The organism is Pseudomonas delhiensis, assembly GCF_900187975.1.
Taxonomy (GTDB): Bacteria; Pseudomonadota; Gammaproteobacteria; order Pseudomonadales; family Pseudomonadaceae; genus Pseudomonas; species Pseudomonas delhiensis.
The window spans coordinates 1-56,079 of record NZ_FZPC01000004.1; the positions used below are offsets into that span (position 1 = coordinate 1).

Below are 56,079 nucleotides of genomic sequence, written 5' to 3' on the forward strand. Positions count from 1 at the left end.
TGTCACCCATGTGACTGAACTCATTTGTTACCCATGTGCTTGTCCTCTACATGCCCCGACATACGGGCCCGATGGAGCCGGGCTACCCTCACGAATTCCCCCGCCACGGAGGCCCGCCCCGACAGCACGTCCCTGTGCTGATCGGGGCTCTAGCGACATCCATGTCGCATGACTTCCTGAGCGCCGGTTTCGCTCGGCCTCCTGAAGGGGCGTTCCGGTGCGCTCGGATGTTTCTCTGGAAACCCGTAGGGCGCCGGCCACGCCGGACACCTGGGTGGCACGGCCAACGGCGGATAACCGCGAACGGTTATTCGCCCTACGAGTTTGCCGGCTGACGTTGCGTTATCCGCTTGCTCGGGACAGCCCCCTCTCCCTTCAGGGCGGGCCGCGTAGGCGAGGGTTGGGGAGAGGGGGCGGACTTCGCCCACGCACCTCTGCCACCCCTGACGCCGTCCCCCCTCCCTAACCCTCCCCCGCAAGCGGGAGAGGGGACCGTTCGGCGTGAGGCGGAATCACGAAGCTCCCGGGTTCCCACGTAGGGCGCATAACGCCTACGGCGTTATCCGCCGAATCGCGGTACGGTTCCAGGTAGCACGGGCGTAGGAGCGGACTCCGTCCGCGATTGGCCCCCGGCCGCGCCAATCGTCAGGCATCGCTGCCCGGGCCAACGGTTTTCCCGATGGGGCACCAGAAACCCCATTCGGCCCGCGCCCGCTAGAACCGCTTCGTCGCCCGCGCCACCACGGTTGCCGTGCAGATGTCCTTGAAGCCCTGCCAGTTGTAGCACTCGCTCTGCGACAGGTCGGTGTCGATGTAGCTCAGCGACCAGTCGATGCCGACGAACTCCCTGTCCAGGCGCGCCTCCCATTCGTGGTAGGTGCTGCGGGTGCCGCCGTCGCCGGCGAGGTAGAGCGGGTCCTTGGCGTCGTTGCGGCCGTAGCGCAGCTTGGCCTGGAAGCCGGACGGCAGTTCGAAGCCGTAGCCGACGTAGCTGTAGAGCTGGCTCTGGTCCTTGCCGAAGTAGGTGGTGATGTCCTTCGAGTAGTAGCTGGCCAGCTCGAAGCCGTAGGCGTTGAGGATGGCGTAGGCCTCGCTCTGGTTGAACTGGCCTTCCTTCGGGTAGCGGTACTGGATGTAGCCCAGATCCAGGCTCACCGCGTCGGTGGCCTGCCAGTACCAGCCGGCGTAGTAGTCCAGTTCCTGGCGGCTCTTGAGGCCATAGCCGAAGTCGACGTTGGAGCTCCACACGCCGAGGTACAGGCCGCTGCTGTGCTGCAGGGTGGCGCCGGCCTGGATGGCCGGGTCGTTCTGCGTCTGCGAGATGCCGCGGGAGCGGTAGTCGCTGGCCAGGGTGGCCTCCAGCTGGACCGAGAGGTCGTCGGTCAGCTCCAGCGCGTGGCCGCTGGTGAAAGGCGCGCAGGCGAGCGCCGCGCCTAGGACGAGAGTGTTGTACTTCATGGACTTACCCTTTGTTGTGCTTGTGTGGGCAGGAAAAAGCCCGCGCAGCCCCCTCCCGCCGGCGAGCCGGGAAGCGAAAGGGAAGGGGCGGCGGGAAGGGCCGGGCTTCAGTGGCCCGGCATTGGAGCGAACGGCTTCAGAGGCCCTGCTGGCCGTCGGCGCGGTAGACCTCGCGGCCGCCGAACAGGGTGTGCAGCACCCTGGCCTCGCCCAGTTCGGCGTCGGGGACGCTGAACAGGTCGCGGTCGAGCACCACCAGATCGGCCTGCTTGCCGGGGGCCAGGCTGCCGATCTTCCCGTCCAGGCCAATGGCCTTGGCGGCGTTGAGGGTGTACGCGTAGAACATCGTCTGGCGGTCGATGCGCTGCTCGGGGTTGAGCACGCCCTTCGGGCCCTGGCGCGTCACCGCCTGGTACATGGCCTTCAGCGGGTCGGGGGTGGACACCGGCCAGTCGCTGGCCCCGGCGATGGTGGCGCCGGCGTCCAGCAGCGATTTCGCCGGGTACATGTAGCGGAAGGCGTCGTCGGCGATGTAGGGCTTGACCAGGTCGAGGGTGTAGTCCTCGGCGGTGGCCCAGTCCAGCTGCATCGAGGCGATCACCCCGAGCTGCCTGAAGCGCGGGAAGTCCGCCGGGTTGACCAGTTGCAGGTGGGTGATGGAGTGGGTCACGCCGCTCTGCCGGTCCTTGCGCGCCTGGGCGATGCCGTTGAGCGACTCGCGCACCGCGCGGTCGCCGATGGCGTGGATGTGCACCAGCCAGCCGCGGGCGTCAGCGGCGCTGACCAACTCGCCGAAGTGCTGCGGGTCCAGCAGCAGTTCGCCGGGCTTGTGCAGGTTCTTGTAGTCCTCCAGCAGCGAGGCGGACTGCGCCGGGTATTCCAGCACGCCGTCGGCGAACACCTTGATGCCCGGCAGGCTCAGGTTGGGGATGCCCTGGAACTGCCGGCGCACCTTGTCGATCACCGCCAGGTCCGCCGGGCGGCTCTTCGGGTTGACCACCAGCAGCGCGGCGACGTGGGCGCTGAGCTGGCCGTTGCGTGCCAGGTCGCGGTACACCGGCAGCACGCCGAGGGTGTGCTCGGTGGGCTTGATGTCGAACAGCGCCTGGCCCGGGCTGCCGTTGGCCGCCGGGTCCATCCAGGCGGTGATGCCCAGGCTGTTGTTGTACTGCACGGCGGCCAGGCCGGCGCGGTCGAGGGTCTGCTGGTCGGCGGCGGGCATGGCTTCGGCCACGCGGTCGAAGCCGGAGTCGACGACGAAGCCGGTGGGGGTGAAGTCCTTGGCGTGGGCGATGTTCTGCTGCTCGCTGGCCGGCAGCGAGCGTACCCGCCTGGCGTCGAGCCCGGCGCGCTGGAGCATGGCGGCGTTGGCCCAGGCGGTGTGGTGGTCGCTGCCGATGAACACGATGGGCACCTTCGCCCATTCGCCGGCGTTGAAGATTTTCGCCAGCCCCTCGGCCTGGGACCAGTAGCTGGAGTGCATGCCGTTGAGCACCAGGATGTCGCCGACCCTGGCCTTGCCGCTGTCGCGGGCCTCGCGCAGGCGCTGAGCCAGCTCGTCGAGGCTGACCTGTTCGTCCTGCATGCTCGCGGCGATCAGCTCCAGGCCGCCGAAGATGGAATGCGAGTGGCTGTCGATGAAGCCGGGCATCAGCAGCTTGCCGCCGAGGTCGACCTGGCGGCTGTGGGCGTCGCCGAGGGCGCGTACTTCCTGGTCGCTGCCGACCTTCAGCACCTTGTCGCCGGCGATGGCCACCGCCTGCTGCAGCGGCTGCCCGGGCTCGGCGGTGAAGACCTTGGCGTTGTACAGGATCAGGTCCGCGGTTTGTGCGTGGGCTTCCAAAGTACCCAGTGCGATTGCGACAGCGAGTGCGCCCTTGATGAGCCTTCGCATGACTTCCCCTTGCTTGGTGGTTGATTTTTATTGGTCTGCACAAGAGGCTACTGGCCGGGGGCTATTCCCCGAAAGCCAGTCGCTGGCACAAGACTTGTGAAAAATTGGAAAGAATATGGACAGGTTCAGCAGCCTAGCCCTCTTCGTCGCCTGCGCCGAGACCGGCAGTTTCAGCCGCGCCGCCGAGCAGCAGGGCAAGACCCCCTCGGCGGTGACCAAGGCCATCGGCCAGCTGGAGGCCAGCCTCGGCGCACGCCTGTTCGAGCGCACCACGCGCAGCATGGCGCTGACCGAGGCCGGGCAGCTGTACCTGGACAGCGCCCGCGAAGTGCTGGCGCGCATGCACGAGACCGCCGAGGAAATCGGCCAGCTGCAGCACAGCCTGCGCGGCAGCCTGCGGATCACCGCGCCGCTGGCCTTCGGCGCGGCCTTCCTCAACGACGTCTGCGCCGACTTCCTCATCCAGCACCCGGACCTGCGCCTGCAGGTGGACCTCGGCGACAGCTACGTCGACCTGCTCGACGGCCGCTACGACCTGGCCCTGCGCCTGGGCCACAGCAACCTGCCGGGGCTGATCGTGCGGCCGCTGGTGGAGAACCGCGTGGCGCTCTGCGCCAGCCCCGAATACCTGGCGCGCCGCGGCGAGCCCCGGCACCCGCTGGAGCTGGCCGGGCACGACCGCCTGACCTACTGGCACCCGGCGCTGGACACCCGCTGGTGGCTGGAGCGCGATGGCGAGCGCTTCTCCATCCTGCGCGAGGGGCGCCTGAGCAGCGACAACCACGAGCTGCTGCTGGCCGCCTGCCTGAAGGGCAGGGGGCTGATGCCCTGCCCGCTGTGGAGCGCCTTGCCGTACCTGCGCGACGGGCGCCTGTGCAGCGTGCTGGACGACTACTACTTCGACCCCGATGCCTTCGGCCAGCGCATCCTCGCCGTCTACCCCAGCCACAGGCGCGCCACGCGCAAGATCCTCGCCTTCATCGAGCACCTGGAAGGCGCCCTGCGCCAGCTCGGCATCGAGGCCTGACTAGCGGCCGCGGAAACGCCCCGGCGGCACGCCCTTCCAGCGCTTGAAGGCGTGGATGAAGTTGGACACCTCGCCATAGCCCAGGCGCTCGGCGATCTCCTCCAGGCGGATGGCGCCGGTGCCCAGCAGTTCCTCGGCCAGGGCCTGGCGCACCTCGTCGAGCAGGGCGCGGTAGCTGCTGCCCTCGTCCTGCAGGCGGCGGCGCAGGGTGCGCGAGGTCATGTGCAGCTCCTGCGCCACCTGCTCCATGTCCGGCAGGCGCCCCGGGGTGCGCAGCAGGCGGTCGCGGATGCGTCCGGCCAGGCCGCCCAGCTCCTGGCGCCGGGCCAGCAGGGCGCGGCATTGTTCCTCGCAGTGCCGGGCCACCTGCGGGTTGGCGCCGGGCAGCGGCAGGTCGAGGGCGGCGCTGGCGAAGACGACGCGGTTGGCGGCCTGGCCGAACGCCGGCTCCACGCCCAGTTCGGCCAGGTACAGGCTAGTGTCGGCGGGGCGCGGGCGGCGGAATTCGGCGCGCAGGACCGGCAGCGGGCGCCCGGTCAGGTCGCGCTGGATGCGCAGCACGCCGCCCAGGTCGCGTTCGCAGGCGAAGGCGCGGACGTCCTCCGGCACGGCGGCGTCGTCCAGCAGCAGGCAGGCCTCGGCGCCGTCCTCCTGCAAGTCCAGGCGGGTGAACACGTAGGTCAGCCCCAGGTAGCGCAGGCCCAGGTGCGCGGCGCCGCGGAAGTTCGGGCTGCTTAGCAGGGCGAAGCCCCAGATGCCGTAGGTGTTCAGGTGGTAGCGCAGGCCGGCCTGCAGGCTGCTGCCGGCGGGCAGGCGCTGCGCCAGGTTGCGCAGCACCTGCAGCTCGCAGGGGGCGTCGATCTCGCGGGCCGGGTCGGCCAGCACCGCCAGGTCCAGGCCGCTGCCGTGCAGGCAGTCCTCCAGGGCCAGGCCGTGGTCGAGGCCGAACTGGGTGAGCAACTGCACGCTCAGGGCGCTGCGGCGGGTGGGCCAGGGCTGGTCGGGCATCGGTGGCTTTGTCCGGAAATCACAATTTAATGTCCGACTATGCCATAACCCGGCGCGGAGGGTGGCACTAGCCTATGCTCATCCGCCAGCGCGGCGGACGACGGCAGGCCTTGCGGGGCCGCCGTCCAGCCAAAATCGGGAGCACAACAATGCACAATACTTCCCGTGATCCGGCACCCTTGCGCGTGCTGGTCATCGGCGCCGGCTTCGGCGGCCTGGGCCTGGCCATCCGCCTGCAGCGGGCCGGCATCCATGACTACCTGATCCTCGAGAAGGCCGCCGACGTCGGCGGTGTATGGCGCGAGAACAGCTACCCCGGGGCCGCCTGCGACGTGCCTTCGCACCTGTATTCCTTCTCCTTCGAGCCCAAGGCCGACTGGACGCGCAAGTTCGCGCCCCAGGCGGAGATCCTCGACTACCTGCGCCACTGCGCCGACAAGTACGGCCTGCGCCCGCGCATCCGCTTCGGCTGCGAGGCGGTGGACGCCTGCTTCGACGAGGCCGCCGGGCAGTGGGTGGTGCGCTGCGCCGACGGGCAGACGCTGCGCGCCCGTGCCCTGGTCTGCGCCACCGGCCAGCTGAGCCGGCCGCTGTACCCGCGCATCCCCGGCCTGGAGGGCTTCCGCGGCGCGGCCTTCCACTCGGCGCACTGGGACCAGCGCGCCGACCTGCGCGGCAAGCGCGTGGCGGTGATCGGCACCGGCGCCAGCGCCATCCAGTTCGTCCCGCGCATCGCCCCGCAGGTGGCCGAGCTGCTGCTGTTCCAGCGCAGCGCGCCCTACGTGATCGCCAAGCCGGACCGCCCCTACGCCGCCTGGGAGCGCCGGCTCAAGGCGCGCCTGCCCTGGCTGCAGCGCCTGGACCGCGGCCTCAAGTACCTGCAGCACGAGTCACGGGTGCTGGCCTTTTCCACCTTCCCGCCGCTGATGAAGTTCATGCAGCTGAGCTTCCGCCTGAACCTGCGCCGCGGCATCGCCGATGCGCAACTGCGCCGGCGGTTGATCCCTGACTACCCGCTGGGCTGCAAGCGCATCCTCATCAGCAACGACTACTACCCGGCGCTGGCGCGGGACAACGTACGGGTGATCGACACCGGCATCGAGCGGGTGACCGAGGGCGCCATCGTCACCCGCGACGGCCAGCGCCACCCGGTGGACGCCATCGTCTTCGGCACCGGCTTCGCCGCCACCGAGTTCCTCGCCCCCATGCGCATCCAGGGCCTGGGCGGGCGCTGGCTGGAACAGGCCTGGGCCGAGGGCGCCGAGGCCTACAAGGGCATCAGCGTCAGTGGCTTCCCCAACCTGTTCATCCTCTACGGGCCGAACACCAACCTGGGGCACAACTCCATCGTCTACATGCTGGAGAGCCAGTTCCCCTACGTGCTGGCCTGCCTGCGCCACCTCGACGAGCAGGGCCTGCGCTACCTGGACGTGCGGCCCGCCGTGCAGAGCGCCTACAACCAGGCCCTGCAGCGCGGCCTGCAGCACACCGTGTGGGAGAGCGGCTGCGACAGCTGGTACAAGACCGCCGCCGGCCGCAACACCAACAACTGGCCGGGCTTCACCTTCCGCTACCGCCAACAGACCCGTCAGCCGGAGTTCGCCGACTATGAATGCGCCCGTTGAGTTCGCTCCGCCGGTTTCCCTCTCGCAGCGCCTGCTCGCCGGCCTGCTGCGCGGCACCCTGCGCCTGCTGTTCCGCGGGCTGATGCGCCCGTCGATCCCGGTGCCGATGCAGCGCCGGGTGCTGAATGCGCTTACCGCCGCCACCCTGACCCCGCGTGGCGTGCAGCGCGGCGCGGAAGTCATCGCCGGGGTGCCCTGCGAATGGCAGCGCGCGGGCCAGGGCGAAGGCCGCACGCTGCTCTACCTGCACGGCGGCGCCTACCTGGTGGGCTCGCCGGCCACGCACCGGGCGATCACCGCCAACCTGGCGCGCCTGGGCCGCCTCGACGTCTGCGCGGCGGACTACCGCCTGGCCCCGGAACACCGCTTCCCGGCGCCGCTGGAGGACGCCCTGGCGGTGTACCAGGCGCTGCTGGCGCGCGGCCAGGACCCGGCGCGCCTGGCCGTGGCCGGGGATTCGGCCGGCGGCCACCTGGCCCTGCAACTGGCCGTGGCGTTGAAGGCGCGGGGCCTGCCGCTGCCCGGCGCGCTGGTGGTGTTCTCGCCGGTCACCGACGTCAGCTGCGCCCAGTGGCACCAGCCGAAGGCCGGCGACCCGCTGATCGGCCGCGCCTGGGTGGAAAGCGCCATCGCGATGTTCTGCCCGCCCGGCGTGGCGCGCGACTCGGCGCAGCTGTCGCCGCTGTTCGCCGACCTTGCCGGGCTGCCGCCGCTGCTGATCCAGGTCGGCGAGGACGAAGTGCTGCGCAACGACAGCCTGCGCCTGGCCGGCGCGGCGCGTAAGCGGGGCGTGGACGTCACCCTGCAGCGCTACCGCGACTGCTGGCACGTGTTCCAGGCCCACGCCGGGGTGCTGCGCATCGCCGACCAGGCCCTGGGCGAGGTGGCGGGCTTCCTCGGCCGGCACCTCGGGGGAGGGCGCTGATGGACTGCATCCTGGTCACCGGCGCGGCCTCGGGCATAGGCGCGGCCAGCGCGCGGCTGTTCCAGGCCATGTGCCGGTCCGGCTGGCTGTCGCCGCCGGCGCTCAACCGCTGGGCGATGGGCTGGCTCAGCCGCGAGTGAGCGCAGGGGGCTTGCACTGCCGTGGTGCAGCCCGGATGCTGTAGGGCCCGTCCGCAGCCGCAGGAGGTTGGCTGCCGGGCCCTTCCGCCCACCGCAAGGAAGCCGCCATGCCCTTCGCCTATTTCTGCCTGGCCCTGTCGATGCTGCTGGTCGGCGGCAACATCGCCATCGGCAAGCTGGTGCTGGAAGAACTGCCCGTCTACCTGTTCGCCCTGCTGCGCTTCCTCATCGCCAGCCTGGTGCTGCTGCCCGGCCTGGCCCTGCCGCGGGTGCGCGCGGGGCTGGACGGCGGCGCCTGCCGCGGGCTGTTCCTGCAGGCCTTCTTCGGCTGCTTCCTGTTCAGCCTGTGCATGCTGCACGGCGTGCAGCTGACCTCGGCGACCAGCGCCGGCATCATCACCAGCGCCACGCCCAGCGTCATCGCCCTGCTGGCCTGGCTGTGGCTGCGCGAGCGCCTGGAGCCGCGCGGCCTGCTGGCCATCGCCCTGGCGGTGCTGGGCATCGCCGCGCTGAACCTGCTGGAGCGCCCGGCGGGCGGCCACAGCGGCGTGGCGGGCAACGCCCTGGTGCTGGGCGCCGTGCTCGCCGAGGCGCTGTTCGCCATCTACTCGCGGCGCCTGTCGCTGCACCTGCACCCCTGGACCATGGCCCTGGGCGTCAACCTCGCCGGGCTGCTGCTGTTCCTGCCCCTGGCGCTGCCCGAGGCGCGGGCGCTGGACTGGCGCGCGGTGCCGGCGGCGACCTGGGGCTGGACGCTGTTCTACGCCCTGAGCGCCAGCGTGCTGTCGTTCCTGCTGTGGTACCGCGGCATTTCCCGGGTGCAGGCCAACGTCGCCGGGCTGTTCACCGGGCTGATGCCGGTGGGCTCGGCGCTGGTGGGCGTGAGCCTGCTGGGCGAGCGTTTCGGCGCCGGCCACGCCCTGGGCATGGCCCTGGTGCTGGCGGCCCTGCTGCTGGCGACGCGCCCCGCGGCGCTGCCGCCCGTCGCCGCCGAACGTACCGACTGACCGGTAGGGCGGCATTCGGCCTGCATAGACGCTACTCTGAAACTGTTGGTTGCCGGCAGACGGGCCTTCCTGCCTGCCAGTTCAAGACCTTTGGCGACCAATTGGGGGACGTTGAAGCATTTTTGGCGTTTCCTGTGGCACAGCGAGTGCCCGCCGCGGGCCTGGCCGCAAGCCGGGCCGGCATTGGCTGGGAAACTAGGTGAAACCCTGAACGTCTCGAAAGGAGGTGCGTACCATGGAAAAGCCCCTCTCGGAGGATATCAGTGTCAATGTGCTGCGCCGGATGAAGGAAGGGGGCTTCGATTTCGCCCGCATTCATCCCATCGACTTCTTCGCCATCTTTCCCGATGAACAGAACGCCCGCCAGGCCGCCCGGCAATTTCGCGGCGAATCCCTGAGGGCCCAGGTCGAAGCCCGTTCCGATGGTGGCTGGAACCTGCAGATCAGCAAGGTGATGTTCGCCACCCACGCGGCGATCGGTGCATTCGAACACGACCTGGAGGAAGTCGTGGCGCCGCTCGGAGGTGTGCTCGACGGCTGGGGCGTGACCCAGGAAGTGAGCAGCCTGCGTCCCTGATCCAACCCGTTCGTCTCGCCGCCAGGCCGCGCCGGCCGGCGGCTTCCCACTCCCATGAAGCCGATGCGCCCGCGCCGCCGGAAGGCGGTGCGGGCCTGCCCGCGGGCGCGCTGGGGGTTATGGTCGGGCGCCTTTTGCGGCAGACTGCCGCGCGGAGGTAAGCATGACCGATATCCTGATCCTGACCCACGCCGACTTCTGCCCGCCGGGCCACCTGGCCTGCGTGCTCGACCGCGCCGGCCTGGCCTTCGAGGTGCGCCGCGCCGACCACGGCGAGCTGGACGGCTACGACCTGGAGCGCCCCAGGGCGGTGGCCATCATGGGCGGCCCCATGAGCGTGAACGACGACCTGCCCTGGCTGCGCACCGAGGTGGCGGCGCTGCGCCGCTTCATCGAGCGCAAGGTGCCGATGATCGGCCACTGCCTGGGCGGCCAGCTGCTGGCCAAGGCCCTGGGCGCATCCATCCGCCACCAGGGCTACACCGAGATGGGCTGGCAGCCGATGCGCCGCCTGGAGTCCGCAAGCCCCTGGCTTGCGCACCTGCCCGGGGAATTCCCGATCTACCAGTGGCACGGCGACACCTTCGACCTGCCCGAGGGCGCCGAGCACCTGCTGTCCAGCCCCTGGTGCGCCAACCAGGGCTTCTCCTGGGGCGGCTTCGTCCTCGGCCTGCAGGGCCACCCGGAGATGACCGAGGAACTGGTCAGCGGCTGGATCAACGGCTGGCCGCAGTACCTGGACCCCAGCCAGCCCAGCCAGGAAAGCGCCGAGGTGATGCTCGACGACCTGCCGCGCAAGGTGGCTGACCTGAACCGCGTGGCCGAGGGCTTCTACGCCCACTGGCTGAGGCTGGCCGGCCTGGCGTGAGCGAGCGGGGCGCACGGCCGTGCGCCCCGGGGTTTGCTGTAATCCGGCGGTTTACAACTGTGTATACTGCGGCTCCAGGCTTCTTCCAGGACAGGACCGCGCATGACGGAAAACAGCTTCGCCTTCCGCCTCAAGGAATTGCTCGAACTCAACAAGCTGACCCTGCAGGCCGTGGCCAGCGCGCTGGGCATCTCGCGCACCGCGGTGCACAAGTGGACGCGCGGCGGCGAGATCGACTACGACAACCTGCGCAAGCTGGCCGCCTTCCTCAAGGTCAACTGGATCTGGCTGCGCTACGGCGAGGAAGCCGTGCGCGACCTGCAGGCGCTGGAGCCCATCGAGCTGCCGATGACCGACGTGCGCCGCCGCTACACCGCCGAGATCATGGAGAGCGAGGCGCGCATGAAGCTGGCCCAGGAGAGCGCGCGCATCGTCACCTGGGAATGGAACCTGATCAGCGACGAGGTCACCTACTCGCCCAACGTCGAGGAGGTCTACGGCTGGCCGGTGAGCCACAACCAGGACTTCTGGCCGCACCTGCCGGCCGAGGACGTGGCCGCCATGCGCGCCATGTACGACCAGGCCATCGCCGAGGGCAGCGGCTGCGAATGCGACTTCCGCATCTACCGCCCGGACGGCGAGATGCGCTGGATCGCCTCCCGCGCCCGGGTGGTCAAGGACAGCGCCGGGCGCTCGGTGAAAATGGTCGGCATCAGCATGGACAACACCGCGCGCATGGCCGCCGAGGAAAAACTGCGCAACAGCGAGGAGCGCTTCCGCGCCATCTTCGAGCTGACCTGGGGCGCGCTGGCCTACATCGGCCTGGACGGCACCTGGCAGCGCGTCAACGGCAGCCTCTGCGAACTGCTCGGCTACAGCGCCGAGGAACTCTACGGCATGACCTTCCAGCAGCTCACCCACCCCGACGACCTGGAGCGCAACCTGCAGCTGCTGCGCAGCATGCTGGCCGGGGAAATCGACCGCTATGTGGTGGAGAAGCGCTGCCGGCGCAAGGACGGCCGCTACGTCTGGGTGCGCGCCCGCACCTCGCTGCAACGCCGCCGCCAGGATGGCCTGCCGGAGCACCTGATCAGCGTGTTCGAGGACATAGGCCCGGCCCGCGCCGAACGCGAGCGCCTGCAGGCGCGCATCGCCGAGCTGGAGGCGCAGCTGGCGGAGCGTGCCTGAGGCGGGGCGCAGGCGCGGGGCAATGGCGGATAACGCCGTAGGCGTTATGCGCCCTACGAGTGTGCCACCGGATGGTTCCGCGTCGACCGTAGGGCGAATGACCGTTCGCGGTTATCCGCCGTTGGCCGTGCCGCCGGGGCGTCCGGTAATCGCGGAAAAGTTCCGCTCCTACGACGTGCGGAACCGTAGGAGCGGGCCCTGCCCGCGATTTCGCGCGCAGGGCGCGCTCCTACAGGGAATGGCGCGGGTGGGGCGGCGTAGGAGCGGATCTCATCCGCGATCCGCGCCGGAACGTCCGGCTATCGCGGAAAAGTTCCGCTCCTACGAAAGGCCCGTGCCCAGGCCCGCTCAGGGCTCGGCGAAGGGCAGGGGCGCGTCCGTTTCGCGGCGTACGGCGAAGGCGTTGAGGGTCATGGCCACCAGCGCGTAGTAGCCGAAGATGCCCACCAGCTCCACCATCCCGGCCTCGCCGAAGGCGTCCACGCCCTCGTCGTAGAGCGCCTGCCCGATGCGCTTGCGGGCGTAGAGGCTACTGCCCAGGCGGTAGACCAGGCGTTCGTCGTCGCGGGCGAACGGCGGTTCCTCGTCGCGCCGCAGGGCTTCGATCACCTCGTCGGCCAGGCCGGCCCGGCGTGCGATGGGTTCGTGGATCTGCCATTCCGCCTGGGATCGCCACCAGGCCGCGGTGAGCAGGATCGCCAGTTCGCTCAGGCGCAGTTCCAGGCGCGTGCCGTAGCGGCAGAAGGCCCCCAGCTTCTGCGCGCTGTCGGCCAGCTGCGGGCTGTGCACCCAGGCCAGGAAGGGGCCATCGAGGTTGCCGCGGGGGCCGCTGAGGATGTCGTTCAGCACGCGGCGCTGTTCGTCGTCCATGCGCTCGTCGGTGAGCGGGGTGAGGCGCGATTCGATCTTCATGGGGCTGTCCTCAGAGGCTGCCGATGGCCTGGTCGATGGCGCGCCGCAGCTTGTCCACCAGTTCGTCCAGTTGTGCCTCCTCGAGGATGAAGGGCGGCGCCAGGAGGATGTGGTCGCCTCTTCGGCCGTCCAGGGTACCGCCCATGGGATAGCACAGCAGGCCCTCCTGCATGGCGGCTTTCTTGATCCGCGCGTGCAGCTTCGCCTCGGCGGGGAAGGGCGCCTTGGCGTCGCGCTCGGTCACCAGTTCCAGGCCCTGGAACAGCCCGCGTCCGCGGATGTCGCCGATATGCGGGTGGGCGCCGAAGGCCTGCTGCAGCCGTTGCTGCAGGCCGAGGCCCAGGCTGCGTACGCGTGGCAGCAGGTCGCGCGCCTCGATGGTCTTCTGCACCGCCAGGGCCGCGGCGCAGGCGGTGGCGTGGCCGATGTAGGTGTGGCCGTGCTGGAAGAAGCCCGAGCCCTGGGCGATGGCGTCGTGGATGCGCTGGCTCACCAGGGTGGCGCCGATGGGCTGGTAGCCGGCGCCCAGGCCCTTGGCGATGGTGACCAGGTCGGCGCTTATGCCTTCCTGTTCGGCGGCGAACAGGCTGCCGGTGCGGCCCATGCCGCACATCACCTCGTCGAGGATCAGCAGCACCCCGTGGCGGTCGCAGATTTCCCGCACGCGCTTGAAGTAGCCCGGCACCGCGGTCACCGCGCCGAGGGTGGCGCCCACCACCGGCTCGGCGACGAAGGCCATGACGTTGTCCGCCCCCAGGCGGAGGATTTCCGCTTCCAGTTCCTGCGCCAGGCGTTCGCCGTAGGCCTCGGGCGTCTCCCCGGCGGCCTGGTCGCGGTAGGCATAGCAGGGGCTGACGTGGCTGACGTCGATCAGCAGCGGCTGGAACTGCTGGCGCCGCCAGGCGTTGCCGCCGGTGGCCAGGGCGCCGAGGGTGTTGCCGTGGTAGCTCTGGCGGCGAGCGATCAGGTGCGTGCGCTGCGGCTGGCCGATCTCCACGAAGTACTGGCGGGCCAGCTTCAGCGCCGCTTCCACCGCCTCGGAACCACCGCTGACGAAGTACACCGAGCGCATGCCGGCGGGCGCGCGGGCGACCAGGAAGTCGGCCAGTTCCTCCATGGGCTCGGTGGTGAAGAAGGAGCTGTGGGCGTAGGCCAGGGTGCCCACCTGCCGGCGCACCGCCTCGATCACCGCCGGGTCGCTGTGGCCCAGGCAGGACACCGCCGCGCCACCGCTGGCATCCAGGTAGCGGCGGCCTTCGCTGTCGACCAGGTAGGCGCCGTCGCCGCGAACGGCCGTGGGGTAGGACTGGGTGAGGCTGCGGTGCAGGACGTGGCTCATGGTGACCTCCGGGTTGGTTGCGCAAATATTAATTGCATTTTCTGTGTTGGCAATCTTTTGTTGCGCAACGGTTGCACGATCGAGGAGGCTAGCGAACGACCTGAAGCGGCGAAGTAGAGAAGCTCTTGGTCAATTTCCCACTGGATGAAGGCCGCAAGCACCCGGCAAGGTTTGATAAAAATACTTGCAATCGTATTTGTTGCATGTTTATTTTGCGAAAAAGCACCCTGTGCATGCAGCCCCTTCCGTGGGTTAGCCGCTCAAAACAATAAAGTCCGGGCCCCGGCCCGTTGCGATCGAACTGCCGCTAATGCGCGCCCCGCCGGCCGGCGTGGCGCAACCACCGACCCGCAAGAGGAAGTCCTGCATGAAAAAGCTGCTTCAAGCCTCGTTCGCCGCGCTGTCCCTGTTCGCCGCCGCCAGCTCCATGGCCGCCGGCAAGGAACTGCTGATCGCCACCGACACCGCCTTCGTGCCCTTCGAGTTCAAGCAGGGCGACAAGTACGTGGGCTTCGACATCGACCTGTGGGCGGCCATCGCCAAGGAGATGGGCGTGAGCTACCAGCTCAAGCCGATGGACTTCAACGGCATCATCCCCGCGCTGCAGACGCGCAACGTCGACGCCGCCCTGGCCGGCATCACCATCAAGGAAGACCGCAAGCAGGTCATCGACTTCTCCGACGGCTACTACGACAGCGGCTTCCTGCTGATGGTCAAGGCCGACAACGACAGCATCAAGGGCGAGGCCGACATCGCCGGCAAGAGCCTGGCGGTGAAGAGCGGCACCTCGGCCGCGGACTACGCCAAGGCCAACCTCAAGGCCGCCGACCTGCGCCAGTTCCCCAACATCGACAACGCCTACCTGGAGCTGCGCACCGGCCGCGTCGACGCCGCCATGCACGACACCCCCAACGTCCTCTACTACATCAAGACCGCCGGCGACGGCCAGGTGAAGGCGGTGGGCGAGCAGATGATGGCGCAGCAGTACGGCATCGGCTTCCCCAAGGGCAGCGAGCTGCGCGAGCCGGTCAATGCCGCGCTGAAGAAGCTGCGCGCGGACGGCACCTACGCGCAGATCTACCGCAAGTGGTTCGGCACCGAGCCCAAGTGAGCCGGAGGTAGAGCCCCATGCATTTCCAATGGTCCGCCATCTGGGACGCGTTGCCGGTGCTGCTCGAGGGCGCCCGGCTGACCCTGTGGATTTCCATCCTGGGCCTGGCCGGCGGCGCCGTCATCGGCCTGCTGGCCGGCGTTGCCCGCGCCTACGGCGGCTTCTTCTCCAGCCGCCTGGCGCTGGTGTTCGTCGAGCTGATCCGCGGCACGCCGATCATGGTCCAGGTGATGTTCATCTACTTCGCCCTGCCGCTGATGATCCCGGTGCGCATCGACCCGTTCAGTGCGGCGGTGGTCACCATCATGATCAACTCCGGCGCCTACATCGCCGAGATCACCCGCGGCGCGCTGCTCTCGGTGAACCGCGGGTTCCGCGAGGCCGGGCTGGCCCTGGGGCTGTCCGGGCGCGACACCCTGCGCTACGTGATCGCCCCGCTGGCCTTCCGGCGGATGATCCCGGCGCTGGGCAACCAGTGGATCGTCAGCATCAAGGACACCTCGCTGTTCATCGTCATCGGCGTCGCCGAGCTGACCCGCCAGGGCCAGGAGGTGATCGCCGGCAACTTCCGGGCGATGGAGATCTGGTCGGCGGTGGCGGTGATCTACCTGGTCATCACCCTGGTATTGAGTTACGTGCTGCGGCGCATGGAGTCGAGGCTGAAGATCCTATGATCGAGTTCAAGCGGGTATCCAAGCACTTTGGCCAGACCGAGGTGCTCCACGACATCAACCTGAAGATCGGCAGCGGCGAGGTGGTGGTGATCATCGGCCCCTCCGGTTCCGGCAAGTCGACGCTGCTGCGCTGCATCAACAAGCTGGAGGTGATCACCGGCGGCGAGCTGTTCGTCGACGGCATGGAGGTCAACGACCCCAAGGTGGACGAGCGCCTGATCCGCCAGGAGGCGGGCATGGTGTTCCAGCAGTTCCACCTGTTCCCGCAGATGACCGCGCTGGAGAACGTGGCCTTCGGCCCGATCCGCGTGCGCGGGGCGAAGAAGGCCGAGGCGCAGGCCCTGGCCCGCGAGCTGCTGGCCAAGGTCGGCCTGTCTGACCGCGCCGGGCATTACCCCTCGGAGCTGTCCGGCGGCCAGCAGCAGCGCGTGGCCATCGCCCGCGCCCTGGCGGTGAAGCCCAAGCTGATGCTGTTCGACGAGCCGACCTCGGCGCTGGACCCGGAGCTGCGCCACGAGGTGCTGCAGGTGATGAAGGACCTGGCGGAGGAGGGCATGACCATGGTCATCGTCACCCACGAGATCGACTTCGCGCGCAAGGTCGCCTCGCGGCTGATCTTCATCGACAAGGGCCGCATCGCCGAGGACGGCGAACCCGCCAGCCTGATCGGCAACCCCGCCAGCCCGCGCCTGCGGGAGTTCCTGCAACATGTCGCCTGAAGGTCGCCCCATGAGCCTGAGCCCCCTGAACCTTTCCGGCAGCGCCTACGAAATCGGCCTGGGCCTCGGCCGCTTCGGCCGCGACGCGGTGCACCAGCGCCTGCGCCCGCTGCCGCTGTGGCGTAGCCTGGCGGCGCGGGCCGGTTCGGCCGCGGCGCAGCGCATGCAGGCGCAGGTGCAGGCGCAGTTCCCGCGCGTCTGGGACGAGCTGCGCGGCCTGGCCGACGGCCTGGAGTTGCCGCTGGAGGAAGTCTTCCTGTGGAACTGCCGCGGCGATTTCGTCCAGGACGCCAGCGTCGACGGCTGCACCACGGTGTTCGGCCCCGCCGAGGGCGGCTGGCTGATCGCCCACAACGAGGACGGCCTGCCTGCGCTCGACGGCTGCTGCGGCCTGCTCCACGCGCAGCCCGGGCAGGGCCTGGGCTTCACCAGCTTCGTCTACCCCGGCTCCATCCCCGGCCACACCTTCGCGGTGAACGCGCGCGGGCTGGTCAGCACGGTCAACAACATTCGCCCCAGCGCCATCCCGGCGGGGCTGCCGCGCCAGGTGCTGGCCCGCGCGGTGCTGGACGCCGAGAGCCTGGCCCAGGCCGTGGCCGTGCTGTCCACGGCGGGGCGCGCCGGGGCCTTCCACCATGCGCTGGGGCAGGTGGGGGCGAGCCAGCTGTTCAGCGTCGAAGCCTGTTCCGGCGGCGTGGCGGTGCGCGAGATCCTGCGCCCGGCGGGGCATTCCAACCACCTGCTGGATGCCGCGCTGGACGCCCGGGGCCAGCGCATCACCGGTAGTTCCGGCAGCCGCCAGCGGCGCGTCGATGCTTTGCTGGCCGGGGTGCCCGCGCTACTGGACGAGGCCCGCGCCCTGGCCATCCTGCGCGACACGGCGGATGCCGAGCTACCGGTCTACCGCCGCGCCGCGGACGACCCGGACGACGAGAACACCCTGGCCACGGCCGTGTTCCGCATCGCTGCGAACTCGGTAGAATGGCGCGTCCACTGCCAGCCCGACACCCGAGAGGTCGAGGCCCGGGGCAGTGTCCGCCCCGATCCCGCACCTGGACCCGCACGATGAGCCAAGCGCCCGCCGCACTGCCCGACAACCTGGAAGCCCTCAAGCAACTGCTGGAGGACATCGAGCGCGGCGGGGCGGGCATCTCCCTGGGCGGCAGCTCGCGCCGGGTGCTGGCGGCGCTGATCGAGGCGCCGCAGCGCACCGCGGTGTCGTCCATCAGCGAGCTGGCCGAGCAACTGGGGGTCAACGCCTCGACCCTCTCGCGCCTGGCCCAGCGCCTGGGCTACGGCGGCTTCAGCAAGTTCCAGGACGTGTTCCGCCGCGAGCTGACCGAGGGCAAGAGCTTCTACAGCGACCAGGCCTCGCGCCTGCTGCTGACCCCCGCCGACAGCACCCTGTCGCGCCTGACGCGCCTGGGCCGGCAGGAGAGCGCCAACATCGCCAGCCTGATCGAGCAGGTCGAGCCGGACGTGTTCGCCCGCGTGGTGGAGCTGCTGGCCGGCGCGCGCCGCGTGCGCATCCATGGCATGCGCCAGTTCACCTCGCTGGCGCTGTTCATGTCCTACGGCCTGGGCATGCTGCGCCCCGACGTGGCGGCGCTGGATTCCAACCGCCAGGGCGTGGCCGATGCCCTGGCGCAGCTGGATGCCGGCGACGTGCTGGTGGTGGCCAGCTGCTTCCCCTACACGCCGAGCGTGCTGGCCACCGCCGAAGTGGCGGCGCGCCATGGCATCGAGGTGGTGGCCCTGACCGATTCGTCGAGTTCGCCGCTGGCGCGGGTGGCGCGGCACAGCTTCTACGTGCCCAACCACAGCCTGTTCTACAGCAACAGCATGTGCGCCTTCATGCTGCTGGCCCAGGGGCTGCTCAGCGAAGTGGCCGGGCGCCTGGGCGAGAGCGCGCTGGCCTCGCTCAAGCATCGCGAAGCGCTGATCAGCGAGTTGAATTCGTCGCTCTGAGCCCGCTTCAGGCCACCTGCGTGTTCGCCTTGCGCGGGTGCTCGCGCGCCAGGTAGTCGGCCAGGCGCAGCTGTTCCGCGGCATTGAGGAACAGCCCCAGCTTGCTGCGGCGCCAGAGGATGTCGTCGGCGTTCTCGGCCCATTCCTCGCGGCACAGGTAGTCCACCTCGCGGGCATGCAGCCCGGCGCCCAGGTGTTCGCCCAGGTCGGTTTCGCCCTTCGCCCCGTCCAGCAGGCGCCAGGCGCGCGTGCCGTAGCTGGTGGCCCAGCGCCGCGCCAGCTCGGCCGGCAGCCAGGGGTGCCTGGCCAGCAGCTCGACGGCCAGGTCCTCGGGGCTGGTCATGTGCTCGCCGCCCGGCAGCGGGGCGCCGGCGGTCCAGGCCGGGCCCAGGCGCGGGAAGGTCGGCGCCAGCTGGGCCAGGGCCGCCTCGGCGAGCTTGCGGTAGGTGGTCAGCTTGCCGCCGAACACCGACAGCAGCGGCGCTTCGCCCGGGGCGCCCTGCAGCGCCAGGGTGTAGTCGCGGGTGACGGCGGACGGCTCGTCGGACTCGTCGTCGCACAGCGGGCGCACCCCGGAGAAGCTCCAGAGGATGTCCTCGCGGCGCACCTGCTGCCTGAAGTGGGCGTTGACCACCGCCAGCAGGTAGCCGGTTTCCTCGTCGCTGATCCGTACCTTCGCCGGGTCGCCCAGCCATTCGCGGTCGGTGGTGCCGATCAGGGTGAAGCGCCCCAGGTAGGGGATGACGAAGACGATGCGGCGGTCCTCGTTCTGCAGGATGTAGGCCTGCTCTCCTTCGTACAGCCGCGGCACCACCAGGTGGCTGCCCTGGATCAGGCGGATGCCGTAGGGCGGTTGCTGGCGCAGGTCGTCACGGATGAACTGCGCCACCCAGGGACCGGCGGCGTTGACCAGGGCGCGGGCGCGGATGGAGTAGAGGCTGCCGTCGTCGCGTTCCAGGTGCAGGTGCCACAGGCCCTTGCTGCGCCGCGCGCTGACGCAGCGGGTGCGCGGGTGCACGTGGGCGCCGCGCTCGCGGGCGGCCATGGCGTTGAGCACCACCAGGCGGGCGTCGTCGACGGCGCAGTCGGAGTACTCGAAGCCACGGCGGATGCCGGGTTGCAACGGGCTGTCGGCGCCGAACGACAGGCTGCGCGAGGCCGGCAGCTTCTCGCGCCGGCCCAGGTGGTCGTAGAGGAACAGCCCGGCGCGGATCAGCCAGGCCGGGCGCAGGTGCGGCCGGTGCGGCAGTACGAAGCGCAGCGGGTGGACGATGTGCGGGGCCTTGGCCAGCAGCACTTCGCGCTCGGCCAGGGCCTCGCGCACCAGGCGGAATTCGTGGTGCTCCAGGTAGCGCAGGCCGCCGTGGACCAGCTTGCTGCTGGCCGAGGAGGTGTGGCTGGCCAGGTCGTGCTGTTCGCAAAGGAAGGTGAGCAGGCCGCGCCCGGCGGCATCCGCGGCGATTCCCACGCCATTGATGCCGCCGCCGACGACCGCCAGGTCGTAGACCTCAGCCAGGGGAGCGGAGCGCTTGTGGGAATGGCTCATGGGGCGTCCTCTTGACTGGAAATGAACATCAATATGTTCGAATTCGAAAACATGATAGGCGGGCGAACGAAAAATGACCAGCCTGAAGGCGGCCATTCGGCTGATTCATAGGCGTTTTTCGAATTCGAACGTGACGGCCGTCAGGCCAGTTCCAACTGCACCTTGTGCTGGGCCAGCAGGCGCGCCACGGCGGGCGGCGGAGCGGCGTCGGTGAACAGGCTGTCGACCAGGCCGATCGGCCCCAGGCGCACCAGGGCGTTGCGCCCGAACTTGCTGGAGTCGGCGGCGAGGAACACCTGCCGGGCGTTGTCGATGATGGCGCGGGAGACGCGCACTTCCTGGTAGTCGAAGTCCAGCAGGCTGCCGTCTTCGTCGATGCCGCTGATGCCCACCAGGGCGAAGTCGACGCGGAACTGCTCGATGAAGTCCACCGCGGCCTGGCCGACCACGCCGCCGTCGCTGCGCACCGTGCCGCCGGCCACCAGCACCTCGAAGTCGGCCTTGGCGCTGAGGGTGGCGGCGACGTGCAGGTTGTTGGTGATGATCTTCAGGTTGCGGTGGCCGAGCAGGGCGCGGGCGATGGCCTCGGTGGTGGTGCCGATGTTGATGAACAGCGAGGCGTTGTCGGGTATCTGCGCCGCCACCGCCTCGGCGATGCGCTGCTTCTCGTCGCGCATCTGGTCGGCGCGGGTGTTGTAGGCGGTGTTCTCGATGCTCGAGTCCCAGGCCGCGCCGCCGTGGTAGCGGCGCAGCAGGCTGCGCTCGGCGAGCTGGTTGATGTCGCGGCGGATGGTCTGCGGGGTGACGGCGAACTGCCGGGCCAGCTCCTCGATGCTCAGGTAGCCGCGCTCGCGGACCAGGTCGAGGATGCTTTGCTGGCGGGGGGGCAGGTTCATCTGCGCTCTCGTGCGGCCGGGGCGAAGGCACAAGCATGCCGCAGCGGGGCGCTTCGTGCCACCGGGGCGTCCGCTCAGGAAAGGCCGGACAGCGGCGCTGAGCGCAGAATCGCGGACAGAGTCCTACCCCACCACCGCTGCCCCACCTGTAGGAGCGCGCCCTGCGCGCGATTCGCGGGCAGGGCCCGCTCCTACGGTTCCAGGGACGCACGGGTGGAGGAGCGGACTCCGTCCGCGATCGGACCCATCGGCCGCTCAGGACTGCGCCCACGCACCAACGACCCCCACGCTTTCCGCCTTTCTCCCGTGCGACCTTTTCTTACAGCCTGAAGCCGGCCATATTCCCCTGCGGAATGTAAGCCCATACGCTGCAGGGGAACGACGGAAGCCTCCGTCAGCATTCGGGGCTCACAATGTACAAAGACCTGAAATTCCCCATCCTCATCGTCCACCGCGACATCAAGGCCGACACCGTCGCCGGCGACCGCGTCCGCGGCATCGCCCGCGAGCTGGAGCTGGACGGCTTCAGCATCCTGTCCACCGCCAGTTCCACCGAAGGGCGCATCGTCGCCTCGACCCACCATGGCCTGGCCTGCATCCTGGTCGCCGCCGAGGGCGCGGGGGAGAACCAGCGCCTGCTGCAGGACGTGGTCGAGCTGATCCGCGTGGCGCGGGTGCGCGCGCCGCAGTTGCCGATCTTCGCCCTCGGCGAGCAGATGACCATCGAGAACGCGCCGGCCGAGTCCATGGCCGACCTGCACCAGCTGCGCGGCATCCTCTACCTGTTCGAGGACACCGTGCCCTTCCTCGCCCGCCAGGTCTCGCGGGCCGCGCGCAAGTACCTGGAGGGCCTGCTGCCGCCGTTCTTCCGCGCGCTGGTGGAGCACACCGCGCAATCCAACTATTCCTGGCACACGCCCGGCCACGGCGGCGGCGTGGCCTACCGCAAGAGCCCGGTGGGGCAGGCCTTCCACCAGTTCTTCGGGGAGAACACGCTGCGTTCGGACCTGTCCGTCTCGGTGCCCGAGCTGGGTTCGCTGCTCGACCACACCGGCCCGCTGGCCGAGGCCGAGGCCCGCGCGGCGCGCAACTTCGGCGCCGACCACACCTTCTTCGTGATCAACGGCACCTCCACGGCGAACAAGATCGTCTGGCACTCCATGGTCAGCCGCGACGACCTGGTGCTGGTGGACCGCAACTGCCACAAGTCGGTGCTGCACTCGATCATCATGACCGGTGCCATCCCGCTGTACCTGTGCCCGGCGCGCAACGAGCTGGGCATCATCGGGCCCATCCCGCTGGCCGAGTTCAGCCGCGAATCGATCGCCGCGAAGATCGCCGCCAACCCCCTGGCCCGCGGCCGCGAGCCGAAGGTGCGGCTGGCGGTGGTGACCAACTCCACCTACGACGGCCTGTGCTACAACGCCGAGCTGATCAAGCAGGCCCTGGACGGCAGCGTCGAGGTGCTGCACTTCGACGAGGCCTGGTACGCCTACGCCGCCTTCCACGAGTTCTACGACCGCCGCTACGGCATGGCCACCAGCCGCGGCGAGGACGGCCCGCTGGTATTCACCACCCATTCCACCCACAAGATGCTGGCGGCCTTCAGCCAGGCCTCGATGATCCACGTGCAGGACGGCGGCAGGCGGCGCCTGGACCGCGCGCGCTTCAACGAAGCCTTCATGATGCACATCTCCACCTCGCCGCAGTACGGCATCATCGCCTCGCTGGACGTGGCCTCGGCGATGATGGAAGGCCCGGCCGGGCACTCGCTGGTGCAGGAGACCTTCGACGAGGCGCTGAGCTTCCGCCGCGCCCTGGCCAACGTGCGGCAGAACCTGGCGGCCGGCGACTGGTGGTTCTGCGTCTGGCAGCCGCCGGGGGTGGAGGGCACCGACGAGGTGCGCACCCGCGACTGGCTGCTGGAGCCCGACGCCGAGTGGCACGGCTTCGGCGAGGTGGAAGACGACTACGTGCTGCTCGACCCGATCAAGGTCACCCTGGCCACCCCGGGCCTGAACGCCGCCGGGCGCCTGGAGGAGCACGGCATCCCCGCGGCGGTGGTCGGCCGCTTCCTCTGGGAGCGCGGCCTGGTGGTGGAGAAGACCGGCCTGTACTCCTTCCTGGTGCTGTTCTCCATGGGCGTGACCAAGGGCAAGTGGAGCACCCTGGTCACCGAGCTGCTGGAGTTCAAGCGCAGCTACGACGGCAACGCGCCCCTGGCCGAGGCTCTGCCCAGCGTGCTCCAGGCCGCCCCGGCGCGCTACGCCGGCATGGGCCTGCGCGACCTTTGCGAGCAGTTGCACGCCTGCTACCGCGAGCACGCCACGGCCAAGGCCATGCGCCGCATGTACACCACCCTGCCGGAGCTGGTGCTGCGCCCGGCCGACGCCTACACCCAACTGGTGCGCGGCGAGGTCGAGGCAGTGCCCATCGAGCGGCTCGAAGGGCGCATCGCCGCGGTCATGCTGGTGCCGTACCCGCCGGGCATCCCGCTGATCATGCCGGGCGAGCGCTTCACCGAGGCGACCCGCTCGATCCTCGACTACCTGGCCTTCGCCCGCACCTTCGAGCACGACTTCCCCGGCTTCGATTCCGATGTGCACGGCCTGCAGGTGCAGGACGTGGACGGCCGGCGCTGCTATACCGTTGAGTGCATCGTGGAAAATGCCGACAGCTGATTCCGTCGTCCAGGGCGGCGGGACCTAAGGAGCGAGGATGAGTGGGGGAGAGGCTGCCAAGAAGGGCAGCATGGGGTTCTGGAGCTGTACCGCGCTGGTGATCGGCAACATGGTCGGCTCGGGCGTCTTCCTGCTGCCCTCCAGCCTCGCCGCCTACGGCGGCCTGAGCCTGTTCGGCTGGCTGGTCTCCAGCACCGGCGCGGTGCTGCTGGCCTTCACCTTCGCCCGCCTGGCGCGCCTCAACCCCGGCGCCGGCGGGCCCTACGCCTACACCCGCGAGGGCTTCGGCAGCTTCGCCGGCTACCTGTGCGCCTGGACCTACTGGAAGGCCGCGTGGATCGGCAACGCCGCCATCGCCGTGACCCTGGTGGGCTACCTGCGGGTGTTCATCCCGGCGCTGGCCGACCCGCTGCTGATGGTGGCCACCGCCATCGGCGCCATCTGGCTGTGCACCTTCATCAACCTGCGCGGCATCGCCACCTTCGCCGTGGTGCAGAACCTGCTCACCGCGCTCAAGCTGATCCCGCTGCTGCTGGTCGGGGTGCTCGGCTGGCTGCACTTCAATCCCGACTACCTGGCCATCCCGCCCCGCGAGCAGCTGCCGAACATGGGCTACGCCCAGGCCATCGCCACCACCGCGGCGCTGACCCTCTGGTCGTTCATCGGCCTGGAGTCGGCCACGGTGCCGGCCGACGACGTGCGCGACCCCAAGCGCACCATCCCGCGCGCCACGCTGTTCGGCACCCTGGCCGCGGCCGGCGTGTACGTGTTGTCGATCACTTCGGTGCAGGGCCTGATGCCGCCGGAGGTGCTGGCCAAGTCGACCTCGCCCTTCGCCGACGCCGCGCGCATCCTGCTCGGCGACTGGGGCTACTACCTGGTGGCCGGCGGCGCGGTGATCGCCTGCCTCGGTGCGCTCAACGGCTGGGTGCTGCTGCAGGGGCAGATCCCGGTGGCGCCGGCGCGCGACGGGCTGTTCCCCGAGTCCCTCGGCAAGCTCAACAAGCACGGCGCCCCGGCCAACGGCCTGTGGGCCTCGGGGCTGCTGGTGACGGTGCTGGTGCTGATCGACGGCCAGGGCAACCTGGTGGACGTGTTCAACGTCATCATCCTGCTCGGCACCATGACCGGCGTGGTGCCCTACGCCTTCTGCACCGCGGCCCTGCTGCAACTGCTGGCGGTGCGCACCGAGGAATTCTCGCCGCGCTCGCGGCCGCAGCTGATCGCCGTCGGCTCGCTGGGCTTCCTCTATTCGCTGTGGGCGCTCTACGGCACCGGCGAGCAGGCCATCTTCTGGGGCTTCCTGGTGTTCATGGCGGGCATCCCGATGTACACCTGGCGGCAGTGGCGCAACCGCCAGCAGGGCCTGCCGGTGGCGGAAATCGACTAGCGCCCGCGGGCAGCGGGAGCGTGCCCTGCATCACATAGGCCGGCATCGACTTTTGCCCTTGCCTTGTTATAGTGGCACGTCATCACTACAAGACCTGCCGCGTACAGCAGAGCAGGGCATTCCCGAGGGTTTCCCCCGTGACCGAGTACAAAGCATTCCGCGTCGAACTGGCCGACAAGATCGCCCATGTGATCATCAATCGCCCGGAAAAGGTCAACGCGATGAACGCCGATTTCTGGCGCGAGATCGTCGAAATCTTCCGCTGGGCCGACGAAACGGATGAAGTCCGCGTAGTGGTCGTGTCCGGCGCCGGCAAGCACTTCTCCGCCGGCATCGACCTGATGCTGCTGGCCCAGGCCGGCAGCCAGCTGGGCAAGGACGTCGGCCGCAACGCCCGCGCCCTGCGCCGCAAGATCCTCGAGCTGCAGGCCTCGTTCAACGCCATCGACGCCTGCAGCAAGCCGGTGATCGCCGCCGTGCAGGGCTACTGCCTGGGCGGCGCCATCGACCTGATCTCGGCCTGCGACATGCGCTACTGCAGCGCGGACGCGCAGTTCTCCATCAAGGAAATCGACATGGGCATGGCCGCCGACGTCGGCACCCTGCAGCGCCTGCCGCGGCTGATCGGCGACGGCATCATGCGCGAGCTGGCCTACACCGGGCGCATGGTCGATGCCGCCGAGGCCGAGCGCATCGGCCTGGTCAACCGCAGCTACGCCGATGGCGCGGCGCTGCTGGACGGCGTGTTCGAACTGGCGCGGCAGATCGCCGGCAAGTCGCCGATCGCCATCCGCGGCACCAAGGAGATGATCCGCTACGCCCGCGATCACCGCGTCGAGGACGGCCTGGAGTACATCGCCACCTGGAACGCCGCCATGCTGCAATCGGCCGACCTGCAGAAGGCCATGGCCGCGCACATGAGCAAGCAGCAGCCGGAGTTCGCCGACTGATGCCCCGTACCCACCTCGCGCAGGAGGCGCGCTAGCCCGATGGTCACTGGAGCCACCTCCCTCAGTCTGGTGCGCGACGAGCTCTTCGCCACCATGGAGCAGGCCGAGCAGAACCTCGAGCAGTTCATCGCCGAGCGCCAGAACGGCAGCCTGCTGCAACATGCGGTCGAATGCCTGGCGCAGATCCGCGGCACCCTCAACCTGATCGAACTGGCCGGCGCCGAGCTGCTGGCCCAGGAAGCCCTGCAGCTGGCCACCGACATCCCCACCGGCGTCGGCGAGGAGCGCGACGGCCAGCTGGCCGCGCTGGGCAATGCCCTGTACGTGCTGCGCCGCTACCTGGAGAACCTGGAGGCCAACCGCCAGGAGATTCCCGAGCTGCTGCTGCCGGCGATCAACGACGTGCGCCTGGCCGCCGGCCAGCCGGTGCTGCCGGAGAGCTTCTTCTTCAGCGCGCGCCTGGACCTGCCGCGCCCGGCGGCGCCCCGCGCGGTGCCGGCGGTGGCCGACCGCGCCCAGGAGGTCCGCCGCCTGCGGCACATGTACCAGGTGGGCCTGCTCGCGCTGGTGCGCGAACAGGACCACTACGCCGGCCTAAAGCTGATGGGCCGCGCCCTGGCGCGCCTGGACGCGCTGCTCGGCTACGGCCCGCGCAGCCGCCTGTGCTGGATTGGCGCCGGCGCCCTGGAAGCCCTGGCGGATGCGCAGATGCTGCCGCGCAAGGCGCGCAAGCAGCTGTTCTCGCGCCTGGACCGCGAGCTCAAGCAACTGCTGGCCAACCCCAGCTACGAGGTGCCGCGCCAGCTGCTCAAGGAGCTGCTCTACCTCACCGCCCTGGCCGATACCCGCGGCCCGCGCGCCAGCGAGCTGCGCGAGGTGTTCGGCCTGGCGCCGCTGCCGTTCACCGACCACCTGCTGGAAGACGAGTCGCAACGCCTGTCCGGCCCCGGCCAGGCGGTGATGCGCTCGCTGTCGGCGGCCATCCGCGAGGAACTCACCACGGTCAAGGACCAGCTCGACCTGATCGAGCGCGGCGTGTCCCCGGCCGACGCCCTGGGCACCCTGCACACCCAGCTGGGCAAGCTGGCCAAGACCCTCGGCATGGTCGGCCTGAACTCCGCTGCCAACGTGCTGCAGGGGCAGGTCTCGGTGGTCTCCGCCTGGGTGGCCAGGGGGGCGGTGGAGTCGCCGGCGGCGCTGAACGCCCTGGCCGACGCGCTGCTCTACGTGGAAAGCCTGGTCGGCAGCCTGGAGCGTGGCGAGCGCATGGCCGCTCCCGCCATCACCGACCTGGAGCCGACCGCCGAATCCTTCGCCGTGCACCAGCTGGCCGAGGCGCGCATCGTGGTCATCGACGAAGCCCAGGGCGGCCTGGCCCTGGCCAAGCGGGCGATCACCGCCTACCTGGAATCCAACGGCGACAAGCTGCACCTGGCCAACGTCCCCGGCAGCCTGCAGGCGGTGCGCGGCGGGCTCTGGTTCCTCGGCCAGGAACGCGCCGCCCGGCTGGTCGGGGCTTGCGCCGACTACATCCAGCGGCAGATGATCGAAACCACGCAGATGCCGTCCGAGCAGATGCTGGAAACCCTGGCCGATGCCCTGACCGGCCTCGAATACTACCTGGAGGGAGGCGCCGTGCTGCGTCCCGAAGGCCAGCCCGACGTGCTGGACGTGGCCAGCGAGAGCGTGCGCGCCCTCGGCCTGGAGGTGGCTGCCTGATGCGTACCGGACGTTGGGAGTCCGCCTGGCTCGACCCGGCGGAGAAGGGGGGCTGGGCCCTGGCCCACTGTCGCCAGCAGTTCCTCGGCGATGCCAATGGCGTGCTCTTCCCCCGCGACTGGCTCAAGCGCCAGGACCTGCCGGTGCTCTCCGAGCAGGGCGTCGGCCACTTCGACGGCGACGCCGTGTACCTGCTGGAGCTGGACGCGCCGGCCAGCGTCGAGGGCTGCAGCTGGATCGGCCTGCGCCACGTCATGCTCGAGGCCGAGGAAGACCAGTTCGCCATGCTCGGCTTCGCCAGCCAGGTCGGCACCTGGGCCCGCGAGAACCGTTTCTGCGGCGGCTGCGGCCAGCCGATGCGCGCCGTGCCGCGCGAGCGCGCCATGCGCTGCGACGCCTGCGACATCCAGCGCTACCCCCTGCTGTCGCCGAGCATGATAGTGCTGGTCACCCGCGGCGACGAACTGCTGCTGGCGCGCTCGCCGCGCTTCGTGCCGGGCATGTACAGCACCCTGGCCGGCTTCGTCGAGCCGGGCGAGTCGGTGGAGCACTGCGTGGCCCGCGAGGTGAAGGAAGAAGTGGGGCTGCAGGTCGGCGACATCCGCTACCTGGGCAGCCAGAACTGGCCCTTCCCGCATTCGCTGATGCTCGGTTTCCACGCCGAATACGTCAGCGGCGAGATCGTCTGCCAGCCGGACGAGATCGAGGACGCCCAGTGGTTCCCCTACGACTCGCTGCCGCGCCTGCCGGCCGGGCGCTCCATCGCCCGCTACCTGATCGAGACCTGGCTGGCGCGCCGCGCCGGGCGGCCCGATCCCATCCTGCCGGGCGGCGGCTACTGACGCCCGGCGCCTTCCCCGCGCTTCAGACTGCGCTGAACCAGTGCTGCCAGACCAGGCGCGCGGTCAGCGCCAGTACCACCAGGATGAACACCGGGCGGATGAATTTCGCACCGCCGCCGATGGCGGTGCGCGCGCCCAGGTAGGCGCCGACCATCAGCGCGCTGCCCATGCACAGCCCGAGCAGCCAGACCACCTGGCCGGAAGCGACGAACACCGCCAGCGCCACTATGTTGCTGACGAAGTTCATGGTGCGCGCCACGCCGCTGGCGCGCACCAGGTCCAGGGGGTACATCAGCAGGCTGCTGACGGTCCAGAAGGCGCCGGTGCCGGGGCCGGCCACGCCGTCGTAGAAGCCCAGGCCCAGGCCTTGCGGCCACTGGCGCTTGCGGCCCACCGGGGCGTCGGCGTCCAGCGGCGCCCTGGGCGTGCCGCCGAAGAGCATGTACAGCCCGCAGGAGAACACCACCACCGGCAGCATGCGGTTCAGCCATTCCGCCGGCAGCAGGTGCGCGGCCCAGGCGCCGACGGCCGCGCCTATGGCGGTGGCCAGCAGGCCGTTGCGCCACTTCGCCGGGTGGAACAGCTTGCGCTTGTAGAAGGTGTAGCTGGCGGTGGCCGAGCCGAAGGTGGAGCTCAGCTTGTTGGTGCCCAGGGCCAGGTGCGGCGGCACGCCGGCGGTAAGCAGGGCGGGGATGGTCAGCAGGCCGCCGCCGCCGGCGATGGCGTCGATGAAGCCGGCGAGGAAGGCCACGACGGCGAGGATCAGCAGGGTGAGCGGGTCTACGGTGAGCTCGAAGGGGATGGCGAAGGGCATGAAAAGTACGACCTGGGTTCAAGGCTGCGACGCCACGGCTGGCCGTCGCGTCGAGGGGTGCGCATAATGCCGGCAATTCTACGCGCAAGGAACTGATTCAATGCAGTACGACGGCCTGGCCTGGACGTTCGCGCTGATCGCCCTGCTGGCGCTGCTGGTCGCCGCACGCATCCTCTTCGACCGCCACTGGTTCCTCGGCTGGCTGCGCGGCTGCGCCGGCCTGGCCTTCGTCGCCGCGGCGCTGGCGCTGGGCCTGGCGGCCTGGGACCTGCGCAGCTACGACGCGCTGCCCGCCGAGCGGCCGCTGGCGACCCTGAGCTTCCAGCGCCTGGCGCCGCAACGCTACGAGGTGAAAATCCTCGAAGGCGACCGCGAACGCCGCGTCGAGCTGGGCGGCGACCTCTGGCAGCTGGACGTGCGCATCATGCAGTGGCGCGGCCTGGCCGCGCTGATCGGGCTCGACCCCGGCTACCGCCTGCAGGGCCTGGGCGGCCGCTACCTGGCCATCGAGCAGCAGGGCCAGGCGCGCCAGCAATCCCTGGCCGAGAGCCCCTACGGCTTCGACCTGTGGCGCTGGCTGCGCGACGGCCAGCACGACCTGCTGACCTTCCGCCCGCTGGCGGCGCGGGTGAACTTCCTGCCCATGGCGGACCAGGCGGTCTACAGCGTCAGCCTCGGCCCCGCGGGCCTGGCGGCGGAGCCGGTCAACGCCGCGGCGCAGCAGGCGCTGCGGGAGTGGCGATAGGCGGGCCGCGCCGGGATGCCTTTCGTAGGATGGGTTGAGCTTGCGAAACCCATGCGGTGGCGGTGATGGGTATCGCTTCGCTCAACGCCATCCTACGGGATGTTGTGTTTGCCGAACGGTGTAGGAGCGCGCCCTGCGCGCGAATCGCGGGCAGGGCCCGCTCCTACAGGTCGTTGGATGGCACGGCATTCCTCCGTAGGAGACCTTGTCCGCGATGGCCGGAGGTTCCGGCGCGATTCGCGGATGAGATCCGCTCCTACGCCGCCCCACCCGCGCCATTCTCATTGTAGGATCGCGCCCTGCGCGCGAATCGCGGGCAGGGCCCGCTCCTACAGGTCGTTGGATGGCACGGCATTCCTCCGTAGGAGACTTTGTCCGCGATGGCCGGAGGTTCCGGCGCGATTCGCGGATGAGATCCGCTCCTACGCCGCCCCACCCGCGCCATTCTCATTGTAGGAGCGCGCCCTGCGCGCGAAATCGCGGGCAGGGCCCGCTCCTACAGGTTGCGGGGAGGCGTGCATCGATGGATCACCCAACGAAAAAGGGAGCCCGAAGGCTCCCTTGTTCATTGCGCTTTCGCGATCAGGCGAGGAACCCGCCGTCCACGTTCAGCGCCACGCCGGTGGTGTAGCTGGAAGCGTTGCTGGCCAGGTACAGCACCGCACCGGCCATTTCGCTGGGCTCGGCCACGCGCTTGAGCGGGATGCGCTGCAGGGCGACGTTGCGGATGGCGTCGTTCTTCACCAGGGCCGAGGCGAACTTGGTGTCGGTCAGGCCCGGCAGCAGGGCGTTGCAGCGGATGCCGAACTGCGCGCACTCCTTGGCGAAGACCTTGGTCATGCTGATCACCGCGGCCTTGGTCACCGAGTAGATGCCCTGGAACTCGCCGGGGGACACGCCGTTGATCGAGGCGACGTTGATGATGCTGCCGCCGCCGTTCGCCTTCATCAGCTTGCCGCCTTCGATGGACATGAAGTAGTAGCCGCGGATGTTCACGTCCACGGTCTTCTGGAAGGCGGAGAGGTCGGTGTCCAGCACGTTGCAGAACTGCGGGTTGGTGGCGGCGTTGTTGACCAGGATGTCCAGGCGGCCGAACTGCTCGCGGATCTGCGCGAAGACGCTCTGGATCTGCTCCATCTCGCCGATGTGGCAGGCGATGGCGGTGGCCTTGCCGCCTTCGGCGATGATGGCGTCGGCCACTGCCTGGCAGCCCTCGATCTTGCGGCTGGAGACGATCACGTGGGCGCCCTGCTGGGCCAGCAGCCTGGCGATGGCCTCGCCGATGCCGCGGCTGGCGCCGGAGACGAAGGCGATCTTGCCGTCGAGGTCGAACAGGTGGGTCTTGGACATGGGGTTCCCCTTGTTGTGATCGGCGTTACAGCCGGGACTTGTCGATGACCTGCAGGCTCATCTGCTCCAGCAGCTTGTTCATGTGGATGAACTGGGCGAAGCGTTTGTCCTGGGTCTGGCCGTGGAAGTAGCGGTAGTAGATCTGCTGCACGATGCCGGCCAGGCGGAACAGGCCGTAGGTGTAGTAGAAGTCGAGGTTGCCGATGGGCGGCAGGCCGGCGCGCTCGGCGTAGTAGTCGGCGAACTGCTGGCGGGTGAGCATGCCGGGCAGGTGGCTCGGCTGGCGGCGCATGAGTTGCACCGGGGCCGGGTCGTCGGCTTCGATCCAGTAGGCGAGGGTGTTGCCCAGGTCCATCAGCGGGTCGCCGATGGTGGTCAGCTCCCAGTCCAGCACGCCGATGATGCGCATCGGGTCTTTCGGGTCGAGGATGACGTTGTCGAAGCGGTAGTCGTTGTGCACGATGCCCGGCTTGGGGTGGTCGGCCGGCATCTTCTCGCGCAGCCAGGCCTTGACCGCTTCCCAGCTCGGCGCGTCGGGGGTCAGGGCCTTCTCGTAGCGGTCGCTCCAGCCTTCGATCTGGCGCTGCACGTAGCCCTCGGGCTTGCCCAGGTCGCCCAGGCCGCAGGCCTGGTAGTCGACGTTGTGCAGTTCCACGAAGCGGTCGATGAAGTTCTTGCACAGGGTGTTGGCCTGCTGCTCGTCGAGGGTCAGCTCCGGCGGCAGGTCGGCGCGCAGGATGATGCCGTTGACGCGCTCCATGACGTAGAACTCGGCGCCGATCACCGATTCGTCGGTGCAGTGCACGTAGGCCTTCGGGCAGTACGGGAAGCCGGCGTTGAGCTGGTTGAGGATGCGGTACTCGCGGCCCATGTCGTGGGCCGACTTGGCCTTGCGGCCGAACGGCGGGCGGCGCAGCACCAGCTCGTGGCTGGGGTACTCCAGCAGGTAGGTCAGGTTGGAGGCGCCGCCAGGGAACTGGCTGATCTTCGGCTCGCCCTGCAGGCCGGGGATGTGGGCCTTCAGGTAGGGATCGATGGCCGCGGCGTCGAGCTCTTCGCCTTGGCGGATGCGGGTGGACTGGTCAGTCAGCGACATGCTTATCCCTTTCTTGTAGTCGGTAGCTGCCGGGGCAGCGGCGCCCGGGGCCCATCATGCAGGGCAATAATGGTGTCCCGAGATAATTGGCTAATCTAATGCTCGCGTCCTACCCCCACAAGCGCCGCGGGGCGTTATTGGCGAGCGTGTTGGAGCCCGATCAGGCTGCCTGATCCGCCTGGTTAGAGCGGCGCGGACGAAAAAAAACCGGAGCCGCGGGACTCCGGTTTTCTCGTGCTGGCGGGTAGTGCTCCGGGATCAGACCGGGAACAGCTCGCCCAGCTTCATGGCCAGCATCATGTCGCCTTCGGCGCGCAGCTTGCCGGCCATGAAGGCCTGCATGCCGTCGGTTTCGCCGCTGGTGATGCCCTTGAGGGTCTCGCTGTCCATGATCAGGGTGACGTTGGGGTTCGGCGCATCGCCCTGCACGACTTCGCAGGTACCGTCCTTGACCACCAGGTAGTGGTTGTCGCCGTCCTCGATGTTGAACTGGAAGACCAGGTCCAGGCCGGCGGCGGCGCCAGCGTTGAATTTGCTCTTCATGGTGGAGACGATGTCAGCAACGCTCATGGTTCTATCCCTTTTCTAGGTTTTCTCGCGCGCCCGTCGGGCGCAATGGGCCGGGCTCATCGATAGGTGATGAGTTCCGGCGCCCTCAACAGTTCCAGGTGCACGTGACTGTTGAAGGAAGCCAGGGACACTTCGTCGCCGCGGAACTTCAGGCGGCTGAGGGAAGTGTTGACGATCTGCCAGTTCAGCTCGAAGGCCTTGATCGGCGGTATGCCGACGATCTGCTGGAGCACGGCGGTGATGGTCCCGCCGGAGGTGAACACGGCGATGTTGTCCTTGCCGCTGGCCTGGCGCAGCAGGCGCTGCAGGCCGTCGTGCACGGTGTCGAGGAATTCCTGCCAGCTGACCAGGCCTTCCTTGGGGTGCTCGCCGCCGACCCAGCGGGCGATCACGTAGGAGAACAGGCGCTGGAACTCGGCGCGGTGCTGCGCCGCGTTGCGCATGATGTGCAGGGCCTGGGGCTCGTGCTGGAGCAGGTCGTCGAGGTGGGCGCGGATCACCGCGTCGGCCTCGAACTCGTTGAAGGCGGCGTCGATCTCCAGCGCCGGCACGTCCAGCCCGGCTTCGCGCATGCGCCCCAGGGCCTCGTCGGCGGTGTGGCGCTGGCGCTGCAGGTCGCCGGCCAGGCAGCGATCCAGGCGCAGGCCCAGGCCCGCCAGGTGCTCGCCCAGGACCTGGGCCTGGCGCACGCCGGTCGCCGAGAGCACGTCGTAGTCGTCGGCGCCGAACGAAGCCTGGCCATGTCGAATCAGATAGATGCTGCCCACGCACGGACCTCGGCAGGGGGAAAGTTCCGGCGAGGTTATGGGGAAGGCCCTGGGCTGTCAACGAAAAAACATACGCTTGTTTGAATGGCATTCCCGGCGCTGATGAAGGCGTTCGCCAGCGCTGGCTGCGGCCCGGCGGGCTGGGTATGCTTGCGGGATTCCCCGGCCCGGTCGGCGGGCGGGGCACAGGTGAATAGGGGGAAGTGTGGAGTTTCTTCTGGATTACGCGGGTTTCCTGGCCAGGACCTTGACCGTGCTGGTGGCGGTGCTGGTCGTGCTGGTGGTGGTCGCCGCCCTGCGCGGCCGCGGGCGGCGCAGCTCGGGCCATCTGGAAGTGCGCAAACTCAACGACTTCTACAAGGACCTGCGCGAGCGCCTGCAGGGCAGCGTGCTCGACAAGGACAAGCTCAAGGCCCTGCGCAAGTCCGAGCACAAGGCCGCCAAGCAGGCGAAGAAGGCCGGCGGCCAGAAGAGCCGCGTCTACGTGCTGGACTTCGACGGCGACATCAAGGCCTCGGCCACCGAGCACCTGCGCAACGAGATCACCGCGCTGCTCAGCCTGGCCACGCCCAAGGACGAGGTGGTGCTGCGCCTGGAGAGCGGCGGCGGCATGGTCCACAGCTACGGCCTGGCCGCCTCGCAGCTGGCGCGCATCCGCCAGGCCGGCGTGCCGCTGACCGTGTGCGTCGACAAGATCGCCGCCAGCGGCGGCTACATGATGGCCTGCATCGGCGAGCGCATCCTCTCCGCGCCCTTCGCCATCCTCGGTTCCATCGGCGTGGTGGCGCAGCTGCCCAACGTGCACCGCCTGCTGAAGCGGCACGACATCGACTTCGAGGTGCTCACCGCCGGCGAGTACAAGCGCACCCTGACGGTGTTCGGCGAGAACACCGAGAAGGGCCGCGAGAAATTCCAGGAGGACCTGGAGTCCACCCACGAGCTGTTCAAGGGCTTCGTCGCCCACTACCGGCCCAAGCTGGCCATCGAGGAGATCGCCACCGGCGAGGTCTGGCTGGGCCAGGCGGCGCTGGGGCGCAAGCTGGTGGACGAGCTGAAGACCAGCGACGAGTACCTGGCCGAACGCGCCCGCGAGGCGGACGTCTACCACTTGCAGTACGTGCAGAAGAAGAGCGTCCAGGAGCGCCTGGGCGTGGGCGCCAGCACGGTGATCGACCGCGTGCTGCTGAGCTGGTGGGAGCGCCTGGGGCGCAGCCGTTACTGGCAATGATTCCGGCGCGGGCGCAGGGGCGTCCGCGCGGCAGGCTTTGCAGAAGGAGAGCGTGATGAGTGCATTCAAGGCCCTCTGGGTCACCGAGTCCCCGCATGGCATCCACGAGCAGCAGGTGGTCGAGCGCGACACCAGCCAACTGCCGGCCGGCGAGGTGCTGATCCGGGTGCGGTATTCGTCGCTGAACTACAAGGATGCGTTGTCGGCCAGCGGCAACCGTGGCGTGACCCGCAAGTACCCGCACACCCCCGGCATCGATGCCGCCGGGGTGGTGGAGGAGTCCTCGGTGGGCGAGTTCGTCGTCGGCGACGAGGTGATAGTCACTGGCTACGACCTGGGGATGAACACCCCGGGCGGTTTCGGCCAGTACATCCGCGTGCCGGCCGCCTGGGTGATCAAGCGCCCGCAGGGCCTGAGCCTGCGCGAGGCGATGATCCTCGGCACCGCCGGCCTCACCGCGGCGCTGTGCGTCGACAAGCTGGAGCAGGCCGGGGTGACCCCGGCGGCCGGCCCGGTGCTGGTCACCGGCGCCAGCGGCGGCGTCGGCAGCATCGCGGTGATGCTGCTGGCCCAGCTGGGCTACAGCGTGGCGGCCTCCACCGGCAAGCTGGAGCAGGCCGAGTTCCTCAACGGCCTGGGCGCGCGGCAGATCATCGACCGCGCCACCGTCGCCGACGGCGTCGACAAGCCGCTGCTCAAGGAGCAGTGGGCCGGCGCCGTGGACACCGTCGGCGGCGACATCCTGTTCAACGTGGTCAAGTCGCTGCAGTACGGCGGCAGCGTGGCCTGCTGCGGGCTGACCGCCGGCGCCGGGTTCAAGGCGACGGTGCTGCCGTTCATCCTGCGCGGGGTGAACCTGCTGGGCGTGGACTCGGTGGAACTGCCGCTGGTGGTCAAGGCCTCGATGTGGGACAAGCTCTCGCTGCAGTGGAAGCTGCCGCGCCTGGAGGAACTGGTCCGCGAGATCCGCCTCGACGACCTGCCCACCGCCATCCACCAGATCCTCGCCGGCAAGCTGGTCGGCCGCCTGCTGGTGAACCTCGACTGATACCCGTGCCGGGGCCGGGCGCTCAGCCCAGCTCCGGCAGCAGGTAGTCCTCCCACAGCGTGTCGGCGAACTGCTCGCGGAAGAAGCCGAAGTGGCCGATGCGCTTCACCCCCAGTTGCTCCGGGGCGATGCGCCGGCTCACCATGGGCGCGCTGCGGTAGAAACCCAGCAGCGCCTCGGTGCTGCGCAGGGACATCATCTCGTCGTCGGTGAAGGACAGCGAAACGATGGGCGTGTGCACCGCCGAATAGCGGATGCGCATCTGCTCCCCCTCGCCCAGGGCGTACTGCGGGTGCAGGCACCAGCGCCGCCACTGCTCGATCACCCCGCGTGGCAGGTCGCCGACGATGCCCAGGCGGCGCCCGGGGAAGTAGCCCAGCAGCGGCGTGACGGTGGGCGCGATGAAGTGCCAGAGCAGCCAGGCGCGGCCGCGCAGGCCGGCCGTGTTGTCGCGCCAGTAGCCGCTGCCGCTGGCGATGCTGAAGGCCCGGGTGATGCGCGCGCGGCCATCGACGAAGGGCAGGATCTGCCCGCCCAGGCTGTGGCCGATCCAGTACAGCGGCTTTTCCCCCGCGGCCTCGGCCACCGCCGCGAGCACGGCGCTGCAGTCGTGGCGGCCCCAGTCGACGACGTTGGCCTTCACCTGCCGCAGCGGGCCGTTGCGCGACTGGCCCATGCCCTGGTAGTCGAAGGTGACGACCAGGTAGCCGCGCTCGGCCAGCCAGTTGGCAAAGGCGCCGTAGAACCGCTGCTCGACGCCCATGGCCGGGACGATCAGCGCGGCGCCGAGCATCTCGCCCGGCGGCCGGTACCAGTGGCTGGCCAGGCGCTGGCCCTGGCCGTTGTCGATCTCGCGAGGCTGCGGGGTGATCATGGCTGCTTGCTCCTGGGGCTGGCCGGCTGCGTGGATTCGGATTGAAGAATGGCTGCGTGTCAGGGCAGTATACGAAGGCTAGAAATTAATTCTAGAAAAATATTCTAGAAACGATCCGCACAAGGAACCCCATGGGCCGAGCTTCCCGCAAAGACGACATCCTCCAGGCCGCGCTGGCCTGCTTCAGCGAATCCGGCGTGGACGCCACCACCATCGAGATGATCCGCGACCGCTCCGGCGCCAGCATCGGCAGCCTGTACCACCATTTCGGCAACCGCGAGCGGATCATCGGCGCGCTCTACCTGGAAGGCATCGGCCAATACGCGGCCCTGCTCGACGCCGGGCTGCGGGAGGGCATGGGCGCCGAGGCCACGGTCAAGCTGTTCGTCACCTGCTACATCGACTGGGTGGTGGCGCACCCGGACTGGGCCCGCTTCATCCTGCACAACCGCGGCCGGGTGGAGGCGGGGGAGATGGGCGAGCAACTGCGCGAGGCCAACCGCCAGCAGGGCCGGCGCATCGCCGAGCTGCTGGCCGTGCACCGCCAGGCCGGCGCCTTCCGCGAAATGCCCTTCGAGCTGTTCAACTCGGTGGTGATAGGCCCCACCCACGACTACGTGCGCAACTGGCTGGCCGGCCGCACCCGGGTGGAGCTGGCCGACTGCCGGGACCTGCTGGCGCAGATCGCCTGGGAGAGTGTGCGGGCGTAGGGGAGGGGGCCGGGAGTCCGGTGCGGTTGGCGAGGCCGATCGCGGATAACGCCGTAGGCGTTATGCGCCCTACGGGTCAGGATGACGCCTGATTCTCCAGCCGCTTGGGACGGTCCCCTCTCCCGCTTGCGGGAGAGGGTTGGGGAGAGGGCGCGGAGCCAACCCCAGGCACCGTGGCCGCCGGCAAGCGCCATTCGCGAGCAAGCTCGCTCCCACGAAGAGCAACACGGCGTGGTCTCCAAGGCCGTTGTTTCTACGACCCTGCCCAGCCGTAGGGCGAATAACCGTTCGCGGTTATCCGCCGCCATCCGTGCCGCCGGGGTGTCCGGCGTGGCGGGTGAATCCAATCGCGGACGGAGTTGCGCTCCTACGACGGTGCTTCCTGGAACTGTAGGAGCGGACTCCGTCCGCGATCATGGCGGATAACGCCATAGGCGTTATGCGCCCTACGGGTCAGGATGACGCCTGATTCTCCAGCCGCTCGGGACGGCCCCCTCTCCCTTCAGAGAGAGGGTTGGGGAGAGGGCGCGGAGCCAATCCCAAGCACTGTGGCCACCGGGAAACGCCATTCTACGAGGAGCGGGAAACGAAAAAGCCCCGCCAGGGCAGGGCTTCTTCATATCGCGGCGATCAGGCCAGCTGCCGCCGGCGGAACAGCGGCTGCGGCTGGGTCACCGAAGTCTGGTAGACCTCGCTGAAGTCCTCCAGGCTGGCCAGCGCGTCGTGCGGGTCGCGGTCGGCGCGGATGGCGTAGGCGTCGAAACCGCAGCTCTGCATGTAGAACAGCTGGTCGCGCAGCACGTCGCCGATGGCGCGCACTTCGCCCTTGTAGCCGTAGCGCTCGCGCAGCAGGCGCGCGGTGCTGAAGCCGCGGCCGTCGGTGAAGGCCGGGAAGTTCACCGCGATCACCTGGAACCTGTCCAGGTCGCCGGCGATGGCCTCGGGTTCCTCGTCGGCGTCCAGCCACACGCCCAGGCCGCCGTCGCGGCCGCGCAGGGCGGGGCCGTGTTCCAGCCACAGGTTCAGCGGGATGATCACGTCGTCGCTGTTGGGCACGCTTTCCAGGGGGGCGTCCTTGGGCAGCAGGTGCCAGCGGTCGTCGACCACTTCGCGGTGCTTAATGATTCGCTGCATATACGCGCTCCTTGAAGGGGTCGATGCCGATGCGGCGGTAGGTGTCGAGGAAGCGTTCCTCTTCGGTGCGCCGCTCGACGTAGACCTTGATCAGCTTCTCGATCACGTCGGCCATCTGGTCCTGGGCGAAGGACGGGCCGAGGATCTGCGCCAGGCTGGCTTCGCGGCCGGCGCTGCCGCCGAGGGACACCTGGTAGAACTCCTCGCCCTTCTTGTCCACCCCGAGGATGCCGATGTGGCCCACGTGGTGGTGGCCGCAGGCGTTCATGCAGCCGGAGATGTTGAGGTCGATGTCGCCGATGTCGAACAGGTAGTCGAGGTCGTCGAAGCGGCGCTGGATGGCCTCGGCCACCGGGATCGACTTGGCGTTGGCCAGGGAGCAGAAGTCGCCGCCCGGGCAGCAGATGATGTCGGTCAGCAGGCCCACGTTGGGGCTGGCGAAGCCCAGCTCGCGCAGTTCGCCCCAGAGGGTGAACAGCTGCGCCTGCTCGACGTCGGCGAGGATGATGTTCTGGTTATGGCTGTTGCGCACTTCGCCGAAGCTGTAGCGGTCGGCCAGCTCGGCGATGGCGTCCAGCTGCTTGTCGGTCACGTCGCCCGGTGCGGTGCCGGTGGGCTTGAGCGACAGGGTCACGGCGACGTAGCCGGGTTTCTTGTGGGCGAAGGTGTTGCGCTCGCGCCAGCGGGCGAAGCCGGGGTGCTCGGCGTCCAGGGCGGCGAGGGCGGCGTCCTGGTCTTCCAGGGCCTTGTAGGCCGGGTCGACGAAGAACGCGGAAACGCGCTGCACTTCCGCCTCGGTCAGGGTGCTGGGGCCGTCCTTGAGGTGCGCCCATTCGGCGTTGACCTTCTCGGCGAAGACTTCCGGGGTCAGCGCCTTGACCAGGATCTTGATGCGCGCCTTGAACTTGTTGTCGCGGCGGCCGTAGCGGTTGTACACGCGCAGGATGGCGTCCAGGTACGACAGCAGGTGCTGCCAGGGCAGGAATTCATTGATGAAGCTGCCGACGATCGGGGTGCGGCCCAGGCCGCCGCCGACCAGCACGCGGAAGCCCAGTTCGCCGGCCTCGTTCTTCACCGCTTCCAGGCCGATGTCGTGCACCTCGATGGCGGCGCGGTCGCTCGCGGCGCCATTGACGGCGATCTTGAACTTGCGCGGCAGGTGGGCGAACTCGGGGTGGAAGGTCGACCACTGGCGGATGATCTCGCACCAGGGACGCGGGTCCACCAGCTCGTCGCGGGCGATGCCGGCGAACTGGTCGGTGGTGGTGTTGCGGATGCAGTTGCCGCTGGTCTGGATCGAGTGCATCTGCACGGTGGCCAGTTCGGCGAGGATGTCCGGCACGTCTTCCAGCGCCGGCCAGTTGAACTGCACGTTCTGCCGGGTACTGATGTGGGCGTAGCCCTTGTCGTAGTCGCGGGCGATCTGCGCCAGCTTGCGCAGCTGCCGGGAGGCGAGCAGGCCGTAGGGTACGGCGATACGCAGCATCGGCGCATAGCGCTGGATGTACAGGCCGTTCTGCAGACGCAGCGGGCGGAATTCCTCGCCGGTCAGTTCGCCCGCCAGGTAGCGGCGGGTCTGATCGCGGAACTGCTTGACGCGATCCTCTACGATCCTCTGATCGTATTCGTCGTATACGTACATGAAAAATCCTGCTGTCAGGCTATAGCGCTCGGGCGTACTACGCTTCCGAGCGCGCACGGCAACGCGCTCCACGCGGAGTGGCGGGCAAGATACCAGTTAGGGAATATGCGTAAAAGTGAAGTTTGAGTATATGGCGAGAACTTTCTGATATAAGCGCCGTATCCGTCGCAACCTTCTCCGCCGGCAGGTGCCGCGAAAGGGGCGCGGAACCTGGCCGCACGCCCCTCGCAGGTTCCCTCAGCCCTCGCGGCCGTGGGCCTGGTCGCCCAGCCGGGCGGTATCGACGCGGACGAAGATGGAGTCGCCGATGGCGGTCAGCACGTCGCCGGCATACACCTCGCAGATGATCCGGCTCTTGCGCCCCAGCTCGCCCTCCACGTGCGCGCGCAGGGTCAGCGGCACACCCATCGGGGTGGGCTTGATGAACTTGATGCCGAGGTGGCCGGTGACGCAGTCCAGGCGCGGCAGGCTGCCCGGCTCGCGGCCTTCGGCGCGGTAGTGGTAGGCCATGGCCGTCCAGTTCGAGTGGCAGTCCACCAGCATGGCGATCAGGCCGCCGTAGACCAGTTCCGGCCAACCGGTGTACTTGGCCTCGGGCAGGTGCTCGGCCATGACGTGGATGCCGTCCTCGTGCCAGTAGCTCTTGATGTGCAGGCCGTGGGGGTTGCTGCCGCCGCAGCCGTAGCAGATGCCTTCGGGCGCGGCGCGGTCTTGCAGGGAGAGGTTTTCCATGGTGACGCCTTGTTCTTGTTGCGGAAATCGCCCCAGCCTAGCCGGTTTCGCCGCCTGCATGAAGGGCCGCGCCTTGTCGCTGCCCGTGCCCTGGTCTTAACTGCTGGTGGGTCCACCGAAAACAGCAAGAACAAATGGGGGAAACATGAGCGAAGAATCCCGTAACGACAATCGCGACAGCGTGATCGACGCCCGCGCGGCCTTCATCCTCATCCTGCTGGTGGTGGCTACGGCGATATTCTGGGTGAGCCATCAGTAATTTCCGCTCCACCGGTCAGGGTTGAGCGAACACAATGAAGGCAAATGGCTATACTTCACCGGCTTCTGGTCGGTGGGGTGTGGGTTCTTGAGTCTTCTGTGCAGGTCCTGGCTGCTGGTCGCCGGTCTGTTGCTGTCGTTGGGCAGCCAGGCGGCGTCGGTGGTGTTCCTCAACCCGGGACGGTCCGACGAACCCTACTGGGTCAGCTATACCCGCTTCATGCAGGCCGCCGCCGACGACCTGGGCATGCCGCTGCGCGTGCTCTACGCCGAGCGCGACCCGCAGCGCTCGCTGCAGCAGGCGCGCGAGCTGCTGCGTGACGGCCGGCTCCCCGACTACCTGGTGTTCACCAACGAGGGCTACATCGGCCCGGAGCTGCTGCGCCTGTTCGCCGACACCCCCGTGCGCCTGTTCACCGTTAATCACATGCTGACCGCCGACCAGCAGCGCATCGTCGGCGGCAGCCGCGAGCGCTACCGCAACTGGATCGGCAGCCTGGTGGCCAACGAGGAGGAGGCGGGCTACCTGATGGCCCACCGCCTGCTCAAGGCCGGCACGGCGGCGGGACGGGGGCTGGACCTGCTGGCCTTCTCCGGGCTCGCCCAGGCGCCGGTGGCGCAGTTGCGCGAGCAGGGCATGCGCCGGGCGCTGGCCGACTTCCCGCGGGCCCGGCTGCTGCAGGTGGTGTACGGCGGCTGGGACCGCCAGCGCGCCTATGAGCAGGCGCAGCAGCTGCTGCGCCGCTACCCGCAGGTGCGGCTGGTCTGGTCGGCCAACGACGAGATGGCCTTCGGCGCCATGAAGGCGGCCCGCGAGGCCGGCCACGTGCCGGGGCGCGACATGCTGTTCAGCGGCCTGAACAATTCCCAGGAGCTGCTTTCGGCGGTGGTCGACGGCAGCATCAGCGTGGCCATGAGCGGCCATTTCACCCTCGGCGGCTGGACCATGGTGCTGCTGCACGACTACGACGCCGGGGTGGACTTCGCCGCCCATGGCGGCAAGGACCGCCAGTTGCCGGTGTTCATCCTGCTGGACAAGAGGCGCGCGGAAAAGCTGCGCGGCAGCCTGGCGCGCCCCGGCTATGGCGTGGATTTCCGTGCGCTCAGCCTGGCCCTGCACCCCGGGCAGAAGGATTACCGCTTCAGCCTGCGGCCCCTGCTCGACTAGACCCCCGCCAGGTGCAGCACCAGGCGCACCAGGGCATAGAGCAGCAGGACGAAGACCAGGGTGAAGGCAACGCCGAGGAAGATGAAGTGGCTGGGTTTGCCATGGCTGAAGTCGCGGGCGCGGTTCTTCCCGCTCTGCACGCCGAAGGCGGCGGCCAGCACGCTGTGCAGCATCTGCCAGAAGCTCGGCGGGCGGTTCTGCGAATCGTCGTTCATGGAAGCCTCCTTAGCTGCCGGAAAGCATAGCCGGCCTCAGAGTTCTATCTGCGTCCACTGGCGCTTCTGCCACATCACCGCGAAGATCGCCGAGGCCAGGCCGCGCTGCAGGATCTGCATGCTCCAGATCGCCAGCAGGCCGCCGCCCAGCACCGGGCCGACCAGGTAGGCCAGGGGCAGGAAGAACAGCCACTGGTTGCCCAGGCTGACCGCCATGACCGTGCGCGTGGCGCCGGCGCCGAGCAGCGCCTGGGTCAGCACCAGGGCGGTGGCGTCGATGACCATGCCCAGCCCGGTGAACATCAGCGGCACGCGGCCCAGCTCGATCAGCGCAGGGTCGCTGACGAACAGCCGCAGGATCGCCTCGGGGAACATCCAGAACGGCGTGCCCAGCAGCGCCAGGCCGCAGGCGGCGACCTTGACCACGTCCCAGCCCCAGCGGTGGGCGCTGTCGAAGTCGCCTTCGCCCATGCACTGGCTGACCAGGGTGGTGGCCGCCATGCCCAGGCCGATGCCGGGCAGGATCAGGAACAGCGCCAGGTTGATCAGCACGTGGGCCACCGCCAGCTCGCGGGTGCCGACCTGGGCGATGATCCAGAACAGCAGGGTGATGCCGGCGGCGAAGAAGAACTGCTGCAGCGAGTTGGGCAGCGACAGGCGCAGCATCACGCGGATTTCCCGCTCGCTGGGCAGGCGTGCGAGGAAGCCGTGGGGGCGGGCGTCGCGCCAGGTGATCCAGGCATAGATCGCCGAGCCCAGGTACAACGCCAGGGTGGTGCCCAGGCCGCTGCCCACCGCGCCCATGCGCGGCAGGCCGAACAGGCCGTGGATCAGGCTGTAGCTGATGGCGGCGTTGGCCAGGTGCATCACCACCAGGGTGCGCATGTACGTGCCCGAGCGCCGCGTGCCGTTCCAGTAGCCGCGGAAGGCGAAGTTCAGGCCCACGGCCAGCACCGAGAGCGCGCGCCATTCGAAGTAGGGCACGCCCACGGCCAGCACCTCGGGGTCGTGGGACAGCAGGCGGACGATGGGTTCGGCGAACAGCAGGCACACCAGGGCGATCGGCAGGGCCAGGCCCAGGGCCACCAGCAGGCCGCAGTTCAGCGGGCTGGCCAGGTCGCCGTCGCGGCCCTCGCCGCGGCGCCGCGCCACCAGCGCCTGGACGCCGGCGCCCAGGCCCATGACCAGGGAGATGGCGACGAAATTGGCGTAGCTGCCGATGCCCACGCCGGCCAGGGACTTTTCCCCGAGGTGCCCGACCATGGCGGCGTCCACCAGGTTGAGCAGGCTCTGGCTGAGCATGCCGCCGATGATCGGCAGCCCCAGGCAGAGGATATTGCGAAGGCGCTCGCGCTCTAGCATGGCGTCCCCGAACTGCAGGTGATCCGGCGATTGTTGGTCGAGGGCGGCGGCGTGCCGGTGACCGCGCCCCTCACGGCAAAGCCTAGCGTAACGGGCGCGGCGTTGCCCGCTCGATCGTCGCGCCGGCACGGCCTCAGCGACGGCTGACGCTCATGGCGATCAGCCGCGAAACCACCAGGGCGAGGTACATCACGCCGGCAAATTCCTCGATCATCACCAGCGAACGGGCCGCGGGCGTCAGCGGCAATATGTCGCCCAGGCCGACCCCGGACAGGGTGGTGAAGCTGAGGAACAGCAGCTCGGTCCAGGTGCGTGGAGCATCGGCGTCCAGCGCGGCGCTGAAGCTGCCGGGGACGGCCAGCTGGCAGAAGCTGAACAGGTGGGCGAAGGCCCAGGCCAGCAGGGTGAAGGTGGCGCCGGCGGCGTACAGCTCGTCGGTGGTGGCGCGCTGGTCGGCGTTCATGTAGGCGATCAGGCTGGCCGCGGCATAGAAGTAGAAAGCCGCCTCCAGCGCCGGCACCAGCAGCTCCAGCACGCGGCTGGCCAGCCAGAGGTCGAGCAGGCCGAGGGTGAGCACCAGCAAGGCCAGCACCGCGGCGACCCAGCTATGCACCGGGCTGCGCTTGACCACCTGCAGCGCCAGGCCCAGCACCAGCAGGCCGAAGGCGCCGAACAGCGCGCGGCCCAGGGTGCTGTCGTCCATCCAGGGGTATAACAGCACGCCGAGCAACTGGACGAACAGCAGGATGGCGGAAGGGTGGCGCTTTAAGTGGGAGAGGGCGGACATGGCGACACTCGGCAACGGGTCGAGGTTAACCATAGCCGCTGGGCGGCCGCGGAGCGCTTCGGACGGAATCCTCCTGCAGGTGGGTTCGGAGGCGGATGCTCCTACGAAAAGCACCTAGGCTCGGCCTGCAGAGACAAGTGCTACGGGGGAGGAAGGTGACCTGTAGGAGCGGGCCCTGCCCGCGAAATCGCGCGCAGGGCGCGCTCCTACAGGGGAATGGCGCGGGTGGGGCAGCAGGGAACGGATCTCATCCGCGAATCGCGCCGGAATCTCCGGTTATCGCGGACAGGGTCCTACGGGGAAACACCATGCCTTACGGTGGACTGTAGGAGCGGGCCCTGCCCGCGAAATCGCGCGCAGGGCGCGCCCCTACAGGGGAATGGCGCGGGTGGGGCAGCAGGGAGCGGATCTCATCCGCGAATCGCGCCGGAGTCTCCGTCCGCGATTTCGTCAGTCCAGCAACCCGTGCCAGCAGTCGCTCAGCTCGCCCAGTTCGGAGGAGGTGCACCAGGCCTGGCTCTGCAGCCACTGGCGGACGGTCTCGCGGTCGGCTTCGTCGAGGCTGCCGACGGCGTTCAGGCACAGGTAGCCGGTGAACTCGCCGTCCTCGGTGGCGCCGCCGACGAACAGCCAGCCCTGGGATTCGACGAAGGCGATCCACTGGTCGAGCACTTCGTCCAGGTCACCGCTGTAGTGCACTTCCAGGCTGAAGCCCAGTTCCTTGAACTCGGCCAGGCGCAGTTTCTTGCGCAGGCGGCGCTTGCGCGGTTTTTCCATCTGTTCGGGGGTGAGGTATTTCATCTTTCGCTCCTGGAAGGCGGATCAGGCGTCGTAGCCCAGGTTCGGCGACAGCCAGCGTTCGCTGACCGCCACGTCCTGGCCCTTGCGGGCGCTGTAGGCGTCGATCTGGTCCTTGTCGACCTTGCCCACGGCGAAGTACTGCGCCTGCGGATGGGCGAAGTACCAGCCGCTGACCGCGGCCGCCGGGAACATGGCGTAGTGTTCGGTGAGGGTGACGCCGGACAGGCCCTTGGGGTCCAGCAGCTGGAACAGGGTGCCTTTCTCGGTGTGGTCCGGGCAGGCCGGGTAGCCGGGGGCCGGGCGGATGCCGACGTACTGCTCGCGGATCAGCGCCTCGTTGTCCAGGTGCTCGTCCGGCTGGTAGCCCCAGTACTCCTTGCGCACGCGCTCGTGCAGCCACTCGGCGCAGGCCTCGGCGAGGCGGTCGGCCAGGGCCTTGACCATGATCGCGTTGTAGTCGTCGCCCTTGGCCTCGTAGGCCTTGGCCACTTCCTCGGCGCCGATGCCGGCGGTGGTGATGAAGCCGCCGACGTAGTCCTTCACGCCGCTGTCCCTGGGCGCGACGAAGTCGGCCAGGCTGAAGTTCGGCTTGCCGTCGGGCTTGATGGTCTGCTGGCGCAGGTGGTGCAGGGTGGCCAGCTTGTGGCCGTCGTCGGCGTAGACTTCCAGGTCGTCGTGGTTGACCTGGTTGGCCGGCCAGAAGCCGAAGACGGCCTTGGCGCGGATGAGTTTTTCGTCGATCAGCTTGCGCAGCATCGCCTGGGCGTCGTTGAACAGGCTGGTGGCGGCCTCGCCGACCACTTCGTCGGTGAGGATGCGCGGGTACTTGCCGGCCAGGTCCCAGGAGATGAAGAAGGGCGTCCAGTCGATGTACTCGGCGAGCACGTCCAGGTCGATGTCTTCCAGCACCTTCACGCCGGTGAAGGAGGGCACCGGCGGCTGGTAGCCGGCCCAGTCGAACTGCGGCTTGGCGGCGATGGCCGCCTCGTAGCTCAGCCGCTCGGTGCGCGCGCTGCGGTTGGCGGTGCGCTCGCGGACCTCGGCGTAGTCGGCGCGGGTCTTTGCCACGTAGTCGGCCTTCAGCTCCCTGGACAGCAGGGTGGTGGCCACGCCCACCGCGCGCGAGGCGTCGGTGACGTAGACCACGGCGTCGTTGCTGTACTGCGGGTCGATCTTCACCGCGGTGTGCGCCTTGGAGGTGGTGGCGCCGCCGATCATCAGCGGCAGGCTGAAGTTCTGCCGCTGCATTTCCTTGGCGACGTGGACCATCTCGTCCAGCGACGGGGTGATCAGCCCGGACAGGCCGATGATGTCGCACTTCTCGGCGATGGCGGTCTGCAGGATCTTCTCCGCCGGCACCATCACGCCCAGGTCGACGATGTCGTAGCCGTTGCAGCCCAGCACCACGCCGACGATGTTCTTGCCGATGTCGTGCACGTCGCCCTTCACCGTGGCCATGAGGATCTTGCCCTTGGCCTCGGGCTTGTCGCCCTTTTCCGCCTCGATGAAGGGGATCAGGTGGGCCACCGCCTGCTTCATCACCCGAGCCGACTTGACCACCTGCGGGAGGAACATCTTGCCGGCGCCGAACAGGTCGCCGACCACGTTCATGCCGCTCATCAGCGGGCCTTCGATGACCTCGATGGGCCGCGCGCACTTCTGCCGGCATTCCTCGGTGTCTTCGACTATGTAGGTGGTGATGCCCTTGACCAGGGCGTGCTCCAGGCGCTTCTCGACGCTATGGCTGCGCCATTCCTCGTCTTCCACTTCCTTGGCCGCGCCGCCACCCTTGTAGTTGTCGGCGATGGCCAGCAGGGCCTCGGTGGCGTCCGGGCTGCGGTTGAGCACCACGTCCTCGACCTTGTCGCGCAGCTCCTTGGGGATCTCGTCGTAGATCTCCAACTGGCCGGCGTTGACGATGCCCATGGTCAGGCCGTTCTTGATGGCGTAGTAGAGGAATACCGAGTGGATGGCCTCGCGCACCGGGTTGTTGCCGCGGAACGAGAAGGACACGTTGGACACCCCGCCCGAGGTGAGCGCGTAGGGCAGGTTGTCGCGGATGTAGGCGCAGGCGTTGATGAAGTCGACCGCGTAGTTGTTGTGTTCCTCGATGCCGGTGGCCACGGCGAAGATGTTCGGGTCGAAGATGATGTCTTCCGGCGGGAAGCCCACTTCGTTGACCAGGATGTCGTAGGAGCGCTGGCAGATTTCCTCCTTGCGCGCCTGGGTGTCGGCCTGGCCGGCCTCGTCGAAGGCCATCACCACCACCGCGGCGCCGTAGCGCTTGCACAGGCGGGCGTGGTGCTTGAACTGTTCGACGCCTTCCTTCATGGAGATGGAGTTGACGATGCCCTTGCCCTGGATGCACTTCAGGCCGGCCTCGATCACCTCCCACTTGGAGGAGTCGATCATGATCGGCACGCGGGAGATGTCCGGCTCGGAGGCGATCAGGTTGAGGAAGGTGACCATGGCCGCCTTCGAGTCCAGCATGCCCTCGTCCATGTTGATGTCGATCACCTGGGCGCCGGCTTCCACCTGCTGCTGGGCCACTTCCAGGGCCTCGGCGTAGTTCTCCTCGCGGATCAGCCGGGCGAACTTGGCGGAGCCGGTGATGTTGGTGCGCTCGCCGACGTTCACGAACAGCGAACTGCGGTCGATGGTGAAGGGCTCCAGGCCCGACAGGCGGCAGGCCTTGGGAATCTCGGGGATGACCCGCGGCGGGTACTTGGCCACGGCCCTGGCGATGGCCTCGATGTGCGCCGGGGTGGTGCCGCAGCAGCCGCCGATGATGTTGAGGAAGCCGGATGCGGCGAACTCCTCGACCACCTCGGCCATTTGCGCCGGGGTCTCGTCGTACTCGCCGAAGGCGTTCGGCAGGCCGGCGTTGGGGTGGGCGGAGACGTGGGTGTCGGCCTTGGTCGCCAGCTCTTCCAGGTACGGGCGCAGTTCCTTGGCGCCCAGGGCGCAGTTCAGGCCGACGGAGATCGGCCTGGCGTGGTGCACCGAGTTCCAGAAGGCCTCGGTGGTCTGCCCGGACAGTGTGCGGCCGGAGGCGTCGGTGATGGTCCCGGAGATCATGATCGGCAGTTCGAAGCCGAGTTCCTCGTAGACGCCCTGCACGGCGAAGATCGCCGCCTTGGCGTTGAGGGTGTCGAAGATGGTCTCGATCAGGATCAGGTCGGCGCCGCCCTCGATCAGGCCGCGGGTGGCCTCGCTGTAGTTCTCCACCAGCTCGTCGAAGGTGACGTTGCGGAAGCCCGGGTCGTTGACGTCCGGGGAGATCGAGCAGGTGCGGCTGGTCGGGCCCAGCACGCCGGCGACGAAGCGCGGCTTGTCGGGGGTCTCGGCGGTCTTGGCGTCGGCCACTTCGCGGGCCAGGCGCGCGCCCTCGACGTTCAGTTCGTAGACCAGCGCTTCCATGCCGTAGTCGGCCTGGGACACCTGGGTGGCGTTGAAGGTGTTGGTCTCGAGGATGTCGGCGCCGGCGTCCAGGTAGGCCTTCTCGATGGCCTGGATGACGTCCGGGCGGGTGAGCAGCAGCAGGTCGTTGTTGCCCTTCACGTCGCTCGGCCAGTCGGCGAAGCGGGTGCCGCGGTAGTCCTCTTCCTGCAGCTTGTAGCTCTGGATCATGGTGCCCATGCCGCCATCGAGGATGAGGATGCGCTCCTTCAGGGCTTTCTGCAGGGCTTGCTGGCGGGCGGCACGGTCGGACATGGGAACTACCTGGAAAAGGGCGTGACAAAGGGTCGCTGATGATAGCAAACCTGCAGGGGATTTGAGCTGACCGGCCTTTTACATGAGCGCGGCTCATGTTGGACCGGCCATCGGTTGGCCGCAAACGCCCGCGGAGCCGCTAGAATCCGCCTATTCACGAGGTAGGGAGTACCCGATGTCCTTGCGCGCATCCTTTGCGTTGACCATTGCGTTCATGCTGCTTTCAGCCATTGCCCAGGCGGCCGGCATTTCCTACAGCAAGGACATACAGCCGATCTTCACCGAGAAGTGCGTGGCCTGCCACGCCTGCTACGACTCGCCGTGCCAGCTCAACCTGAGCGCCGCCGAGGGCGCCCAGCGCGGCGCCAACAAGCTGCCGGTGTACGACGGCACGCGCACCAGGGCCCAGGAAACCACCCGCCTGTTCCTCGATGCCCATGGCGCCGACGCCTGGCGGCGCAAGGACTTCTGGTCGGTGCTGGACGCCCGCGGCGGCCAGGCCGCGCTGATGCAGCGCATGCTCGACCTGGGCCACGCCCACCCGCTGGTGCCCAACGCGAAGATCCCCGAGGGCCTGGACCTGTCGATCAACCGCGGCAACCAGTGCCCGACGCCGGACAGCATCGACGACTTCGTGCAGAAGAACCCGCGCAGCGGCATGCCCTTCGCCGTCACCGGCCTGAGCGATGCGCAGTACGCCACCCTGAAGCAATGGCTGGCCGAGGGCGCGCCGGTGGACGAGCAGGCCTGGCAGCCCGGCGCCGGCGAGGCGCGGCAGATCGGCGAGTGGGAGCGCTTCCTGAACCAGCCCGGCGCCCGCGAGAGCCTGGTTTCGCGCTGGTTCTACGAGCACCTGTTCCTCGCCCACCTGTACTTCGAGGACCAGGGCGCGCCGGGGCACTTCTTCCAGCTGGTGCGCTCGCGCACGCCCAGCGGCCAGCCCATCGACCCCATCGCCACGCGGCGGCCCAACGACGACCCCGGGGCGGCCTTCTACTACCGCCTGTGGCCGATCCAGGGCGTGATCGTGCACAAGACCCACATCACCTACCCGCTGAGCCCGGCCAGGCTGGCGCACACCCGCGAGCTGTTCTTCGCCGACGCCTGGACCGCCGACAAGGTGCCCGGCTACGGCCTGCAGCACCGCGCCAACCCCTTCGAGACCTTCGCCGCCATCCCGCCGCGCTCGCGCTACCAGTTCATGCTGGACAACGCCGAGTACTTCGTCCGCACCTTCATCCGCGGCCCGGTGTGCCGCGGGCAGATCGCCACCGACGTGATCCGCGACAACTTCTGGGCCATCTTCCAGGACCCGGCCCACGACCTCTACGTCACCGACCCGGCCTACCGGGCCAAGGCCACGCCGCTGCTCGGCCTGCCCGGGCAGATCGACGACATGGGCCAGATGCTCCAGCAATGGACCAGCTACCGCGACAAGCGCAACGAGTACGAGGCGCTGCGCCTGGACGCCTACGAGGACGCCCCGGCGCCGACCTGGGCGGACATCTGGCACGGCAACGACAACGCGCTGCTGTCGATCTTCCGCCAGTACGACAGCGCCTCGGTGCGCAAGGGACTGATCGGCGGCATCCCGCAGACGCTGTGGTGGATGGACTACCCGCTGCTGGAGCGCACCTACTACCAGCTGGTGGTCAACTTCGACGTCTACGGCAACGTCTCGCACCAGGCGCAGACGCGGCTGTACTTCGACCTGATCCGCAACGGCGCCGAGCAGAACTTCCTGCGCCTGATGCCGGTGGCCGCGCGCGAGCACCTGCTCGACGACTGGTACCAGAACAGCGGCAGGCTGAAGATGTGGCTGGACTACCAGAACCTCGACAACGACGCACCCACCGGCCTGGACCTGCCGGAGAAGGGCGCCAGGAACGCCTTCGCCGTCCAGTTGCTGAGCCGCTACGCCAGCCTCGACGCGCGGCCCGACCCGATCAACCTGTGCCAGGATGGCGGCTGCTACCGGCCGAAGGCCCCGCGAGCGCTGCAGGATGCCGAACAGGCCTTCAGCCGCCTGGTCAGCCGCCCGGCGGCGGGGCTCAAGGTGATCGAGCAGTTCCCCGAGGCGACCATCCTGCGCGTCGAATTGCCCGGCGGAAAACGCGAGATCTACACGGCGCTGCGCAACCGCGCGCACAGCAACGTCGCCTTCATGCTCGGCGAGTCGCTGCGCTACCAGCCGGGGCTGGACACCCTGACCCTCTACCCGGGCGTGCTCTCCAGCTACCCGAACTTCATGTTCGACCTCAAGGCGGAGGAGGCCGGCGACTTCGTCACGGCCCTGGAGCGGGTGCAGAGCCAGGAAGACTTCGACAAGGTGGTGGAGCGCTGGGGCATCCGCCGCAGCCACCCGCAATTCTGGTTCTACTTCCACGACCTCGACGCCTACCTGCGCGAGACCGAGCCGGTGGAGGCGGGGGTTCTGGACATGAATCGCTACGAAAACCTTTGAGGCGGCGGCAGGCTGCAGGCTACAGGCGGCAGGCAAGAGCGGCTTGAAGCCTGCGGCCTGGAGCCTGCCGCCTGAAGCCGCTACTTGCGAACTATTCCTACTAATTTGGTAGGGCTTTATCCGGGCGGGGCGAATGGCGTAAACTGCCCCCACGTTTGCGAGGAGTTGCCATGAGCGCCATCACCATTACCGAAGCTGCCCAGGGTTACCTGGCCGAACTGCTGGCCAAGCAGGACACCCCGGGCATCGGCATTCGCGTCTTCATCACCCAGCCGGGCACCCAGTATGCGGAAACCTGCATCGCCTACTGCAAGCCGGGGGAGCAGAAGCCGGAAGACACCCCGGTCGGCCTGAAGGACTTCACCGCCTGGATCGACGGCATCAGCGAGCCCTTCCTGGAAGACGCCGTCGTCGACTACGCCACCGACCGCATGGGCGGCCAACTGACCATCAAGGCGCCGAACGCCAAGGTGCCGATGGTCAACGAGGACAGCCCGATCAACGAACGCATCAACTACTACCTGCAGACCGAGATCAACCCCGGCCTGGCCAGCCACGGCGGCCAGGTCAGCCTGGTCGAGGTGGTCGAGGACAACATCGCCGTGCTGCGCTTCGGCGGCGGCTGCCAGGGCTGCGGCATGGTCGACATGACCCTCAAGGACGGCGTCGAGAAGACCCTGATCGAACGCATCCCGGAACTGAAGGGCGTGCGCGACGTCACCGACCACAGCAACAAGGAAAACGCCTACTACTGAGTGGTGGGGGGGTCTGCGGAAAAGGCGGCCTGCGGGCCGCCTTTTTCATTCGTCCGTGCTTCCCTGGACCTGTAGGAGCGGACTTTGTCCGCGATTTGGCGGATAACGCCCTAGGCGTTATGCGCCCTACGGGGATGGTGTGGGTGGCGTAGGGCGAATAACCGTTCGCGGTTATCCGCCGCCATTCGTGCCACCGGGGCGTCCGGCGTGGCCGGTGAATCCAATCGCGGACGGAGTCCTCCTACGCCATGCCCCACCTGTAGGAGCGGGCCCTGCCCGCGATTCGCGCGCAGGGCGCGCTCCTACATGGAATGGCGCGGGTGGGGCAGCGTAGGAGCGGATCTCATCCGCGAATCGCGCCGGGATGGCCGGCTATCGCGGACAAGGTCCGCTCCTACGGGGGGAGGAATACTGTGGCTCAGGCGCTCGCCGGCTGCCGTTTGCGCGCCGGCCACAGCAGCGCCAGGGCGAGTGCCAGCACCGGCCACACCAGCAGGTTCACCGCGCTCCAGCCCAGGCTGGTGATGAGCGCGCCGGAGCTGAACGACATCAGCGCCGCCATCAGGCTGTTGCCCTGTTCCATCAGCCCCTGCGCCTGGCCGCGTTCCTCCGCGCCATGGCCCTCGCCGAGCAGGGTGGTGCCGGCCACCAGCATCAGGTTCCAGCCCATGCCCAGCAGCAGCGAGCTGGCCAGGAAGTGGCCATGGTCCAGCCCGGCCAGCGCCACGCCGGCGCTGGCCGCCAGCAGGGCGATGCCGAGCAGGGCCACGCGGCGGCTGCCCAGGCGGTCCACCAGCGGGCCGGCGACGAAGGCCGGGAGGAACATGCCGAGGATGTGCCACTGGATCACGCTCGCCGAGCTTTCCAGCGACAGCCCGCAGAACTGCATGGCCAGCGGCGTGGCGTTCATGATCAGGATCATCAGCCCGTGGCCGGCGGCGGTGCAGGCCATGGCCGCGCGCACCAGCGGCCGGCCGAGCAGCGCGCGCATCGCCGCCAGGCCGCCATGGGGCGGGCGCGGCGCGGCGCCTTCGCGCAGCCGCGCCATCAGCAGCAGGCCGGCGAGCGCCAGCGCGGCGATGGCCAGGTAGGCGCCGACGAAGGGCGTGGGCAGCGCCTGCCGGGCCCACAGCGCCAGGCTGGGCGCCAGCAGCGCGGCCAGCACGCCGCCGCCGATCACGTAGGCGCTGGCGCGGCCCTTCTCGGCCTCGCCCACCGCCTCCAGCGCAGCGAAGCGATAGTACATGGCCGAGGCCTGGTAGGCGCCGATGGGCAAGGCGCCCAGGCACAGCAGGGCGAACGAGCCGAGCTGCACGCCCAGGGCGCAGGCCAGCCCGCCGAGCACGCCGCCGGCGGCGCCCAGCATCAGCCCGGGGCGGCGGCCGTGGCGCTGCATGAACAGCGACAGCGGCTGCACCGCCAGCAGGTTGCCCAGCACCAGCAGGGCCAGGGGCAGGGTGGCCAGGCTGTTGAGCGGCGCCAGTTGCGCTCCGATCAGCGAGGTCAGGGTGATGCCGATCAGCGAGCAGGACCAGTACAGCGCCTGGCCGAGGAACAGCAGGCGCAGCGCGCCGTTGCGCAGTAGCAGCATGTCCGCGCCCTCAACCCTGGCAGCCGCCGGGCTTGAGCACCCGCTGCGTCGAGGCCGGGTGGCGCAGCAGCGCAGCAGCCGGGCGCCGTGGCCGTTGCAGCAGCTCGCCGCCGCAGTTCGGGCACTGGCCGCCGAGCACGCCTTCGGCGCAGTCGCGGCAGAAGGTGCATTCGAAGGTGCAGATGCGCGCGTCCGGGCTGTCACCGGGCAGTTCGCGGTCGCAGCATTCGCAGGTGGGGCGCAGTTCGAGCATGGCGAGGTCCTTCTGGCTGGGGGATCAGGCGTCGGCGTGCTGGCCGAAGCGTTCGGCGTATTCCTGGGGGCTCACCGCCAGGTGCTTGTGGAAGGTGCGCCGCAGGTTCTCCGGGTGGCCGAAGCCGCACAGCCGGGCCACGGTGGCGATCGACGCCCGGGCGTCCTGCAGCAGGGCGCGGGCGGCTTCCAGGCGGACCTTCTCGACGTAGCGCCCCGGCGCCACGCCCAGCTCGCCGATGAACACCCGCGAGAGGGTGCGCGGGCTCATGCAGGCCTGCCCGGCCAGGGCCTCCAGCGACAGGTCGGCGCCGAGGTTGGCCGGGATCCACTCCAGCAGCGCGGCCAGGCGCGGCGCGCGCACCGGCTCCGGGGTCAGCCAGGCGCTGAACTGCGCCTGGCCGCCGGGGCGCCGGAGGAACATCACCAGGCGCCGGGCCACGGCCAGGGCCAGCGGGCGGCCGAGGTCGGCCTCCACCAGCGCCAGGGCCAGGTCGATGCCGGCGGTGACCCCGGCGGAAGTGAACACGTGGTCGTCGCCGTCGCGGCGGCTGGGATCGTAGGTGTGCAGGCGGTCGCCCTGCACCTGGACCGCGGGGTGGCACGCGCGCAGGGTATCGACGTCGGCCCAGTGGGTGGTGGCGGTGCGCCCGTCGAGCACCCCGGCGGCGGCCAGCAACAGGGCGCCGGAGCACACCGAGCCCAGGCGCCGCACCTGGCCCTCGGCGGCGCGCAGCCAGGCCAGCAGCGCGGCGTTGGCGCACTGCGCCTCCACGCCCAGGCCGCCGGGCACCAGCAGGGTGTCGAGGCTGGCGGCGTCGGTGTCGCCCCAGGCGGCGTCGGCGCAGATACGCAGGCCGGCGGAGGTGGTCACCGGGCCTTCGTCCTCGCCCAGCACCAGCAGCTGGTAAGGCGCCGGCAGGCCCTGGCGCTGGCGCTCGACATTGGCCGAGGCGAACACCTGCAGCGGGCCGGTGACGTCCAGGCTCATCACGTCGGGGTAGATCAGGCTGGCGATGCGGCGGGTGGCGGGCATGGCGGATGGCTCCCGGGGTTTGCCGGGAGTGTGCGCCTGGCGGGGTGTGGCGGCAATGCCATGTACCCCACGGATCTTGCCAATCGTTTGCCGGGGCTCCCGGAGGGCCCAGCGCGGCCTGGGAGTTCAATCGCGGACGGAGTCCGCTCCGGCTGTGCTTCCTGGAACCGTAGGAGCGGACTCTGTCCGCGATTCGGCGGATAACGCCGTAGGCGTTATGCGCCCTACGGGGAGTCCGGGAGCTTCGTGGTTTCCCACCACGCCGGACGGTCCCCTCTCCCGCTTGCGGGGGAGGGTTAGGGAGGGGGGACGGCGTCAGGGGTGGCAGAGGTGCGTGGGCGAAGTCCGCTCCCTCTCCCCAACCCTCTCCCTGAAGGGAGAGGGGGCTGTCCCGAGCTGTCGGATAACGCAGAGTCAGCCGGTAAACTCGTAGGGCGAATAACCGTTCGCGGTTATCCGCCGTTAGCCCAAACACCGATGCCCGACGACGATGGCGGATAAC

At 69.0% G+C, this 56,079-nt stretch carries 48 protein-coding genes and 1 pseudogene; 25 read left to right on the plus strand and 24 right to left on the minus strand.

Translation table 11 applies throughout. The features are described 5' to 3' along the window. Positions 1 to 714: 714 nt before the first annotated feature. Both CHC02_RS04365 and CHC02_RS04370 read right to left on the minus strand, forming a co-directional pair. Positions 715 to 1,458 (minus strand): TorF family putative porin, encoded by a 744-nt coding sequence (locus CHC02_RS04365; protein ID WP_089390290.1) that lies wholly within the window; start codon positions 1,456 to 1,458, stop codon positions 715 to 717. A 136-nt stretch (positions 1,459 to 1,594) separates the two neighbouring features. Next, positions 1,595 to 3,352, minus strand: a complete 1,758-nt coding sequence (locus tag CHC02_RS04370) for an amidohydrolase (protein WP_089390291.1) — start codon at positions 3,350 to 3,352, stop codon at positions 1,595 to 1,597. A 115-nt stretch (positions 3,353 to 3,467) separates the two neighbouring features. Here CHC02_RS04370 and CHC02_RS04375 point away from each other — a divergent pair, with 115 nt between their 5' ends. Further along, positions 3,468 to 4,379, plus strand: a complete 912-nt coding sequence (locus CHC02_RS04375) for a LysR family transcriptional regulator (protein WP_089390292.1) — start codon at positions 3,468 to 3,470, stop codon at positions 4,377 to 4,379. On the opposite strand, the gene CHC02_RS04380 is transcribed toward CHC02_RS04375, so the two are convergent. Continuing rightward, the gene (locus tag CHC02_RS04380; RefSeq protein ID WP_089390293.1) at positions 4,380 to 5,387 is read right to left on the minus strand and encodes an AraC family transcriptional regulator; all 1,008 of its coding nucleotides are present in this window, start codon (positions 5,385 to 5,387) and stop codon (positions 4,380 to 4,382) included. A 149-nt stretch (positions 5,388 to 5,536) separates the two neighbouring features. Here CHC02_RS04380 and CHC02_RS04385 point away from each other — a divergent pair, with 149 nt between their 5' ends. The 7 genes and pseudogenes from CHC02_RS04385 (at position 5,537) to CHC02_RS04410 (ending at position 11,717) form a co-directional block, all read left to right on the plus strand. Beyond that, positions 5,537 to 7,012, plus strand: a complete 1,476-nt coding sequence (locus CHC02_RS04385; protein ID WP_089390294.1) for a flavin-containing monooxygenase — start codon at positions 5,537 to 5,539, stop codon at positions 7,010 to 7,012. Then, on the plus strand, positions 6,996 to 7,937 hold the full coding sequence (locus CHC02_RS04390; protein ID WP_089390295.1) for an alpha/beta hydrolase: 942 nt from the start codon (positions 6,996 to 6,998) through the stop codon (positions 7,935 to 7,937). Before CHC02_RS04385 ends, CHC02_RS04390 begins: the two co-directional genes overlap by 17 nt. Continuing rightward, a pseudogene (locus CHC02_RS30905) lies at positions 7,937 to 8,023 on the plus strand (hypothetical protein); the annotation flags it as partial. The gene CHC02_RS04390 and the pseudogene CHC02_RS30905, both read left to right, overlap by 1 nt. A gap of 161 nt (positions 8,024 to 8,184) precedes the next feature. After that, positions 8,185 to 9,084: a DMT family transporter gene (locus tag CHC02_RS04395; RefSeq protein ID WP_089390296.1), complete on the plus strand. Its 900-nt coding sequence runs from the start codon at positions 8,185 to 8,187 to the stop codon at positions 9,082 to 9,084. Positions 9,085 to 9,319: 235 nt separating this feature from the next. Further along, the gene (locus CHC02_RS04400) at positions 9,320 to 9,661 is read left to right on the plus strand and encodes a ribonuclease E inhibitor RraB (protein ID WP_009619201.1); all 342 of its coding nucleotides are present in this window, start codon (positions 9,320 to 9,322) and stop codon (positions 9,659 to 9,661) included. A gap of 163 nt (positions 9,662 to 9,824) precedes the next feature. Continuing rightward, positions 9,825 to 10,529, plus strand: a complete 705-nt coding sequence (locus CHC02_RS04405; protein WP_089390297.1) for a type 1 glutamine amidotransferase — start codon at positions 9,825 to 9,827, stop codon at positions 10,527 to 10,529. A gap of 102 nt (positions 10,530 to 10,631) precedes the next feature. Then, the gene (locus CHC02_RS04410) at positions 10,632 to 11,717 is read left to right on the plus strand and encodes a PAS domain-containing protein (protein ID WP_089390298.1); all 1,086 of its coding nucleotides are present in this window, start codon (positions 10,632 to 10,634) and stop codon (positions 11,715 to 11,717) included. A gap of 348 nt (positions 11,718 to 12,065) precedes the next feature. Here CHC02_RS04410 and CHC02_RS04415 read toward each other — a convergent pair whose 3' ends face one another. Next, the gene (locus tag CHC02_RS04415; RefSeq protein WP_089390299.1) at positions 12,066 to 12,629 is read right to left on the minus strand and encodes a carboxymuconolactone decarboxylase family protein; all 564 of its coding nucleotides are present in this window, start codon (positions 12,627 to 12,629) and stop codon (positions 12,066 to 12,068) included. 10 nt (positions 12,630 to 12,639) lie between these two features. Beyond that, positions 12,640 to 13,968, minus strand: a complete 1,329-nt coding sequence (locus CHC02_RS04420) for an aspartate aminotransferase family protein (RefSeq protein WP_089390300.1) — start codon at positions 13,966 to 13,968, stop codon at positions 12,640 to 12,642. A gap of 367 nt (positions 13,969 to 14,335) precedes the next feature. Here CHC02_RS04420 and glnH point away from each other — a divergent pair, with 367 nt between their 5' ends. Genes glnH through CHC02_RS04445 form a run of 5 tightly spaced genes read left to right on the plus strand, consistent with a single transcriptional unit; the run spans position 14,336 to position 18,440 of the window. Then, a complete protein-coding gene (gene glnH, locus CHC02_RS04425) occupies positions 14,336 to 15,079 on the plus strand; it encodes a glutamine ABC transporter substrate-binding protein GlnH (RefSeq protein WP_089390301.1) in 744 nt (247 codons plus the stop codon). 17 nt (positions 15,080 to 15,096) lie between these two features. Then, entirely contained in the window at positions 15,097 to 15,753 is a 657-nt protein-coding gene (gene glnP, locus CHC02_RS04430) for a glutamine ABC transporter permease GlnP (protein WP_069866202.1), read from the plus strand. Further along, entirely contained in the window at positions 15,750 to 16,472 is a 723-nt protein-coding gene (gene glnQ / locus CHC02_RS04435) for a glutamine ABC transporter ATP-binding protein GlnQ (RefSeq protein WP_089390302.1), read from the plus strand. The genes glnP and glnQ overlap by 4 nt, the downstream gene beginning before the upstream one ends. Before the next feature lie 10 nt (positions 16,473 to 16,482). Further along, positions 16,483 to 17,541: a C45 family autoproteolytic acyltransferase/hydrolase gene (locus CHC02_RS04440; RefSeq protein ID WP_244160901.1), complete on the plus strand. Its 1,059-nt coding sequence runs from the start codon at positions 16,483 to 16,485 to the stop codon at positions 17,539 to 17,541. Then, entirely contained in the window at positions 17,538 to 18,440 is a 903-nt protein-coding gene (locus CHC02_RS04445) for a MurR/RpiR family transcriptional regulator (RefSeq protein ID WP_089390304.1), read from the plus strand. The genes CHC02_RS04440 and CHC02_RS04445 overlap by 4 nt, the downstream gene beginning before the upstream one ends. Positions 18,441 to 18,447: 7 nt before the next feature. Here the strand turns inward: CHC02_RS04445 and glpD are convergent, their stop codons facing one another. Both glpD and CHC02_RS04455 read right to left on the minus strand, forming a co-directional pair. Beyond that, on the minus strand, positions 18,448 to 19,986 hold the full coding sequence (gene glpD / locus CHC02_RS04450) for a glycerol-3-phosphate dehydrogenase (RefSeq protein ID WP_089390305.1): 1,539 nt from the start codon (positions 19,984 to 19,986) through the stop codon (positions 18,448 to 18,450). 140 nt (positions 19,987 to 20,126) lie between these two features. Then, positions 20,127 to 20,882, minus strand: a complete 756-nt coding sequence (locus CHC02_RS04455; RefSeq protein WP_089390306.1) for a DeoR/GlpR family transcriptional regulator — start codon at positions 20,880 to 20,882, stop codon at positions 20,127 to 20,129. Between the two features lie 413 nt (positions 20,883 to 21,295). Here CHC02_RS04455 and CHC02_RS04460 point away from each other — a divergent pair, with 413 nt between their 5' ends. The 5 genes from CHC02_RS04460 (at position 21,296) to nudC (ending at position 28,464) form a co-directional block, all read left to right on the plus strand. Continuing rightward, positions 21,296 to 23,563 (plus strand): Orn/Lys/Arg family decarboxylase, encoded by a 2,268-nt coding sequence (locus tag CHC02_RS04460; RefSeq protein WP_089390307.1) that lies wholly within the window; start codon positions 21,296 to 21,298, stop codon positions 23,561 to 23,563. A 37-nt stretch (positions 23,564 to 23,600) separates the two neighbouring features. Beyond that, complete coding sequence (locus CHC02_RS04465) at positions 23,601 to 24,953, plus strand: amino acid permease (RefSeq protein ID WP_089390308.1); 1,353 nt, start codon at positions 23,601 to 23,603, stop codon at positions 24,951 to 24,953. Positions 24,954 to 25,090: 137 nt separating this feature from the next. After that, positions 25,091 to 25,903, plus strand: a complete 813-nt coding sequence (locus CHC02_RS04470; RefSeq protein ID WP_089390309.1) for a crotonase/enoyl-CoA hydratase family protein — start codon at positions 25,091 to 25,093, stop codon at positions 25,901 to 25,903. Positions 25,904 to 25,942: 39 nt separating this feature from the next. Continuing rightward, positions 25,943 to 27,622, plus strand: a complete 1,680-nt coding sequence (locus tag CHC02_RS04475; RefSeq protein ID WP_089390310.1) for a FimL-related protein — start codon at positions 25,943 to 25,945, stop codon at positions 27,620 to 27,622. Then, positions 27,622 to 28,464: an NAD(+) diphosphatase gene (nudC, locus tag CHC02_RS04480; protein ID WP_089390311.1), complete on the plus strand. Its 843-nt coding sequence runs from the start codon at positions 27,622 to 27,624 to the stop codon at positions 28,462 to 28,464. Before CHC02_RS04475 ends, nudC begins: the two co-directional genes overlap by 1 nt. 22 nt (positions 28,465 to 28,486) lie before the next feature. Here nudC and CHC02_RS04485 read toward each other — a convergent pair whose 3' ends face one another. Then, a complete protein-coding gene (locus CHC02_RS04485) occupies positions 28,487 to 29,266 on the minus strand; it encodes a TSUP family transporter (protein WP_089390486.1) in 780 nt (259 codons plus the stop codon). A gap of 112 nt (positions 29,267 to 29,378) precedes the next feature. On the opposite strand from CHC02_RS04485, the gene CHC02_RS04490 reads away from it, so the two are divergent. Then, complete coding sequence (locus tag CHC02_RS04490; protein WP_089390312.1) at positions 29,379 to 30,023, plus strand: hypothetical protein; 645 nt, start codon at positions 29,379 to 29,381, stop codon at positions 30,021 to 30,023. Between the two features lie 582 nt (positions 30,024 to 30,605). Here CHC02_RS04490 and CHC02_RS04495 read toward each other — a convergent pair. The 4 genes from CHC02_RS04495 to CHC02_RS04510 form a co-directional block, all read right to left on the minus strand. Next, positions 30,606 to 31,373, minus strand: a complete 768-nt coding sequence (locus CHC02_RS04495; RefSeq protein ID WP_089390313.1) for an SDR family oxidoreductase — start codon at positions 31,371 to 31,373, stop codon at positions 30,606 to 30,608. 25 nt (positions 31,374 to 31,398) lie between these two features. Further along, entirely contained in the window at positions 31,399 to 32,469 is a 1,071-nt protein-coding gene (locus CHC02_RS04500; RefSeq protein WP_089390314.1) for a phosphotransferase family protein, read from the minus strand. Between the two features lie 258 nt (positions 32,470 to 32,727). Further along, entirely contained in the window at positions 32,728 to 33,039 is a 312-nt protein-coding gene (locus CHC02_RS04505; protein WP_009619228.1) for an SCP2 sterol-binding domain-containing protein, read from the minus strand. 56 nt (positions 33,040 to 33,095) lie between these two features. After that, positions 33,096 to 33,806, minus strand: coding sequence for a histidine phosphatase family protein (locus CHC02_RS04510; RefSeq protein WP_089390315.1), 711 nt, complete (start codon positions 33,804 to 33,806; stop codon positions 33,096 to 33,098). Positions 33,807 to 34,011: 205 nt separating this feature from the next. Here CHC02_RS04510 and sohB point away from each other — a divergent pair, with 205 nt between their 5' ends. Further along, the gene (gene sohB / locus CHC02_RS04515; RefSeq protein ID WP_089390316.1) at positions 34,012 to 35,034 is read left to right on the plus strand and encodes a protease SohB; all 1,023 of its coding nucleotides are present in this window, start codon (positions 34,012 to 34,014) and stop codon (positions 35,032 to 35,034) included. Positions 35,035 to 35,089: 55 nt separating this feature from the next. Further along, complete coding sequence (locus tag CHC02_RS04520) at positions 35,090 to 36,082, plus strand: YhdH/YhfP family quinone oxidoreductase (RefSeq protein ID WP_089390317.1); 993 nt, start codon at positions 35,090 to 35,092, stop codon at positions 36,080 to 36,082. A 22-nt stretch (positions 36,083 to 36,104) separates the two neighbouring features. Here the strand turns inward: CHC02_RS04520 and CHC02_RS04525 are convergent, their stop codons facing one another. Beyond that, positions 36,105 to 36,956 carry an alpha/beta hydrolase family protein gene (locus CHC02_RS04525; protein WP_089390318.1) on the minus strand — a complete coding sequence of 284 codons (852 nt, stop codon included), beginning with the start codon at positions 36,954 to 36,956 and terminating at the stop codon, positions 36,105 to 36,107. Between the two features lie 131 nt (positions 36,957 to 37,087). Here CHC02_RS04525 and CHC02_RS04530 point away from each other — a divergent pair, with 131 nt between their 5' ends. After that, complete coding sequence (locus CHC02_RS04530; protein ID WP_043266837.1) at positions 37,088 to 37,666, plus strand: TetR/AcrR family transcriptional regulator; 579 nt, start codon at positions 37,088 to 37,090, stop codon at positions 37,664 to 37,666. Positions 37,667 to 38,296: 630 nt separating this feature from the next. Here the strand turns inward: CHC02_RS04530 and CHC02_RS04535 are convergent. The 3 genes from CHC02_RS04535 to CHC02_RS04545 form a co-directional block, all read right to left on the minus strand. Next, the gene (locus tag CHC02_RS04535; protein WP_089390319.1) at positions 38,297 to 38,800 is read right to left on the minus strand and encodes a DUF934 domain-containing protein; all 504 of its coding nucleotides are present in this window, start codon (positions 38,798 to 38,800) and stop codon (positions 38,297 to 38,299) included. Next, positions 38,784 to 40,442, minus strand: coding sequence for a nitrite/sulfite reductase (locus CHC02_RS04540; RefSeq protein ID WP_089390320.1), 1,659 nt, complete (start codon positions 40,440 to 40,442; stop codon positions 38,784 to 38,786). Before CHC02_RS04540 ends, CHC02_RS04535 begins: the two co-directional genes overlap by 17 nt. A gap of 237 nt (positions 40,443 to 40,679) precedes the next feature. Continuing rightward, positions 40,680 to 41,174 carry a PaaI family thioesterase gene (locus CHC02_RS04545; protein WP_089390321.1) on the minus strand — a complete coding sequence of 165 codons (495 nt, stop codon included), beginning with the start codon at positions 41,172 to 41,174 and terminating at the stop codon, positions 40,680 to 40,682. A gap of 346 nt (positions 41,175 to 41,520) precedes the next feature. On the opposite strand from CHC02_RS04545, the gene CHC02_RS04550 reads away from it, so the two are divergent. Beyond that, entirely contained in the window at positions 41,521 to 42,600 is a 1,080-nt protein-coding gene (locus CHC02_RS04550) for an ABC transporter substrate-binding protein (protein WP_425262382.1), read from the plus strand. Here the strand turns inward: CHC02_RS04550 and CHC02_RS04555 are convergent. From CHC02_RS04555 to metH, 5 genes are all read right to left on the minus strand, one after another. Next, entirely contained in the window at positions 42,597 to 42,815 is a 219-nt protein-coding gene (locus CHC02_RS04555; protein ID WP_089390322.1) for a DUF2970 domain-containing protein, read from the minus strand. The genes CHC02_RS04550 and CHC02_RS04555 overlap by 4 nt on opposite strands. A 36-nt stretch (positions 42,816 to 42,851) precedes the next feature. After that, on the minus strand, positions 42,852 to 44,177 hold the full coding sequence (locus tag CHC02_RS04560) for an MATE family efflux transporter (RefSeq protein ID WP_089390323.1): 1,326 nt from the start codon (positions 44,175 to 44,177) through the stop codon (positions 42,852 to 42,854). Between the two features lie 133 nt (positions 44,178 to 44,310). Then, entirely contained in the window at positions 44,311 to 44,964 is a 654-nt protein-coding gene (locus tag CHC02_RS04565; protein ID WP_089390324.1) for a potassium channel family protein, read from the minus strand. A gap of 450 nt (positions 44,965 to 45,414) precedes the next feature. Next, on the minus strand, positions 45,415 to 45,765 hold the full coding sequence (locus CHC02_RS04570) for a 50S ribosome-binding protein YggL (RefSeq protein ID WP_089390325.1): 351 nt from the start codon (positions 45,763 to 45,765) through the stop codon (positions 45,415 to 45,417). Positions 45,766 to 45,786: 21 nt separating this feature from the next. Next, positions 45,787 to 49,479, minus strand: a complete 3,693-nt coding sequence (metH, locus tag CHC02_RS04575) for a methionine synthase (protein WP_089390326.1) — start codon at positions 49,477 to 49,479, stop codon at positions 45,787 to 45,789. Positions 49,480 to 49,654: 175 nt separating this feature from the next. On the opposite strand from metH, the gene CHC02_RS04580 reads away from it, so the two are divergent. Next, on the plus strand, positions 49,655 to 51,943 hold the full coding sequence (locus CHC02_RS04580; RefSeq protein ID WP_089390327.1) for a fatty acid cis/trans isomerase: 2,289 nt from the start codon (positions 49,655 to 49,657) through the stop codon (positions 51,941 to 51,943). 170 nt (positions 51,944 to 52,113) lie between these two features. Further along, positions 52,114 to 52,698 carry a Fe-S biogenesis protein NfuA gene (gene nfuA / locus CHC02_RS04585; RefSeq protein ID WP_089390328.1) on the plus strand — a complete coding sequence of 195 codons (585 nt, stop codon included), beginning with the start codon at positions 52,114 to 52,116 and terminating at the stop codon, positions 52,696 to 52,698. A 418-nt stretch (positions 52,699 to 53,116) separates the two neighbouring features. Here the strand turns inward: nfuA and CHC02_RS04590 are convergent, their stop codons facing one another. Genes CHC02_RS04590 through CHC02_RS04600 form a run of 3 tightly spaced genes read right to left on the minus strand, consistent with a single transcriptional unit; the run spans position 53,117 to position 55,577 of the window. Beyond that, positions 53,117 to 54,286, minus strand: a complete 1,170-nt coding sequence (locus CHC02_RS04590; protein WP_089390488.1) for an MFS transporter — start codon at positions 54,284 to 54,286, stop codon at positions 53,117 to 53,119. Positions 54,287 to 54,299: 13 nt separating this feature from the next. Further along, positions 54,300 to 54,542, minus strand: a complete 243-nt coding sequence (locus CHC02_RS04595) for a DUF1272 domain-containing protein (RefSeq protein ID WP_089390329.1) — start codon at positions 54,540 to 54,542, stop codon at positions 54,300 to 54,302. Positions 54,543 to 54,566: 24 nt separating this feature from the next. After that, positions 54,567 to 55,577: a GlxA family transcriptional regulator gene (locus CHC02_RS04600; protein ID WP_089390330.1), complete on the minus strand. Its 1,011-nt coding sequence runs from the start codon at positions 55,575 to 55,577 to the stop codon at positions 54,567 to 54,569. Positions 55,578 to 56,079 lie beyond the last annotated feature (502 nt).

Excerpts from the sequence above, each read along its gene's own strand:
- CHC02_RS04530 (WP_043266837.1), top strand. The coding sequence starts at position 37,088 with ATGGGCCGAGCTTCCCGCAAAGACGACATCCTCCAGGCCGCGCTGGCC.
- CHC02_RS04465 (WP_089390308.1), top strand. The coding sequence starts at position 23,601 with ATGAGTGGGGGAGAGGCTGCCAAGAAGGGCAGCATGGGGTTCTGGAGC.
- CHC02_RS04525 (WP_089390318.1), bottom strand. The coding sequence starts at position 36,956 with ATGATCACCCCGCAGCCTCGCGAGATCGACAACGGCCAGGGCCAGCGC.
- CHC02_RS04415 (WP_089390299.1), bottom strand. The coding sequence starts at position 12,629 with ATGAAGATCGAATCGCGCCTCACCCCGCTCACCGACGAGCGCATGGAC.
- CHC02_RS04400 (WP_009619201.1), top strand. The coding sequence starts at position 9,320 with ATGGAAAAGCCCCTCTCGGAGGATATCAGTGTCAATGTGCTGCGCCGG.
- CHC02_RS04495 (WP_089390313.1), bottom strand. The coding sequence starts at position 31,373 with ATGTCCAAGACCCACCTGTTCGACCTCGACGGCAAGATCGCCTTCGTC.
- glnH (WP_089390301.1), top strand. The coding sequence starts at position 14,336 with ATGAAAAAGCTGCTTCAAGCCTCGTTCGCCGCGCTGTCCCTGTTCGCC.
- CHC02_RS04570 (WP_089390325.1), bottom strand. The coding sequence starts at position 45,765 with ATGAAATACCTCACCCCCGAACAGATGGAAAAACCGCGCAAGCGCCGC.
- CHC02_RS04380 (WP_089390293.1), bottom strand. The coding sequence starts at position 5,387 with ATGCCCGACCAGCCCTGGCCCACCCGCCGCAGCGCCCTGAGCGTGCAG.
- CHC02_RS04395 (WP_089390296.1), top strand. The coding sequence starts at position 8,185 with ATGCCCTTCGCCTATTTCTGCCTGGCCCTGTCGATGCTGCTGGTCGGC.
- CHC02_RS04390 (WP_089390295.1), top strand. The coding sequence starts at position 6,996 with ATGAATGCGCCCGTTGAGTTCGCTCCGCCGGTTTCCCTCTCGCAGCGC.
- CHC02_RS04545 (WP_089390321.1), bottom strand. The coding sequence starts at position 41,174 with ATGGAAAACCTCTCCCTGCAAGACCGCGCCGCGCCCGAAGGCATCTGC.
- CHC02_RS04560 (WP_089390323.1), bottom strand. The coding sequence starts at position 44,177 with ATGCTAGAGCGCGAGCGCCTTCGCAATATCCTCTGCCTGGGGCTGCCG.
- CHC02_RS04375 (WP_089390292.1), top strand. The coding sequence starts at position 3,468 with ATGGACAGGTTCAGCAGCCTAGCCCTCTTCGTCGCCTGCGCCGAGACC.
- nfuA (WP_089390328.1), top strand. The coding sequence starts at position 52,114 with ATGAGCGCCATCACCATTACCGAAGCTGCCCAGGGTTACCTGGCCGAA.
- glnQ (WP_089390302.1), top strand. The coding sequence starts at position 15,750 with ATGATCGAGTTCAAGCGGGTATCCAAGCACTTTGGCCAGACCGAGGTG.
- glpD (WP_089390305.1), bottom strand. The coding sequence starts at position 19,986 with ATGAGCCATTCCCACAAGCGCTCCGCTCCCCTGGCTGAGGTCTACGAC.
- CHC02_RS04565 (WP_089390324.1), bottom strand. The coding sequence starts at position 44,964 with ATGTCCGCCCTCTCCCACTTAAAGCGCCACCCTTCCGCCATCCTGCTG.
- CHC02_RS04455 (WP_089390306.1), bottom strand. The coding sequence starts at position 20,882 with ATGAACCTGCCCCCCCGCCAGCAAAGCATCCTCGACCTGGTCCGCGAG.
- CHC02_RS04460 (WP_089390307.1), top strand. The coding sequence starts at position 21,296 with ATGTACAAAGACCTGAAATTCCCCATCCTCATCGTCCACCGCGACATC.
- CHC02_RS04535 (WP_089390319.1), bottom strand. The coding sequence starts at position 38,800 with ATGCAGCGAATCATTAAGCACCGCGAAGTGGTCGACGACCGCTGGCAC.
- nudC (WP_089390311.1), top strand. The coding sequence starts at position 27,622 with ATGCGTACCGGACGTTGGGAGTCCGCCTGGCTCGACCCGGCGGAGAAG.
- CHC02_RS04420 (WP_089390300.1), bottom strand. The coding sequence starts at position 13,968 with ATGAGCCACGTCCTGCACCGCAGCCTCACCCAGTCCTACCCCACGGCC.
- CHC02_RS04410 (WP_089390298.1), top strand. The coding sequence starts at position 10,632 with ATGACGGAAAACAGCTTCGCCTTCCGCCTCAAGGAATTGCTCGAACTC.
- CHC02_RS04500 (WP_089390314.1), bottom strand. The coding sequence starts at position 32,469 with ATGTCGCTGACTGACCAGTCCACCCGCATCCGCCAAGGCGAAGAGCTC.
- CHC02_RS04475 (WP_089390310.1), top strand. The coding sequence starts at position 25,943 with ATGGTCACTGGAGCCACCTCCCTCAGTCTGGTGCGCGACGAGCTCTTC.
- CHC02_RS04370 (WP_089390291.1), bottom strand. The coding sequence starts at position 3,352 with ATGCGAAGGCTCATCAAGGGCGCACTCGCTGTCGCAATCGCACTGGGT.
- CHC02_RS04520 (WP_089390317.1), top strand. The coding sequence starts at position 35,090 with ATGAGTGCATTCAAGGCCCTCTGGGTCACCGAGTCCCCGCATGGCATC.
- CHC02_RS04365 (WP_089390290.1), bottom strand. The coding sequence starts at position 1,458 with ATGAAGTACAACACTCTCGTCCTAGGCGCGGCGCTCGCCTGCGCGCCT.
- glnP (WP_069866202.1), top strand. The coding sequence starts at position 15,097 with ATGCATTTCCAATGGTCCGCCATCTGGGACGCGTTGCCGGTGCTGCTC.
- CHC02_RS04385 (WP_089390294.1), top strand. The coding sequence starts at position 5,537 with ATGCACAATACTTCCCGTGATCCGGCACCCTTGCGCGTGCTGGTCATC.
- CHC02_RS04490 (WP_089390312.1), top strand. The coding sequence starts at position 29,379 with ATGCAGTACGACGGCCTGGCCTGGACGTTCGCGCTGATCGCCCTGCTG.
- CHC02_RS04595 (WP_089390329.1), bottom strand. The coding sequence starts at position 54,542 with ATGCTCGAACTGCGCCCCACCTGCGAATGCTGCGACCGCGAACTGCCC.
- CHC02_RS04505 (WP_009619228.1), bottom strand. The coding sequence starts at position 33,039 with ATGAGCGTTGCTGACATCGTCTCCACCATGAAGAGCAAATTCAACGCT.
- CHC02_RS04555 (WP_089390322.1), bottom strand. The coding sequence starts at position 42,815 with ATGAACGACGATTCGCAGAACCGCCCGCCGAGCTTCTGGCAGATGCTG.
- CHC02_RS04600 (WP_089390330.1), bottom strand. The coding sequence starts at position 55,577 with ATGCCCGCCACCCGCCGCATCGCCAGCCTGATCTACCCCGACGTGATG.
- CHC02_RS04445 (WP_089390304.1), top strand. The coding sequence starts at position 17,538 with ATGAGCCAAGCGCCCGCCGCACTGCCCGACAACCTGGAAGCCCTCAAG.
- CHC02_RS04405 (WP_089390297.1), top strand. The coding sequence starts at position 9,825 with ATGACCGATATCCTGATCCTGACCCACGCCGACTTCTGCCCGCCGGGC.
- CHC02_RS04540 (WP_089390320.1), bottom strand. The coding sequence starts at position 40,442 with ATGTACGTATACGACGAATACGATCAGAGGATCGTAGAGGATCGCGTC.
- CHC02_RS04440 (WP_244160901.1), top strand. The coding sequence starts at position 16,483 with ATGAGCCTGAGCCCCCTGAACCTTTCCGGCAGCGCCTACGAAATCGGC.
- CHC02_RS04580 (WP_089390327.1), top strand. The coding sequence starts at position 49,655 with ATGTCCTTGCGCGCATCCTTTGCGTTGACCATTGCGTTCATGCTGCTT.
- metH (WP_089390326.1), bottom strand. The coding sequence starts at position 49,479 with ATGTCCGACCGTGCCGCCCGCCAGCAAGCCCTGCAGAAAGCCCTGAAG.